Annotated in this window: 56 protein-coding genes and 1 tRNA gene (1 of these 57 running past the window's edge); 23 read left to right on the forward strand and 34 right to left on the reverse strand. The window is 70.2% G+C overall.

Features of this window, described 5'->3' with window-relative positions; all coding sequences use genetic code 11:
- Nucleotides 1-254 (forward strand): TSUP family transporter (locus tag VED21_RS18010; RefSeq protein WP_324884501.1); only part of this gene is annotated, 254 nt, incomplete at its 5' end.
- Between the two features lie 75 nt (nt 255-329).
- Here the strand turns inward: VED21_RS18010 and VED21_RS18015 are convergent.
- From VED21_RS18015 to rplU, 6 genes are all read right to left on the reverse strand, one after another.
- Entirely contained in the window at nt 330-2,021 is a 1,692-nt protein-coding gene (locus VED21_RS18015; protein ID WP_324884503.1) for a methyl-accepting chemotaxis protein, read from the reverse strand.
- A gap of 451 nt (nt 2,022-2,472) precedes the next feature.
- On the reverse strand, nt 2,473-3,129 hold the full coding sequence (locus VED21_RS18020) for an HAD family phosphatase (RefSeq protein ID WP_324884505.1): 657 nt from the start codon (nt 3,127-3,129) through the stop codon (nt 2,473-2,475).
- 65 nt (nt 3,130-3,194) lie between these two features.
- Nucleotides 3,195-4,361 (reverse strand): glutamate 5-kinase, encoded by a 1,167-nt coding sequence (proB, locus tag VED21_RS18025; protein WP_324884507.1) that lies wholly within the window; start codon nt 4,359-4,361, stop codon nt 3,195-3,197.
- Nucleotides 4,333-5,517 carry a GTPase ObgE gene (gene obgE, locus VED21_RS18030; protein ID WP_324884509.1) on the reverse strand — a complete coding sequence of 395 codons (1,185 nt, stop codon included), beginning with the start codon at nt 5,515-5,517 and terminating at the stop codon, nt 4,333-4,335. Before obgE ends, proB begins: the two co-directional genes overlap by 29 nt.
- Before the next feature lie 80 nt (nt 5,518-5,597).
- On the reverse strand, nt 5,598-5,873 hold the full coding sequence (gene rpmA, locus VED21_RS18035) for a 50S ribosomal protein L27 (protein ID WP_324884511.1): 276 nt from the start codon (nt 5,871-5,873) through the stop codon (nt 5,598-5,600).
- Between the two features lie 34 nt (nt 5,874-5,907).
- Nucleotides 5,908-6,225, reverse strand: a complete 318-nt coding sequence (gene rplU, locus VED21_RS18040; RefSeq protein WP_324884513.1) for a 50S ribosomal protein L21 — start codon at nt 6,223-6,225, stop codon at nt 5,908-5,910.
- 562 nt (nt 6,226-6,787) lie between these two features.
- Between rplU and VED21_RS18045 the strand changes: the two genes are divergently transcribed.
- The 4 genes from VED21_RS18045 (at nt 6,788) to VED21_RS18060 (ending at nt 11,497) form a co-directional block, all read left to right on the forward strand.
- A complete protein-coding gene (locus VED21_RS18045; RefSeq protein WP_324884515.1) occupies nt 6,788-8,095 on the forward strand; it encodes an ammonium transporter in 1,308 nt (435 codons plus the stop codon).
- 142 nt (nt 8,096-8,237) lie between these two features.
- A tRNA-Ser gene (locus VED21_RS18050) sits at nt 8,238-8,327 on the forward strand.
- Nucleotides 8,328-8,458: 131 nt separating this feature from the next.
- Entirely contained in the window at nt 8,459-11,134 is a 2,676-nt protein-coding gene (locus VED21_RS18055) for a DUF2339 domain-containing protein (protein ID WP_324884517.1), read from the forward strand.
- Between the two features lie 60 nt (nt 11,135-11,194).
- Nucleotides 11,195-11,497, forward strand: coding sequence for a hypothetical protein (locus tag VED21_RS18060; protein ID WP_324884519.1), 303 nt, complete (start codon nt 11,195-11,197; stop codon nt 11,495-11,497).
- Between the two features lie 54 nt (nt 11,498-11,551).
- Here VED21_RS18060 and VED21_RS18065 read toward each other — a convergent pair whose 3' ends face one another.
- The 11 genes from VED21_RS18065 to VED21_RS18115 form a co-directional block, all read right to left on the reverse strand.
- The gene (locus VED21_RS18065) at nt 11,552-11,977 is read right to left on the reverse strand and encodes a hypothetical protein (protein WP_324884521.1); all 426 of its coding nucleotides are present in this window, start codon (nt 11,975-11,977) and stop codon (nt 11,552-11,554) included.
- A gap of 63 nt (nt 11,978-12,040) precedes the next feature.
- Nucleotides 12,041-12,907 (reverse strand): alpha/beta hydrolase, encoded by an 867-nt coding sequence (locus tag VED21_RS18070; RefSeq protein WP_324884523.1) that lies wholly within the window; start codon nt 12,905-12,907, stop codon nt 12,041-12,043.
- The gene (locus VED21_RS18075) at nt 12,897-13,598 is read right to left on the reverse strand and encodes an ABC transporter ATP-binding protein (protein ID WP_324884525.1); all 702 of its coding nucleotides are present in this window, start codon (nt 13,596-13,598) and stop codon (nt 12,897-12,899) included. Before VED21_RS18075 ends, VED21_RS18070 begins: the two co-directional genes overlap by 11 nt.
- Nucleotides 13,598-14,368 carry an ABC transporter ATP-binding protein gene (locus VED21_RS18080; RefSeq protein ID WP_324884526.1) on the reverse strand — a complete coding sequence of 257 codons (771 nt, stop codon included), beginning with the start codon at nt 14,366-14,368 and terminating at the stop codon, nt 13,598-13,600. The genes VED21_RS18075 and VED21_RS18080 overlap by 1 nt, the downstream gene beginning before the upstream one ends.
- Nucleotides 14,365-15,366: a branched-chain amino acid ABC transporter permease gene (locus VED21_RS18085; protein WP_324884527.1), complete on the reverse strand. Its 1,002-nt coding sequence runs from the start codon at nt 15,364-15,366 to the stop codon at nt 14,365-14,367. Before VED21_RS18085 ends, VED21_RS18080 begins: the two co-directional genes overlap by 4 nt.
- A 90-nt stretch (nt 15,367-15,456) precedes the next feature.
- The gene (locus VED21_RS18090) at nt 15,457-15,846 is read right to left on the reverse strand and encodes a GxxExxY protein (protein ID WP_324884528.1); all 390 of its coding nucleotides are present in this window, start codon (nt 15,844-15,846) and stop codon (nt 15,457-15,459) included.
- 36 nt (nt 15,847-15,882) lie between these two features.
- Nucleotides 15,883-16,335: a GNAT family N-acetyltransferase gene (locus tag VED21_RS18095; protein WP_324884530.1), complete on the reverse strand. Its 453-nt coding sequence runs from the start codon at nt 16,333-16,335 to the stop codon at nt 15,883-15,885.
- Between the two features lie 3 nt (nt 16,336-16,338).
- Nucleotides 16,339-17,253 carry a branched-chain amino acid ABC transporter permease gene (locus VED21_RS18100; protein ID WP_324884532.1) on the reverse strand — a complete coding sequence of 305 codons (915 nt, stop codon included), beginning with the start codon at nt 17,251-17,253 and terminating at the stop codon, nt 16,339-16,341.
- A 7-nt stretch (nt 17,254-17,260) separates the two neighbouring features.
- The gene (locus VED21_RS18105; protein WP_324884534.1) at nt 17,261-18,430 is read right to left on the reverse strand and encodes an ABC transporter substrate-binding protein; all 1,170 of its coding nucleotides are present in this window, start codon (nt 18,428-18,430) and stop codon (nt 17,261-17,263) included.
- 163 nt (nt 18,431-18,593) lie between these two features.
- Nucleotides 18,594-19,766, reverse strand: a complete 1,173-nt coding sequence (locus tag VED21_RS18110; RefSeq protein WP_324884536.1) for an ABC transporter substrate-binding protein — start codon at nt 19,764-19,766, stop codon at nt 18,594-18,596.
- Nucleotides 19,767-19,820: 54 nt separating this feature from the next.
- Nucleotides 19,821-20,465 carry a hypothetical protein gene (locus tag VED21_RS18115; RefSeq protein ID WP_324884538.1) on the reverse strand — a complete coding sequence of 215 codons (645 nt, stop codon included), beginning with the start codon at nt 20,463-20,465 and terminating at the stop codon, nt 19,821-19,823.
- A 289-nt stretch (nt 20,466-20,754) separates the two neighbouring features.
- On the opposite strand from VED21_RS18115, the gene VED21_RS18120 reads away from it, so the two are divergent.
- The 3 genes from VED21_RS18120 (at nt 20,755) to VED21_RS18130 (ending at nt 24,724) form a co-directional block, all read left to right on the forward strand.
- Entirely contained in the window at nt 20,755-21,792 is a 1,038-nt protein-coding gene (locus VED21_RS18120; protein ID WP_324884609.1) for a glycosyltransferase family 2 protein, read from the forward strand.
- Between the two features lie 107 nt (nt 21,793-21,899).
- Nucleotides 21,900-23,060 carry a serine hydrolase gene (locus VED21_RS18125; protein ID WP_324884540.1) on the forward strand — a complete coding sequence of 387 codons (1,161 nt, stop codon included), beginning with the start codon at nt 21,900-21,902 and terminating at the stop codon, nt 23,058-23,060.
- A gap of 74 nt (nt 23,061-23,134) precedes the next feature.
- Entirely contained in the window at nt 23,135-24,724 is a 1,590-nt protein-coding gene (locus VED21_RS18130) for a tetratricopeptide repeat-containing glycosyltransferase family protein (protein WP_324884542.1), read from the forward strand.
- A gap of 7 nt (nt 24,725-24,731) precedes the next feature.
- On the opposite strand, the gene VED21_RS18135 is transcribed toward VED21_RS18130, so the two are convergent.
- Nucleotides 24,732-25,148, reverse strand: a complete 417-nt coding sequence (locus VED21_RS18135; protein WP_324884543.1) for a nuclear transport factor 2 family protein — start codon at nt 25,146-25,148, stop codon at nt 24,732-24,734.
- Between the two features lie 63 nt (nt 25,149-25,211).
- Entirely contained in the window at nt 25,212-26,729 is a 1,518-nt protein-coding gene (locus VED21_RS18140) for an FAD-dependent oxidoreductase (protein ID WP_324884544.1), read from the reverse strand.
- A gap of 179 nt (nt 26,730-26,908) precedes the next feature.
- Between VED21_RS18140 and VED21_RS18145 the strand changes: the two genes are divergently transcribed.
- On the forward strand, nt 26,909-28,573 hold the full coding sequence (locus tag VED21_RS18145; RefSeq protein ID WP_324884545.1) for an NAD+ synthase: 1,665 nt from the start codon (nt 26,909-26,911) through the stop codon (nt 28,571-28,573).
- Between the two features lie 172 nt (nt 28,574-28,745).
- Nucleotides 28,746-29,114 (forward strand): nuclear transport factor 2 family protein, encoded by a 369-nt coding sequence (locus VED21_RS18150; protein WP_324884546.1) that lies wholly within the window; start codon nt 28,746-28,748, stop codon nt 29,112-29,114.
- Nucleotides 29,115-29,125: 11 nt separating this feature from the next.
- Here the strand turns inward: VED21_RS18150 and VED21_RS18155 are convergent, their stop codons facing one another.
- From VED21_RS18155 to VED21_RS18185, 7 genes are all read right to left on the reverse strand, one after another.
- On the reverse strand, nt 29,126-29,536 hold the full coding sequence (locus VED21_RS18155; protein ID WP_324884548.1) for a type II toxin-antitoxin system VapC family toxin: 411 nt from the start codon (nt 29,534-29,536) through the stop codon (nt 29,126-29,128).
- On the reverse strand, nt 29,533-29,781 hold the full coding sequence (locus VED21_RS18160; RefSeq protein ID WP_324884550.1) for a type II toxin-antitoxin system Phd/YefM family antitoxin: 249 nt from the start codon (nt 29,779-29,781) through the stop codon (nt 29,533-29,535). Before VED21_RS18160 ends, VED21_RS18155 begins: the two co-directional genes overlap by 4 nt.
- An 82-nt stretch (nt 29,782-29,863) precedes the next feature.
- Nucleotides 29,864-30,532: an isoprenoid biosynthesis glyoxalase ElbB gene (gene elbB / locus VED21_RS18165; protein ID WP_324884552.1), complete on the reverse strand. Its 669-nt coding sequence runs from the start codon at nt 30,530-30,532 to the stop codon at nt 29,864-29,866.
- 36 nt (nt 30,533-30,568) lie between these two features.
- Nucleotides 30,569-32,197, reverse strand: coding sequence for an indolepyruvate/phenylpyruvate decarboxylase (gene ipdC / locus VED21_RS18170; RefSeq protein WP_324884555.1), 1,629 nt, complete (start codon nt 32,195-32,197; stop codon nt 30,569-30,571).
- Nucleotides 32,198-32,313: 116 nt separating this feature from the next.
- Nucleotides 32,314-33,915 carry a tetratricopeptide repeat-containing glycosyltransferase family protein gene (locus VED21_RS18175; protein ID WP_324884557.1) on the reverse strand — a complete coding sequence of 534 codons (1,602 nt, stop codon included), beginning with the start codon at nt 33,913-33,915 and terminating at the stop codon, nt 32,314-32,316.
- Nucleotides 33,916-34,218: 303 nt separating this feature from the next.
- Nucleotides 34,219-35,406 (reverse strand): calcium-binding protein, encoded by a 1,188-nt coding sequence (locus VED21_RS18180; protein ID WP_324884559.1) that lies wholly within the window; start codon nt 35,404-35,406, stop codon nt 34,219-34,221.
- A gap of 211 nt (nt 35,407-35,617) precedes the next feature.
- Entirely contained in the window at nt 35,618-36,217 is a 600-nt protein-coding gene (locus VED21_RS18185; protein ID WP_324884561.1) for a TetR/AcrR family transcriptional regulator, read from the reverse strand.
- A gap of 100 nt (nt 36,218-36,317) precedes the next feature.
- On the opposite strand from VED21_RS18185, the gene VED21_RS18190 reads away from it, so the two are divergent.
- From VED21_RS18190 to VED21_RS18200, 3 genes are all read left to right on the forward strand, one after another.
- Entirely contained in the window at nt 36,318-37,505 is a 1,188-nt protein-coding gene (locus tag VED21_RS18190; RefSeq protein ID WP_324884563.1) for an acetyl-CoA C-acyltransferase, read from the forward strand.
- Nucleotides 37,506-37,668: 163 nt separating this feature from the next.
- Nucleotides 37,669-37,962 (forward strand): HigA family addiction module antitoxin, encoded by a 294-nt coding sequence (locus VED21_RS18195; protein WP_324884566.1) that lies wholly within the window; start codon nt 37,669-37,671, stop codon nt 37,960-37,962.
- 66 nt (nt 37,963-38,028) lie between these two features.
- Nucleotides 38,029-38,721 carry a hypothetical protein gene (locus VED21_RS18200; protein WP_324884568.1) on the forward strand — a complete coding sequence of 231 codons (693 nt, stop codon included), beginning with the start codon at nt 38,029-38,031 and terminating at the stop codon, nt 38,719-38,721.
- An 84-nt stretch (nt 38,722-38,805) separates the two neighbouring features.
- Here the strand turns inward: VED21_RS18200 and VED21_RS18205 are convergent, their stop codons facing one another.
- Complete coding sequence (locus VED21_RS18205; RefSeq protein WP_324884570.1) at nt 38,806-39,180, reverse strand: hypothetical protein; 375 nt, start codon at nt 39,178-39,180, stop codon at nt 38,806-38,808.
- A gap of 248 nt (nt 39,181-39,428) precedes the next feature.
- On the opposite strand from VED21_RS18205, the gene gltX reads away from it, so the two are divergent.
- Both gltX and cysS read left to right on the forward strand, forming a co-directional pair.
- Complete coding sequence (gene gltX / locus VED21_RS18210; protein WP_324884572.1) at nt 39,429-40,772, forward strand: glutamate--tRNA ligase; 1,344 nt, start codon at nt 39,429-39,431, stop codon at nt 40,770-40,772.
- 16 nt (nt 40,773-40,788) lie between these two features.
- Entirely contained in the window at nt 40,789-42,162 is a 1,374-nt protein-coding gene (gene cysS / locus VED21_RS18215; protein WP_324884575.1) for a cysteine--tRNA ligase, read from the forward strand.
- Between the two features lie 41 nt (nt 42,163-42,203).
- On the opposite strand, the gene VED21_RS18220 is transcribed toward cysS, so the two are convergent.
- Nucleotides 42,204-42,716: a cyclase dehydrase gene (locus VED21_RS18220; RefSeq protein WP_324884577.1), complete on the reverse strand. Its 513-nt coding sequence runs from the start codon at nt 42,714-42,716 to the stop codon at nt 42,204-42,206.
- A 105-nt stretch (nt 42,717-42,821) separates the two neighbouring features.
- The gene (locus tag VED21_RS18225) at nt 42,822-43,994 is read right to left on the reverse strand and encodes a zinc-dependent alcohol dehydrogenase (RefSeq protein WP_324884579.1); all 1,173 of its coding nucleotides are present in this window, start codon (nt 43,992-43,994) and stop codon (nt 42,822-42,824) included.
- A gap of 179 nt (nt 43,995-44,173) precedes the next feature.
- Here VED21_RS18225 and VED21_RS18230 point away from each other — a divergent pair, with 179 nt between their 5' ends.
- Nucleotides 44,174-44,638 (forward strand): preQ0 transporter, encoded by a 465-nt coding sequence (locus VED21_RS18230; RefSeq protein ID WP_324884581.1) that lies wholly within the window; start codon nt 44,174-44,176, stop codon nt 44,636-44,638.
- Between the two features lie 221 nt (nt 44,639-44,859).
- Here the strand turns inward: VED21_RS18230 and VED21_RS18235 are convergent, their stop codons facing one another.
- A complete protein-coding gene (locus VED21_RS18235) occupies nt 44,860-45,462 on the reverse strand; it encodes a cysteine hydrolase family protein (RefSeq protein WP_324884583.1) in 603 nt (200 codons plus the stop codon).
- Nucleotides 45,463-45,576: 114 nt separating this feature from the next.
- On the opposite strand from VED21_RS18235, the gene VED21_RS18240 reads away from it, so the two are divergent.
- Both VED21_RS18240 and VED21_RS18245 read left to right on the forward strand, forming a co-directional pair.
- Nucleotides 45,577-46,431 carry a LysR family transcriptional regulator gene (locus tag VED21_RS18240; protein ID WP_324884585.1) on the forward strand — a complete coding sequence of 285 codons (855 nt, stop codon included), beginning with the start codon at nt 45,577-45,579 and terminating at the stop codon, nt 46,429-46,431.
- Nucleotides 46,432-46,511: 80 nt separating this feature from the next.
- Nucleotides 46,512-46,748 carry a hypothetical protein gene (locus tag VED21_RS18245; RefSeq protein WP_324884587.1) on the forward strand — a complete coding sequence of 79 codons (237 nt, stop codon included), beginning with the start codon at nt 46,512-46,514 and terminating at the stop codon, nt 46,746-46,748.
- Nucleotides 46,749-46,885: 137 nt separating this feature from the next.
- Here the strand turns inward: VED21_RS18245 and VED21_RS18250 are convergent, their stop codons facing one another.
- Entirely contained in the window at nt 46,886-48,697 is a 1,812-nt protein-coding gene (locus VED21_RS18250; RefSeq protein WP_324884589.1) for a CHASE domain-containing protein, read from the reverse strand.
- A gap of 13 nt (nt 48,698-48,710) precedes the next feature.
- Nucleotides 48,711-49,109 (reverse strand): response regulator, encoded by a 399-nt coding sequence (locus VED21_RS18255; protein ID WP_324884591.1) that lies wholly within the window; start codon nt 49,107-49,109, stop codon nt 48,711-48,713.
- 229 nt (nt 49,110-49,338) lie between these two features.
- Between VED21_RS18255 and cimA the strand changes: the two genes are divergently transcribed.
- Nucleotides 49,339-50,943: a citramalate synthase gene (gene cimA, locus VED21_RS18260; protein ID WP_324884594.1), complete on the forward strand. Its 1,605-nt coding sequence runs from the start codon at nt 49,339-49,341 to the stop codon at nt 50,941-50,943.
- Nucleotide 50,944: 1 nt separating this feature from the next.
- Entirely contained in the window at nt 50,945-51,715 is a 771-nt protein-coding gene (locus VED21_RS18265; protein WP_324884596.1) for an RNA methyltransferase, read from the forward strand.
- Between the two features lie 3 nt (nt 51,716-51,718).
- Here VED21_RS18265 and VED21_RS18270 read toward each other — a convergent pair whose 3' ends face one another.
- Together VED21_RS18270 and VED21_RS18275 are read right to left on the reverse strand one after the other, a co-directional pair.
- Nucleotides 51,719-52,033, reverse strand: a complete 315-nt coding sequence (locus VED21_RS18270; protein WP_324884598.1) for a hypothetical protein — start codon at nt 52,031-52,033, stop codon at nt 51,719-51,721.
- A complete protein-coding gene (locus VED21_RS18275) occupies nt 51,987-52,277 on the reverse strand; it encodes a BrnT family toxin (RefSeq protein WP_324884600.1) in 291 nt (96 codons plus the stop codon). The genes VED21_RS18270 and VED21_RS18275 overlap by 47 nt, the downstream gene beginning before the upstream one ends.
- Nucleotides 52,278-52,403: 126 nt before the next feature.
- Between VED21_RS18275 and VED21_RS18280 the strand changes: the two genes are divergently transcribed.
- The 3 genes from VED21_RS18280 to VED21_RS18290 all read left to right on the forward strand — a co-directional run.
- The gene (locus tag VED21_RS18280) at nt 52,404-52,814 is read left to right on the forward strand and encodes a nuclear transport factor 2 family protein (protein ID WP_324884602.1); all 411 of its coding nucleotides are present in this window, start codon (nt 52,404-52,406) and stop codon (nt 52,812-52,814) included.
- Nucleotides 52,815-52,985: 171 nt separating this feature from the next.
- Nucleotides 52,986-53,600, forward strand: coding sequence for a 30S ribosomal protein S4 (rpsD, locus tag VED21_RS18285; protein WP_324884604.1), 615 nt, complete (start codon nt 52,986-52,988; stop codon nt 53,598-53,600).
- 219 nt (nt 53,601-53,819) lie between these two features.
- Nucleotides 53,820-55,376, forward strand: partial view of a hypothetical protein gene (locus VED21_RS18290; RefSeq protein ID WP_324884607.1) — the 5' portion only. Its footprint extends 453 nt past the window's final position; 1,557 of the gene's 2,010 nt are visible here — the first part of the coding sequence; its start codon is at nt 53,820-53,822; the stop codon falls past the right edge of the window.

Raw genomic sequence — 55,376 nt, forward strand, 5'->3', positions numbered from 1 at the left:
GGTTGACCAACCTGCACGCCATGAACGGCATCAAGGTGCTGCTGTCCGGCTGCCTGAACGCGGTGGCGGTGGTCGCCTTCGTGGCCGGCGGGGCGGTGTACTGGACCGAGGCCATCATCATGACCGGCGCCTGCGTCGCCGGCGGCTACGCCGGTGCTGCACTGGCCCGCCGCATCCCGCCGCCGGTCCTGCGCAAGTTCGTCATCGCCGTGGGTCTGGCGATGACCGCGTACTTCTTCTGGAAGAGCATGTGAGCGTGACCGGCGCCGCCGCGGCGCCCCCCGCCGCGCCCCCCGCCGCGCGGCGGGGGGTGCCCCGGCGGCCGGCCGTCACGCGGCCTTGATCGAGGCGAGGAAGCGCTCGACCTCATGCCGCAGGGTTTCCGCCTGCTGCGCCAACTCGCCGGCGGCACCCAGCACTTGCTGCGCGGCCGAGCCCGTCTCCCCGGCGGTCTGCGTCACCTGGACGATGTTGCCCGACACCTCCTGCGTGCCGGCCGCGGCCTGCTGGACGTTGCGGGAGATCTCGTTGGTTGCCGCCCCCTGTTCCTCGATGGCGGCGGCGATCATCGTCGAGACGTCGTTGATCTGGGTGATGGTCCCGCCGATGCCGGCGATGGCGGTGACGGCGCCGCTGGTCGCGTCCTGGATCGCGGCGATCTGCGCGGCGATCTCGTCGGTCGCCTTGGCAGTCTGGCTCGCCAGGCTCTTGACCTCCCCGGCCACCACGGCGAAGCCCTTGCCGGCCTCGCCCGCGCGCGCCGCCTCGATGGTGGCGTTCAGCGCCAGCAGGTTGGTCTGGCTGGCGATGTTGGTGATCAGGCTGACCACGTCGCCGATCTTTTGCGCCGCGTCGGCCAAGCCGCGGACGGTGTCGTTCGTGCGCGTGGCCTCGGTTACCGCCTGCCCGGCGATTTGGGAGGAGCGGGTGACCTGCGTGCCGATCTCGCGAATCGAGCTGGCCATCTCCTCCGCCGCGGTGGCGACGGTCTGCACGTTGGCGCTGGTCTGCTCGGCGGCGGCGGCCACCACGGTCGCCTGGGTGTTGGTCTGCTGCGCCATGGCCGCCATGCTCTTGGCCGTGGCGTCCAGTTCCGAGGCGGCCGAGGCCACGGTGCGCAGCGCCGCCGTGGCGACGTTTTCGAAATTGCGGATCAGCCCATCGATGGTCTCGACCCGGCGCTGCTTGGCGGCCTGCTCGGCCGCCTGTTCGGCGGCCAGCGTCTCGGCCTTGATCAGCCCGTCCTTGAAGACCTGGACGGCGCGCGCCATGGCGCCGATCTCGTCCTGCCGCTCCGTCCCGGTGACCTCGACGCGCAGGTCGCGCCCGGCGAGGCGGTTCATGATCCCGGTGATGAACTGGATCGGCTTGGAGACGGTGGCGATCATCATCCACCCGGCGAACAGGCAGATGGCCGTCACCACGGCGAGGATGACGACGATGAGCGTCTTGCTGCTGGCGTAGATCTCGGCACCCCGATCGGCCGCGGCGTCGCCATTCTTGTCGTTGAATTCGACCAGTTCGCGCAGCAGCGTCCTGGCCTGCATGAACTGGGCGCGCCCGTCGCCACGGTACAGCTTGGCGGCGGCGCCGTTCTCGTCCTTGCGCGACAGTGGAAGCAGCGTCTGCTGGCTCAGCGTGAGGTAGCGGTCCCAGGCGTCGGAGAACTGCCGGTACTTGTCCGTCTCGAATCCCGGCGTCAGCAGCGCGGCGTACTTCCTGCGCAGCTCGTCCATCTCCTGCAGTACGTTCGCCATCGACCGTTCCTCCGCCGCGTTCTCCTCGGCACCGGAGGACATGACGTGGGCGCCTTCCAGGCCGCGGTAGCGCTCGGCCAGGCCGCTGATGGCGCCGATGTACCCGACGCTGGGCAGCCAATTGTCGCGGATCTCCGCCGCCCCGTCGTTCACCGCGGAGAGGCGGTTGATGGAAAACACGCCGAGGCCCAGCGTGCAGAACAGAACCAGCGAGAAGGCCAAGAGCGCTTTGGTGCGCACGCTGGCATTCGAAACCCAACCCATTTTCTTCTCCGCGCGAAAGAGCGGTGGCGAATTCTGGTGCGACCACCACTTTGACGAGGTGCCAGCCAACTGTCACGGCTGAGCGGTTCACAGCATTGCAGCAATCCCTATACCGGCTTGCCGCAGACGCTGTGTGACATCGTTCCGTGTCTGAAGAAGAAAGGAGCTTTTAGCGTGTTCTTATGCGCGCCTGTCAGGAAAGTCCTGCTTCCATTGCGCGCCGTCAGAGAAATTTACTTTATGCTAACGAAGTGAACCCTCGCATTTTGCACAGAACGACTGGAGATCCCGAATATGAAGTGCATTTTGCGAGTGGGCCGGCGGCGTGGATCCTCGCCTGCGCAGGGATGACGATTCGTGAGGTGGAGACGTATGAGAAATCCGATCGGGATCCAAGGGCCCCCGGCCCTTGGCGGAGAGCGCGAGAGGCGGCGCCTCTCGCATCGTCGGCTCAATCCGCCGCCAGACGCTCGCTCTCGTCTTCGGTGATGGCACACAGGGTGTCCCAGTCGATCTCGCCGGGGTGGGCGACCACGTGGTCGGCGGCTTCGAAGACCAGATGTGTGTGCTGCGGCCACGCCACGGTCAGCATGCCGGCGGCCTTGGCGGCGCGCGCACCCGTCGGGCTGTCCTCGATTACGGCGCAGGCCAGTGGGGAGACGCCCAGCCGCTCGGCCGCCAGCAGGTAGGGATCGGGGGCGGGCTTGCCGTTCGCCACGTCGTCGCGGCTGATGCCGAACTCGAAGTGGGGCAGGGACATGGCGCGCAGGTTGGCCTCCACAACGCGCCGGCCGCTGTTCGACACGCAGGCTTGGCGAAGCCCCTTGGCGGCGAACGCCTCGACCAGGGCGAAGGCGCCGTCGCGCGGGCTCACTTGGTCCAGCCATGCGATGTAGCGGTCGGTGATGGCATCGGCCCAGGCCTGGAAGGTCACCGGCATCGGCCGCACGGCGTGCAGGCGCGCGTAGAACTCGGGGAAGGCGATGCCCAGCGTGGCCGCGTACTCGGCGTCGGTCAGGTCATAGCCGTGGGCGCGGCACTCGGCGATGGTGGCGCGCTGGTGCCAGGGCTCGCTGTCCATCAGCGTGCCGTCGATGTCCCACAGCACGGCCCGGATGGCGGGCCGCCCCCCTGAAGAACGTGAAGACCGGTGCAGGGGAAAGGTATGCAGCGTCATCGCACCACCAGATCGTCGCGATGGATCATCTCGTCGCGACCACGGTAGCCGAGGATGGTTTCGATCTCGTTGCTCTTGCGCCGCACGATCAGCCGCGCGTCCTCCGCCGAATAGGCCGACAGGCCGCGGGCGATCTCGCGCCCCGTCCCGTCCTTCACCAGAACGAGGTCGCCGCGCTCGAACGCCCCCTCCACCGACGCCACGCCGGCCGGCAGCAGGCTGGCCCCCTGGCCCAGCGCGCGGGCGGCCCCGTCGTCCACCACGAAGGCGCCGGCCGGGTTCAGGTGCCCGGCGATCCACGCCTTGCGGGCGTTGGAGGGCTCGGCCGACGGCAGGAACCACGTGCAGGGTGCGCCACCCTCGGCCGTGGTCTTCTCCAGCGCCGCCAGGGGGTTCATGCGGGCACCCTTGGCGATCACCATGCGGCAGCCGCCGGCCATGGCGACGCGCGCGGCGGCGATCTTGGTGACCATCCCGCCGGAGCTGTAGCCGGGCGGCGGTTCGCCCGCCATGTCCTCGATGGCGCGGGTCAGCTCGCGCACCACGGGGATGTGGGTGGCGTCCGGGTCCTTGCGCGGGTCGGCGGTGTACAGCCCGTCGATGTCGGAGAGCAGGACCAGTGTGTCGGCGCTGATCATCTGCGCCACGCGCGCACCCAGCCGGTCGTTGTCGCCGAAGCGGATCTCGGCGGTGGCGACCGTGTCGTTCTCGTTGATCACCGGTACGGCGCCCAGCTTCAGCAGCGTGTCGATGGTGGCGCGGCCGTTCAGGTGGCGGCGCCGCTCCTCCGTGTCCTCCAGGGTCAGCAGCACCTGGGCCACGGTGATGTCGTGGCGGGCCAGCGTCTCCTGGTAGGCGTGCGCCAGACGGATCTGACCGGTGGCGGCGGCGGCCTGTTTCTCCTCCAGGCGCAGCGCGCGGCCGATCAGGCCCAGGTGCTCGCGCCCGGCGGCGACGGCGCCGGAGGTGACGATGACCACCTCGGTGCCGCGCGCGCGGCAGGCGGCGACATCGTCGGCCAGCGCGTCCAGCCACTGCCGGCGGATCTTCCCGGTCTTGCCGTCGACCAGCAGGGCCGAGCCGATCTTGACGACCAGACGGCGCGCGTCCAGCAGGGTGGGAACCGCAGGGACCTCAGCGCTTGTCGCCGTCATCGTCGCCATCGAAGCCGCCGTCTTCTTCGTCTTCTTCTTCCTCTTCCGCGTCGCCCCATTCATGGGCGTCGCGGTATTCGGTCCAATCCGCGTCGCGGTTGGTCTTGTAGGCCGGCTGAGTCGGCGGCAGGGTCTTGGTGGCCGGGGCCTGCAGGATGCCCGGCTCCTCCTCCTTCGCCTCGCGGATGGCCTGCAGCAGGCGGTAGAGCACGGCCTGCACGCCGTCGCGCGTGGCGCCGGACAGCACCATCACCTCGGCCCCCGACGCTTCCTCCAGGGCCGCCTTCTTCTCGGCGATCTCCTCTTCCAGGATGGCGTCGGCCTTGTTCAGGCCGATGATCTCCGGCTTGTCGGCCAGGACGCCGCCGCCGTAGGAGGCCAGCTCGTTGCGGATGACCTCATAGGCGTGCACCACGTCCTCGGCGGTGCCGTCGATCAGGTGCAGCAGGATGCGCGTGCGCTCCAGGTGGCCCAGGAAGCGGTCGCCCAGGCCGTGGCCCTCGTGCGCGCCCTCGATCAGGCCGGGCACGTCGGCCATCACGAACTCCTCCTCGCCCACGCGCACGACGCCCAGGTTGGGGGTCAGCGTGGTGAAGGGATAGTCGGCGATCTTCGGCTTGGCGGCGGTGGTGACGGCCAGGAAGGTCGACTTGCCGGCGTTGGGCAGGCCCACCAGCCCGGCATCGGCGATCAGCTTCAGGCGCAGCCATACCCAGCGCTCCTCGCCCGGCCAGCCGGGGTGGAACTTGCGCGGCGCGCGGTTGGTGGAGGTCTTGAAGTGCGCGTTGCCGTGGCCGCCGTCGCCGCCCTTCAGCAGCACGATGCGCTGGCCCACCTCGGTCAGGTCGGCGAGCACCGTCTCCTGGTCCTCGTCCAGCACCTGGGTCCCGACGGGCACGCGCAGGACCATGTCCTCGCCGCGGGCACCGTTGCGGTTGCTGCCCATGCCGTGGTGGCCGCGCTGCGCCTTGAAGTGCTGCTTGTAGCGGTAGTCGATGAGCGTGTTGAGGCCGTTCACCGCCTCCACGACCACGTCGCCGCCGCGTCCGCCGTCGCCGCCGTCCGGCCCGCCGAACTCGATGAATTTTTCGCGCCGGAAGGCCACGGCGCCGGGGCCACCGTCGCCGCTCTTCAGGAACACCTTGGCCTGGTCGAGGAACTTCATGAACCACCAACAACGAAAATCGGGGGCCGGTTGCCCGGTCCCCCGATCACGCAACTCTTATCGGTTCGGACGGGCGAGGGTTACTCGGCCGCGGCCGCCGGAGCCTGCTCGGCCACCAGCACGAAGGTGCGGCCGTTGGCGCCACGCTTGAACTCCACCCGGCCGTCCGTCAGGGCGAACAGGGTGTGGTCCTTGCCCATGCCGACGTTCGCGCCGGCGTGGTACTTGGTGCCGCGCTGGCGCACGATGATGTTGCCGGCGACGGCGGCCTGGCCGCCGAACAGCTTCACGCCGAGACGGCGGCCATCGGAATCGCGGCCGTTGCGCGACGAGCCGCCTGCCTTTTTATGTGCCATGGAACGCTACTCCTAATCTTCGGTCGGCGCCGGCTCAGGCCGCGCCGTTGATCCCGGTGATGCGCAGCACCGTCAGGTCCTGACGGTGGCCGTTCTTGCGGCGGTAGTTCTGGCGCCGCTTCTTCTTGAAGACGATGATCTTCGGGCCGCGGTCCTGCGCCACCACCTCGGCGGCGACGGTCGCGCCGGCAACGGTCGGCGTGCCGATCGTGGTGCTGCCGCCGTCGCTGACCATCAGCACGTCCTGGAGCGTGATGGAAGCGCCAGCCTCGACCTCGAGCTTCTCGACCTTGATCACGTCGCCGTTGGCGACCTTGTACTGCTTGCCGCCGGTGCGAATCACTGCAAACATCGTCGTATACCCACTTGCAAAACAAACGGCGGGCCGCCCGCCCACCGCTTTGAGGTGCGCGCCCGTTCGAGAGCGGCGATTTATACGCACGGCGACGCGAGAGTCAACAGGGTTCCCAGCAATATTTGCCCAAGCCGCCACGGCGGGCCGGGTCGGGCGCCGGCGGAAACCCGACGGAAAGCACGCTGCATAAATTTTCACCGATCCGCCCGCCAGCGGGGCAAGCTCCAGCGTCGCTATTCCCACCCGCCCTCCGATCGATTTAGCGCCTGGATTTGCCTAGTGAATCCGCAATCCGCCGCATTCCTCCGCAGTCCGCCCTAAAATTTGGCAGAAAAGTTGCAGGCATGAGCGCCCCGTGTGCCGTGCGATGGCTGAATTCCACGGTTTCGCTGCACAAGGAACGGGCTCTTCGGACCCGGAGTGCCGCGAAACCGCAGGGCTCGGCCCCCGCCACGGTTCGGGCGTCGAATCGTCCGTATCGTGGGCACATGCACAAGATTTAGGCGAGGACTGCGGCGCGGGGCGGGGATGCCCGGCCAATCCAGGGGAATCAACTGATATGGAACTTCGGCTGATGAAGATCGCGGCGCCGGCCGGCCTGTGCGGCGCCCTTCTCCCGGCGCTGCCGGCGCTGGCGGCGGACGCGCCGGCACCGGCAGCGGCGGGCGCCAACACGGCGTGGATCCTGATCGCCTCGGCACTGGTGCTGTTCATGACGCTGCCGGGGCTGGCGCTGTTCTACGGCGGGCTGGTGCGGGCGCGCAACGTGCTGTCGGTGCTGATGAACTGCTTCGCGATCTGCTGCATCGCCTCGCTGATCTGGGTGACCTTCGGCTATTCGCTGGCCTTCGACGCCGGCAATCCCTGGATCGGCACGCTGTCCAAGGCGTTCTTCGCCAACCTGACGACTCCGACGGCGACGGGCCTGCCGGAGAACGTCTTCGCGCTGTTCCAGATGACCTTCGCCATCATCACCCCGGCGCTGATCATCGGCGCCTTTCCGGAGCGGGCACCCTTCGCCTTCGTGGTGGTGTTCAGCGCGATCTGGCTGGTGCTGGTCTACATCCCGGCGGCGCACTGGCTGTGGGGCGGCGGCTGGCTGGCGGCCATGGGGGCGCTGGACTTCGCCGGCGGCATCGTCGTGCACACCACGGCCGGCGTCTCGGCCCTGGTGGCCGCCATCATGATCGGCAAGCGCCGCGGCTTCCCGCATGAGCTGATCCCGCCGCACAGCCCGGCCATGACCATGGCGGGTGCGGGCATCCTGTGGGTGGGCTGGTTCGGCTTCAACGGCGGCTCGGCGCTCGCCGCCGACGCCAGTGCGGCCAACGCCATCATCGCCACGCACGTGGCGGCCTCGGCCGGCGCGCTGACCTGGACGGCGATCGAGTGGCTGAAGCTGGGCAAGCCTACCTCGGTCGGCCTCGTCACCGGCTGCGTGGCGGGGCTGGCCACCATCACGCCGGCCGCCGGCTACGTGGGCCCGGGCGGCGCCATCGTCATCGGCACGCTGGGCGGCATCGTCTGCTTCTACGCGGTGATGCTGGTGAAGCACCGCCTGCTGATCGACGATTCGCTGGACGTCTTCGCCGTGCACGGCGTCGGCGGCATGCTGGGCTCCCTTCTGCTCAGCGTCTTCGCGCTGCCGCAGCTGGGCGGCAACGGTTTGGCGGAAGGCATGACGGTGCTGAGCCAGCTGGGCGTGCAGGCGCTGGCGGTGGGGGTGACCGGCCTGTGGTCGGGCGTCTTCACCTGGGGCATCGTCAAGCTGATCAACGTCGGCATCGAGCGCCGCGTCTCGGCCGAGGTGGAGTACGAGGGCCTGGACCTCACCACCCACGGCGAGCGCGCCTACGAGATTGGTTGAGGTGAGATCGGCTGAGGCCGAAACCCGCGGAAATCCGCCCCTGGAGCGCCCCTCGGACAAAAAGTTCGGGGGGCGCAATCCAGTGCTTGCAGCGGCGAAGCCTTTCGGTTAGGTTCCGCGCCGCTCCGCACTGCGGCGCCACGGATGGGTGGCAGAGTGGTTGAATGCACCGCACTCGAAATGCGGCGTACCCGCAAGGGTACCGGGAGTTCGAATCTCCCCCCATCCGCCAGCTTCGCTGGCTTCCAGGCCGGGCCGAAGCTCTCTTCTGATCCCCCGGACATCTCCTGAACATCTTGCCCTCGGCCGATGGCCTGCGCACGATAGCCCGCGCATGGTCGTGCGGCGACGCGGAGAGGGCGGATGGACGACGGGTTGTTCCTGATCCTGGGATTGGCCTACGGCCTCCTTCCCTTTCTCGGGCTGGTCAGCTTCCTGCGCCAGCGCAAACAGGCCGAGCGCATCGACGGGCTGGAACGGCAGATCGCCGGCCTGCGCGCCGAGGTCGTTGGCCTGCGCGGCGCCGCTCCGCCCCAGTCGGCTGTTGGGCCGGCCACCGGGCCGGCCGCTGAAATCCCCCTCGCGACCCCGATCGAGCCGCCGGTGCGCCCGGAAGCCGAGGCCGAATCGCCCGAACCGCCGCCCGAACCGCCGCCCGAATCGCCGGAACCGGCAACACCCCCACCGTTCGAACCGGCACCGATGCCGGCGGCGGCCCGCCTGTCCCTGCCGTCGCTGGAAAGCCTGCTGACCGGGCGCTGGCTGGTGTGGATCGGCGGCGTGGCGCTGGCGCTGGGCGGGGCGTTCCTGGTGCAGGTGTCCATCGAATCGGGCCTGATCACGCCGCCCGTGCGCATCCTGTTCGGCCTGGCGCTGTCCGTGGCGCTGGTGGCGGGGGCGGAGTGGCTGCGCCGCCGCCCGCCGGCGCGCGGCGTCGGCCCGCTCGGCCCCGACCACCTGACGCCCAGCGCCGCCGGGGCCGGTGTCGCGGTGGCCTACGCCGCCATCTACGCGGCCTACGGCCTGTACGGGCTGATCGCGCAGCTGTCGGCCTTCGTCGGCATGGCGCTGGTGTCGCTGGTCGCCGTGGGCCTGGGCCTGCTGCACGGGCCGGCGGTGGCGGCGCTGGGCATCGCCGGCGCGCTGGCCGTCCCTCTGGTGGTGGGCGGCGAGTCGGAGGATGGGGCGGCGCTGTTCGCCTACCTCGCCTCCGTCGTCGCGGTCGGCGGCTTCGCCGCCCGCTGGCGCGGCTGGGCGTGGGCGCTGCTGATGGCGCACGGCGGCGGCATCCTGTGGGTTCTCGTCTGGATCGTCTCCAGCATCGGCGGCGGCGAGCCGTGGACGGCCATGCTCTTCGTGCCCGCCGCGGGCGCCCTCGCCGCCGGCCTGCGCCGCCGGCCAGAGGAGGGCGGCGCGGAGGAGGGCGGCACGCTCGACCGCATCGGCGCGGTGCACGCCGGGCTGACCCTGCTGGGCACGCTGGCGCTGCTCTTCGCCACCGGCGACGCCGGGTTCGCCATGGCGCTGGGCGTCGCGGCGGCGGCGCTGCTGATGGTCGATGAACGGGCCGGAACGCGGCTGACCGGCGGCACGGCCGCGGCGCTCCTGGTGCTGCTGGCCGCCGTGGCGTCGGTGCACGAGAACGGCGGGCCGCGGCTGTTCCCGCTGGTCCTGGCGCCGGCCTTCGCCGCCGCCACCTTCGCCCTGGCGCACGGCAGCGTCCGCGCGGGCTGGTTCGCGCTGCTGGGCGCCGTCGGGCCGGCGCTGCTGGTGGCGCTCGGCTACGCGTTGTGGACCGACGGCAAGCCGGACGCCGGCTGGGCGCTGGTCGCCGTGGCGGTGGCGGCGCTGCACGTGGCGCTGGCGGCTGCGGCCGCGCGCTGGCGCGACGATGAGCGGGTGGGGGAGCGCTGGTCGGCGCTGCTGGCCGCGCATGCCACCGCGGCGCTGGCCGGCGTGGCGCTGGGCGCCGCCTTCATCCTGCGCGACGCGTGGCTCAGCGTGGCGCTGGCCGCGACGGTGGCGGGGGCGGCGTGGGTGCACCGCTCGGTCCCCGTGGCGGGGCTGCGGCACGCGGCGCTGGTCCTGGCCGGCATCGTGATCGTCCGCCTCGCCACCAACCCGGACGTGTTCGGCTATCCGCTGGGCGGCCCGCTGCCGGGCGTGTCGTGGATCTGGACCGGCTACGGCCTGTCGGCGCTGGCCTTCGTGGCGGCGCGGCGCGGCTTCGGCGAGGCCGCGTCGCTGACGCTGCGCACGGTGCTGGAGGGCGGGGCGCTGACCTTCCTCATCCTGCTGGTCAGCTTCCAGTTCCGCCTGTCCGTCGGCGGCGACCTCACGCACCCCGCCTACGGCCTCCTCGAACAGAGCCTCAACAGCGCGTGGTGGCTGGGTGTGGCCCTGTTCCTCTACGCCCGCGCCGGGCACAGCGAGAACCTGACCGTGCGCTGGGGCTGGCGGGTGCTGGGATTGATGGGGGCGGTGCAGGTGCTGGTGGGCCACCTGATCCTCGACAACCCGCTGGTCACCAACGACCCGGTGGGCGAGTGGCCGGTGGCGAACCTGCTGCTGCTGGCCTACGCGGTGCCGGCGGTGCTGGCCGGCGGCTTCGCCTGGGTGGCCGCGTGGCGCGGTCACCGGCGCCTGGGCCTCGCGGCCGGGGGCGGGGCGCTGCTGACCGCCTGGGTGTGGCTGTCGCTGTCGGTGCGCCAAGCCTTCCACGGCACGCACCTGGAGGCCGGCGCCGTGACGGACGGGGAGATGTACAGCTACTCCGTGGCGTGGCTGGCCTTCGGCGGCGCGTTGCTGGCCGTTGGGTTGTGGCGCGGCAGCCAGCTGTTCCGCTACGCCTCGCTCATTCTCATCCTCGCCAGCGTCGCCAAGGTGTTCCTGGTCGATTTGTCGGCGCTGGCGGGGCTGTGGCGGGCGGTGTCGTTCATCGGGCTGGGCGCGGCCTTGCTGGGCATCGGCCTCGTCTACCAGCGCTTCGTCCTGGTGCGCCCATCCGCCGCCGGCCCGGCGCTTGAGCCGGATCCTTGAGACTGGGCTGGGGGCACGGTAGAACGTGGCCGGTTGCAACCTTTCTGACGAGGTCTGGTGATGAAGGGCAAGGCGTTCGCCGCGATGGCGGTGGTGCTCGCGGGGTTCGGCGTGGCGGCGCCGGCGTTTTCCGACGATCTCGGAACGCTGATGAGCGCCTGCCGCGAGCGCGACGGCGGCCTGCCGGAACCGGTGTGCCAGTGCATCGCGTCCAAGATGACGAAGCAGGACCTCGCCGCCTACGCCCAGCTCGCCAAGGCGCGCGAGGGCAGCGAATCGCAGGTCGCCGCCTACGAGCGGCAGAACGCCGCCTTCGTCGCCAAGTTCGACGGCATCGTCAAGCGCTGCCAGCAGGGCGGCTGAACGTATGGCAGCAAGAGGGATTGCTTGCGTCGGTACTGGGGGCGGGACGGTGATTTAGCTGTCCCGCATTCGGTTGCGCGCCAGGTCAATTTGCTCTATCTCTGAAAGAAATGCCTGCTGTCTTTTCGAAAGACGGCCACGTGCTGCATTATCGATGGATGTGGACTCGGCAAATAGTGACATTCCAACCTTGGCTGCGCTCAGGGTGGCTTGGTCCACATCACCCAGAATTTTGTCGTTCGCGAACTCGCGAAGAGACAAGACTGCCTGTGAGAGCAGGTTGTAATAGGAAACAGGCTCATCGCAGTATGCGAGCAAGTCTGTAACGAATTTCATCTGAATCGCAGCTTCAGCGATTCGTGGCTTGGGATCATTATTCGCTGCAAGGGCGCGGACAAGCTCGCGAATGACGATAGCAATCTGAGCGGATATGAATTCTGAATTGGCGTTGGCTTTCAGGAACAGCTCTCTATCGCTCATAGTGGGCCTCGGGCTGTGAGTTGCACGCCACTTTCACTGTTGAATTTGTCTATAGAGTTGTTTTCACTTCCCCAGCATCCGCATCGCCGCGCGGTACAGGCGGCTGGCCGGGTCGGCGAGGCGGTCCACCACGCTGAAGTGGTGGGCGTTCGGCACCACGATCTCCTCCACGTCGTTGCCGGCCGCGCGCCACGCCTCGGCGTAGGCGGTCTGCTGGCGCTTTTCCTCGTCCGTTCCGTCGCCGCCGACGGCCAGCACCAGCGGCGGGGCCGGCGGGGCGGGGACGTGGTGGATGGGGCTGGCGCGCCGGGCCGACTCCGCGTCCAGCTTCAGCTGCTCCTGCACGGACGTGTGGCGCACCGGCTCCAGGTCGTAGATGCCGGCGATGCCGATGCCGCCCTTGATCAGGTCGCGCGGCAGGCCGTAGGCGGTCCAGTCGGTGGACAGCATCTCCGCCGTCAGGTGCCCGCCCGCCGAATGGCCGGACAGCACCATGCGCCCGGCGTCCACCCCATGCTCGCCCGCGTGTTCGGCCAGCCAGCGCACGGCATCGCGCACGTGCCCGGTCAGCTCCTCCAGCGTCACGTCGGGGCACAGGCCATAGCCGATGGTCGCCACCGCCACGCCGTCGCCCACGAACATATCGGCCAGGAACGAGAACTCGTCCTTCGACAGGCCGCGCCAGTAGCCGCCGTGGATGAACACGAACAGCGGCGCGCCGGCCCCCGCCGGGAACAGGTCGATGCGCTGGCGCGGGTGCGGTCCATACGGGATGTTCAGCTGGCCGCGCAGCCGGGCGCGCATGCCGGCGCTGTCGGCGGCCCAGCGGGCGATGAAGTCCGTGTGCTCGGGGATGCGGGCACGGAAATTGTACTCGTGCTCCAGCTCCGCCGGGGTCATGCCGCGATAGACGGCCGCTTCAGACGCCAAGATAGCGCTCCTTCAGGCTGGGGTCGGCGGTCAGCGCCGCCGAGGTGCCGGTCCAGGCGAGCCGGCCTTTCTCGATGACGTGGTGGCGGTCGGCCAGCCGCGCCAGCGCCGCGACGTTCTTGTCGACGACGAGGATCGACTGCCCCTCCGCCTTCAGCGTGGCGAGGCACTGCCAGATCTCCGCGCGCACCAGGGGGGCCAGCCCCTCCGTCGCCTCGTCCAGGATCAGCAGCTTCGGGTTGGTCATCAGCGCCCGCCCGATGGCCAGCATCTGCTGCTCGCCCCCCGACAGGGTGCGCGCCAGATTGCCCGCGCGCTCGGCCAGCCGCGGGAACAGGGCGCAGACGCGCGGCACCGTCCACGGGTTGGCGCGCCCGTCACGGTTGGCGGCGGTGGCGACGAGGTTCTCCAGCACGGTCAGCGTCGGGAAGACCTGCCGCCCCTCCGGCACCAGCCCGATGCCGACGCGGGCGATGCGGTGCGGCGGCTGCCCGGCCAGTTCCCGTCCCTCGAACGCCACGCGCCCGCCTGCCGGCGGCACGAGGCCCAGGATGGTGCGGATCGTCGTCGTCTTGCCCATGCCGTTGCGGCCCAGCAGCGTGGCGACCTCCCCGGCCTCCACCCACAGCTCCATACCGAACAGCACCTGGCTCTGCCCGTAGAACGCGGTGAGGCCCTCCACCTTCAGCATCACACCGCCTCCTCTTCGCCGAGGTAGGCTTCGCGCACGGATGGGTTGGCGCGGATCTCGGCCGGTGCCCCGGTGGCGAGATCCTTGCCGCGCACCAGCACGGTGATGCGGTCGGCCAGCGCGAAGACGGCGTCCATGTCGTGTTCGACCAGCAGGATGGTCAGGCCGCCCTTCAGCTCCGCCAGCAGTTCCACCATGCGCGCGGACTCCTCCGGCGCCATGCCGGCCATCGGCTCATCCAGCAACAGCAGCTTCGGGTTGGTCGCCAGCGCCATGGCGAGTTCCAACTGCCGCTTCTCGCCGTGCGCCAGCGCGTCGGCCGGCGTGTGGGCGCGCGATCCCAGCCCCACGCGCTCCAGCACCGCGCGCGCGGGGTCGGCAAGGTTCGGGTCGCGCCCGGCGTCGCGCCAGAAGCGGAAGCTGTGCCCCGCGTGCGCCTGCACCGCCAGCGCCACGTTGTCCAGCGCCGTAAAGCTGGGGAACACGGACGTGATCTGGAAGCTGCGCGCCAGCCCCAGGTGCGCGCGCCGGTGCACCGCCAGCCGCGTCACGTCCCGCCCCTGGAACAGGATGCGGCCCGAATCCGGCTCCAGCTCCCCCGTCAACTGGCCGATCAGCGTCGTCTTGCCGGCCCCGTTCGGCCCGATCAGCGCGTGCAGCTCGCCCTCGGCCACCTCCAGCGACAGATGGTCGGTGGCGGCGAGCCCGCCGAAGCGCTTGACCAGCCCCTCGACCCGCAGCATGGGCACCTGCAGCATGGGCGCGCTCATCGCCGCGCCCCCGTCAGCACGCCCCACACGCCGCGCCGGGCGTACAGCACGATCATCAAGAGGATGGGGCCCAGCACGATCTTCCAGTGCTCGCCCAGGCCGGGCCGCGCCAGCTCCATCACCTCCGGCACGAACTCCTCCAGCAGCAGCAGGGCCGCCGCCCCCAGAACCGGCCCCACCAGCGTGCCCATGCCACCCAGCACGACCATCACGATCAGGTCGCCCGACCGGCTCCAGTGCAAATACTGCGGCCCCACGAACAGCGTGGCGTTGGCCAGCAGCGCCCCCGCCAGCCCGGCGATGCCGCCGGCCAGCACGAAGGCCGCCAGCTTGTAGCGCGTGACCGGGTAGCCCAGTGCGCGCATGCGCCGCTCGTTGTCCTTGGCCCCGCGGATGACCCGCCCGAAGCGCGCGTTGACCAGCCGCCAGCCCAGCACCAGCACCGCCAGCAGGATGCCCAGCGCCACGTAATAGAAGGTGGTGTTGTCGGTGATGTTCGGCCCGCCGGGGAAGGTCGACCGGCTCCACAACGCGACGCCGTCGTCGCCGCCGTAGGCCCGCAGGCTTGTCATCAGGTAGAAGAGCATCTGCGCGAAGGCCAGCGTGATCATGATGAACGGCACGCCGGTGGTGCGCAGCGAGATGGCCCCGATCGGCAGCGCCGCCAGGGCGGCCACCAGGAACGCCAGCGGCCAGACGACGTACCCGTTCAGCGTGCCGGGCAGCCCGAACAGCGTCGACCCGTCCGCCTGATGGGCGAACAGGATGCCGACGACGTACCCGCCGATGCCGACGAACGCCGCGTGCCCGAAGCTGACCATTCCCCCGAAGCCGAGGATCAGGTCCAGGCTGACGGCGGCGAGTGCGAACACCAGGATGCGCGTCCCCAGCCGCACATAGAACGGCTCCCCCACCCACGCCGCCACCGGCGGCAACAGAACCGCCACGGCCAGCAGGACGAGGAGGGCGATACGGGTGCGGGTGAGGGGGGTCGGCATCGTCTCGGTCGGCAGGTTAAGCGTCGCCTTGGCAGGTCATTTCTGACACAGATGAACACAGATGGACACAGATGAAGGATATAAAGAAAATCATAGGGCTACGCGGCGAAACCCGATTTTTGGGGCGCCGAAGTTCAAGAGAAGTCCCCTGTTCAGGCCGGATGCGCGGAGGTAGTTCAGGACCTGTCCCGTATGGGTGGGGATGAGGCTTTCCACAGCCTTGATCTCGACGACGATGGTATCCGCGACGATCAGATCAGCGACGTAACGGCCGACCGGCGCGCACTTGTACTCGATCTTGAATTCGACCTCTTCCCGCGTTGCCAGTCCGCGCAGGCGCAATTCCTGAACCAGCGCTTTGCGGTACACCGCTTCGAGGAAACCGTGCCCCATGACATTGCCGACTTCAAACGCGGCCCCGATGATCTCATGTGTCAACGGATCTCTATCGCGGTCCAATAAATCATCATTCATATTCATCTGTGTCCATCTGTGTTCATCTGTGTCAAAAAATACTCAAACGGCCCCCGCACTCATCTCGTACAAATTCCACGCCGTCTTCTTCGCCACCCGGTCGTACAGCGTGCGGGCGCGGTAGTTGTCGTCGGCGGTGATCCAGCGGATGAAGGGCCAGCCGCGCTCCGTCGCCACATCCCGCAACCGTTCCAGAATCGCCTCGCCCACCCGCGTACCCCGCGCGTCCGGGTCAATGAACAGGTCGTCCAGGAAGCCCACGTCGGCGGCGCGGATCGGGCTCGGCATGCGGCGGACGTGCGCCAGCCCCACCACGCGGCCGTCCAGCACCGCCACCAGCCCCTCCATCTCGTGCGTCGGGTCGTGCAGCCAGCCCCACAGGCGGTCGAGTACGCTCTCGTCCTCCGGGCGCTTGTAGAAGGCCATGTAGCCACGGTAGAGGCGGCGCCAGTCCGCTTCGTGCTCCGGCGTCACCGCAACGATCTCAAGCTTCATGACTCACCCCGCGGGAAACAGGCCGCGCGGGCGGATCGCCAGCACCACGGCCATCAGGACGTAGATCAGCATGGAGGACAAGGACGCCCCCACGCCGTTGGCGCTGGCCGGGTCGAGGAACAGGCGGAACAGCCCCGGCAGCAGCGCGCGGCCCAGCGTGTCCACCACCCCCACCAGCAGCGCCCCCGCCAGCGCACCCCGGATCGATCCGATGCCGCCGATGACGATGACGACGAAGGTCAGGATCAGGATCTGCTCCCCCATCCCCACCTGCACGGCCAGCACCGGCCCGGCCATGGCGCCGGCCAGCGCCGCGAGGCCACACCCCAGCGCGAAGACGAGGCTGAACAGCAGCCGCACGTCCACGCCCAGCGCCGTCACCATCTCCCGGTTCGTCGCACCCGCGCGGATCAGCATGCCGACCCGCGTGCGCGAAATCAGCACCCACAGGAGCGCCGCCACCGCCACGCCGACGCCGATGATGGCGAGGCGGAAGGCCGGATACTTCAGCCCGAACAGGTCCACCGTGCCGGCCAGGGCGGCGGGCGGGTTCAGGAAGATCGGCACCGGGCCGAACAGGATGCGGACCAGCTCGTTGAAGAACAGGATCAGCCCGAAGGTCGCCAGCACCTGGTCCAGATGGTCGCGGCGGTAGAGGGTGCGCAGCGTCGTCACCTCCACCAGCAGGCCCAGCGCCGCGGTCGCCAGCACGGCGGCCGGCAGGGCCAGCAGGAAGCTGTCGAAGCTGCGCGTGAACAGCGCCGTCAGGTAGGCGCCGACCATGTAGAAGGACCCGTGCGCCAGGTTGATCAGGTCCATGATGCCGAAGACGAGCGTCAGCCCGGCTGCCATCAGGAACAGCATGACGCCCAGCTGGACCCCGTTCAGGCCCTGTTCGGCGACCAGCATCCAGTCCATCGCCGCCTCACTTCATCGCGCAGGACGCGGCGTGCACGTCGGCCACGTCGGTCGCGACGGTGCCGAGGATGCGGTTGGTCAAAGCGCCGTCCGGCCCCTTCACCACCTCGCGCAGGTAATAGGTCTGGATCGGGTAGTGGTTGGTGTTGAAGCGGAAGGCGCCGCGCGTGGACTCGAACGGCGCCGATTCCAGTGCCTTGCGCAGCGCGTCCTTGTCCGACAGGTCGCCGCCCACCGCCTTCACCGCCCCGTCGATCAGCCGCGCCGCGTCGTACGCCTGCGCGGCGTAGTACGACGGCTGCCGCCCGTACTTGGCCGTGAACGCCGCCATGAAGGCGCGGTTGGCCGGCACGTCCAGGTCCTGGCTCCATTGCAGGGTGTTCTTCACGCCCAGCACGGCGTCGCCCACCGCGCCGAAGGTGTCCTGGTCGAAGGAGAAGCCGGGGCCGATCAGCGGGATCTGCCCGACCAGCCCGGCCTGCTGGTACTGCTTCAGGAAGTTGATGCCCATGCCGCCGGGCAGGAAGATGAACACCGCGTCCGGCTGCGCCGCCTTCAGCGCCGTGATCTCGGCCGCGTAGTCCAGCTGCCCGAACTGGGTGAAAACCTCCCCCGCCACCTCCCCCTTGTAGGAGCGGCGGAAGCCGGCGACCACGTCCTTGCCCGACGGGTAGTTCGGCGCCATCACGTAGGCGCGCTTCACGCCCTGCTGCATGGCCGCCAGCCCGGCCATCTCCCCCACCACGTCCACCGTCCAGGAGACGTTGAAGAAGAAGGGCGAGCATTGCGCACCCGCCAGCTGCGCCGTGCCGGCGTTCGGGCTGATGAAGAAGACCTGCGCGTTGGCCAGCGTCGGCACCATGGCGAGCGCCAGATTGGACCAGATGGTGCCGGTGACCATGTGCACGCGGTCGCGCTCCACCATGCGGTTGGTCAGGCCGACGGCGACGTCCGGCTTCTGCTGGTCGTCCGCCTCGAACACCCTGGTCTCCAGGCCGCCCAGCTTGCCGCCCGCCTGTTCCAGCGCCAGCTGGAAGCCGTCGCGGATGTCGGCGCCGATCACGGCGCCGGGGCCGGACAGGGTGGTGAGAAAGCCGATGCGCAGCGTTTCGGCGGCGGATGCGGTGTTGGCGATCAGCGCGAGCGCGGCGGCGAGGAGGGGGAGGGTGCGGGGCATGGCGGGCCTCACAGGCATCAAAGCCCCTCTCCCTTGACGGGAGAGGGGTTGGGGAGAGGGTGGTTACAGCGGAGCTGGAAGAGAGTCTCGTCCCGGCTGCCGCCGGTAATCCCCCTCTCCCCAACCCCTCTCCCACAAGGGGAGAGGGGCTGAAAAGCCACCCTCACTTCATCCCGCAGTCCTTCGCGTAGGCATCCGCGTGGTCCTTGAACACCGTGCCAACCAGCTTGTTGGTCACCACGCCGTCGGCACCCTTCACCACCTCGCGCAGGTAGACGTTCTGCACCGGGTAGTGGTTGTTGTTGAAGGTGAACGACCCGCGCACCGACGCGATCTTGGCGGCCTTGAACGCGGCGCGCAGCTTGTCCTTGTCGGCGACGTTGCCGCCCACCGCCTTGACCGCCGCGTCGATGACCAGGGCCGCGTCATAGCCCTGGCTGGCGTACATGGACGGCAGGCGGTTGTGCTTGGCCTTGAAGCCGGCGACGAACTTCTGGTTCACCGGATTGTCCATGTCCGGGCTCCACTGCGCCGAGTTCTTGACGCCCAGCGCCGACTCGCCCACCGCGCCGAAGATGTCCTGGTCGAACGAGAAGCCGGGGCCGAACAGCGGCACCTGCCCCTTCAGGCCGGCCTGATCGTACTGCTTGATGAAGTTGATGCCCATGCCGCCGGGGTAGAAGACGTACACCGCGTCCGGCGCCGCCGCCTTCAGCTGCGCCAGCTCGGCCGCGTAGTCCAGCTGGCCCACCTGCGTGTACACCTCGCCGGCCGCCGCACCCTTGTAATAGCGCTTGAAGCCCGCCAGCGCGTCCTTGCCGGCCGGGTAGTTCGGCGCCATCAGGTAGACCTTCTTGAACCCCTGCTCCTGCACGTGCTGGCCGACCGCCTCGTGGATGGTGTCGTTCTGCCACGCCACGTTGAAGAAGTACGGGTTGCACTGCGATCCCGCCAGCTGCGACGGCCCGGCGTTCGGGCTGATGAAGAAGGTCTGCGCGTTCGCCAGCGTCGGCATCATGGCCAGCGCCAGATTGGACCACACCACGCCGGTGACCATGTGCACGCGGTCGCGCTCGACCATGCGGTTGGTCAGGCCCACGGCGACGTCCGGCTTCTGCTGGTCGTCCGCCTCCACCACCTGGGTGTCCAGGCCGCCCAGCTTGCCGCCCAGATGCTCCAGCGCCAGCGCGAAGCCGTCGCGGATGTCGATGCCCAGGCCCGCACCGGGGCCGGACAGCGTGGTGATCATGCCGATCTTCAGCGTTTCGGCGGCGCTCGCGGGACCGGCGAGCAGGGCAAGCGCGCTGGCAGCCGCCAGCAGGGTCCGGGTCGTCATGCGTCAACCTCCTCTGTTCAACCGGTTTCTTGTGTTCGTTGATCTTAAGCGATCTTAAGCGGCGCTCTGCAGGCGCCGTTGGTCGGCCCACGCGCGGGCGGTGGTCGGCCGCCCATCGTCGTCGATAAGGCCCCGTTCGCGCAACTCGGCGACATGGCCGACGAACCATTCGGCCGTGCTCGGCCGCTCCCACGCCTCCATCCAGTTCTGCTCCAGGAAGGCGAGGATGGCCGGCTGGCCCAGCTCCGCCTCCCACAGGATGCCGAGCAGCGAGGTCTGCGCCTCCTCGTGCATGCACTGCTGGAAGGTCAGCTTCTTGTCGGCCTTGGCCTCAACCAGCTTGGTCGTCTCCGGCCCCGGCCCCAGGCCGAAGTCGATCAGATGCCGGCGCTCCGGCGCCGCGACCAGCCAGTGCGCCACCTCGTGCACGATCACCGTGGCCTCGACGTCGGTGCGGATGACCTCGCCGTCCCACATGAACGACGCGCTCGGCCGTTCGTCCAGCGTGCCGATGCCGTGCGCGTGCGCCAATTCCACGCCCTGGGCGCGCTGCTCCGGCGTGTCGACGCCGCCGGTCACCGGCCACGTGTCGGCGATGCGGCGGAAGGCGGCCGCCGCCAGCGGCTGCCCCTCCAGGTGCCGCGCGAAAGTGGCGATCGCCTCGGGCATGACGTCGGCGGGAATGGGGGTAAGGATCATGATGACCGGTGCTGCTGCGGGAATGCGCGGGTAACCGCCCTATTTGCCCGCTCCCCGCATGTTCCCGCAAGCCCGGCGGGCGAGGACGCCGTGGATTTTCCGGGAATAGCGGGGGCGGCCGGCGTGTTCGTCGCGGGTGGTGGATGAAGATCGGGAAATCCTGGTCTCCGAATGACCACACTGACCACGGGAGAGGCATTTTGCCCTCGGGATGGGATCATGCTATACGCTCGGCGGCCTTTCGGACCGTGGAGGTCCGGCCATGCCTGATGTGACCTTGCGGCCGATCATGACTCTTCCCGACGCGTCTTCCCCAGCCCTGCGGGCGTCCGCTCCGGCGGCGCGGCCACGGCTGTCCGTCGTCGTTCCCTTCTACAACGAGGGGCCGAACGTCGAGGCGCTGTTCGCCCGCCTCGTCCCCGTGCTCGACACGCTGGGCCTGACGTGGGAGATCGTCTGCGTCAACGACGGCAGCCGCGACGACACCGTGGATCGCCTCGTCGCCGCGCACGGGCGTGAGCCGCGCATCAAGGTGGTCGACCTGTCGCGCAACTTCGGCAAGGAACTGGCGCTCACCGCCGGTCTGGCGCACGCCCGCGGCGACGCCGTGGTGCCGATGGACGCCGACCTCCAGCACCCGCCGGAGATGCTGGCCCAGTTCATCGCCAAGTGGCGCGAGGGCTTCGACGTGGTGGTCGCCGTGCGCAAGGCGCGCGTCGGCCAGAACTTCAAGCAGCGCGCGTTTGCGAAGATGTTCTACTGGGTCTTCGACCATCTGTCGGAGGTCAAGCTGCCGCGCGAGGTGGGCGACTTCCGCCTGATGGACCGCAAGGTCGTCGACGTCATCAACCGCATGCCCGAGCGCACGCGCTTCATGAAGGGCATCTTCGCCTGGGTCGGCTTCAAGACGGCATCCATCCCGTACGAGCAGGGGGAGCGCGCGGCCGGCGACACCAAGTGGGGCTTCGTCAAGCTGCTGCGCTTCGCCATCGACGGGCTGACCGCCTTCTCCACCTTCCCCTTGCGGGTGTGGAGCCTGGTGGGCATGGCGGTGTCGGGCTTCGCCTTCGTCTACATCGTGCTGCGCCTGCTGCGCACGCTGTTCTTCGGCGTCGACGTGCCGGGCTATGAATCGCTGATCGTCTCCGTGCTGTTCATGGGCGGGCTGCAGCTCATCACCCTGGGCATCATCGGCGACTACCTCGGCCGCGTCTTCGCCGAGGTGAAGGGCCGCCCGCTGTTCATCGTGCGCGAGACGCACGGCTTCGACCCGCCCCCCAACCCGGCCGCGGTGACCACCAAGGTCGTGGTGGAGGAAACGGTCTAGCCCCCTCCGCGCCGGCCGGCGCATCCGCCTGATCGCCGCCCGCGTCCGTCCCGCTCGACCCCGCCGCTTCCCATTCCTTCCCTATGGCACCGGGAAGGGATGGGTCGATGCACGCGCGCGGACTCGGGATCGGGCTGGCGCTGGCCGTTTCGGTGGGGCTCGCCGCGCCCGCGGCGGCGGTGCGCACCGACGGCCTGCGCGACACGGTGACGGCGGTGGCCGAACGCCGCCTGGGGGAGGTGGGACACGGCGGCCTCGTGGTCGGCGTGGTGCATGAGGGGCGCACGCTGGTCCTGGGCTTCGGCGACAGCGGGCAGGCCCAGGGGGGACAGGCGAAAGGCCGGCCCAACGGCCGCACCGTCTTCCAGATCGCCTCGCTGACCAAGCCCTTCACCGGCACCATCCTGGCCGAGCTGATCCGCGCCGGCGCCGTGCGCGCCAGCGACCCGCTGCGCCGCCACCTCGCCGCCAGCCCGCGCGTACCGGAATACGACGGGCGGCCGATCCGGCTGGTCGACCTCGCCACCCACACCGCCGGCCTGCCCAACGTGCCGGAGACGCCCAACTTCTCCTGGTCGCGCCTGGAGGACCCCCGCAACCCCTACAAGCCGCTGACCCGCGCCGAGGTGGACGCCTGGCTGGCCGGCTATGAACTCGCCGCCCCGCCCGGCACGCGCTTCCGCTACTCCAACGTCGGCATGGCCGTGCTGGGCGAGGCGCTGGAGGCGGCGGCCGGCGCCAGCTACCCCGACCTGCTGAAGCGCGTGGTCACCGCCCGCTTCGGCCTGAAGGACACGACCCTGACGCTGTCGGCCGAGCAGCGCGCCCGCAAGGCCGTCGGCCACGCCCGCGGCCGCCCGGTCCCGGATTGGGAGGCGCCGGCCATGCAGCCCTCCTTCGGCCTCTACTCCACCGCCGACGATCTGGTGGCGTGGCTGCGCGTCAACCTGGGCGACTGCCCCGGCGGCTGCGGCGACGACGCGGCCCGCACCCTGGCGCTCGCCCAGACCGTGCAGGTGGAGGGGCGCGCGCTGGCCGATCCCGGCACGCTGGGGCTGGGGGCGATGGCGCTGGGCTGGTTCGTGTCGCCGGCGGCGGACGGTACGCCGATCTACTGGCACAGCGGCTCCACCGGCGGCTTCAACGCCTACATGGCGTTCTCCCGGGCCCACCGCTGGGCCGTGGTGACGCTGAACAACAGCGACCCCGAACGCGTGGTCGCCGACCGCGTCGCCGTCGATCTGGTGCGCGTGTTCGAGGATCGTTGAGCGGCACGCCTGGATTTGCACGCGGCAGACGGGTAGGATCCGGCGCTCCTTCAATCATGCGCCGGTGGAACGACGTGGCGGAACCCTACGCTCAGTTGCTCGACTTCGGGACCCTTCACCGGCTCGGCATCGAGCGCTACCAGCAGGGTGACGTGGCGGGTGCCGCCGACCTGATCGCGCGCTCCATCGCCCAGTACCCGCAGCCCGGCGCGTTCTGCGACCTCGGCGTCATGCTGCACATGCTGGGCCGGCTGGCGGAGGCGGAGGACGCCTACCGCACCGCGCTCCGGCTCCAGCCGCAGTATCCGGAGGCGCAGAACAACCTGGGCATCACGCTGCACACGCAAGCACGGTTCGACGACGCCGAGGCCGCCTACCGCGCCGCCCTCGGCCTGCGCCCGGACTATGCGGAGGCGTTGAACAACCTTGCTGTCACGCTCACCGACCTGACGCGGACGGAGGAGGCGCTGGCCGCCTGCCGCGCGGCGCTCTGCCTGTTCCCGGACTACGTGAACGCGCACCTCACCCGCGCCAACGCGCTGCTGGCGGAGGACCGGACGGACGCGGCGCTGGCCGCCTTCGAAACCGCCCTCACCCTGCACCCGCACAGCCTGGAGGGCCTCGTCAACCACGGCAACGCCCTGAAGCGCGCCGGCCGCCAGGAGGAGGCGCTGGCGCGCTACGATCAGGCGCTGGCCCTGCACCCCGGCTATGTGGAGGCGCGCGTCAACCGCTCGTTCCTTCTGCTCGGCCGCGGCGACATGCAAAACGGCTGGTTCGAGTACGAGTGGCGCTTCTGCACCCCCGGTCTCGCCGCCCACCGCCTTCCCCAGCCGCAATGGACGGGGGAGCCGCTGGAGGGCCGCACCATCCTCCTGCACGCCGAGCAGGGGTTCGGCGACACGCTGCAGTTCGTGCGCTACGCTCCGCTCGTGGCGCAGCGCGGCGGCCGCGTGCTGCTGGGGGCGCCCGCGCCGCTGCACCGCCTGCTGCGCACCCTGCCGGGCGTCGAGCGGGTGCTGGAGCCGAACGAGCCGCCGCCGCCCTTCGACCTGCATTGCCCGATGATGAGCCTGCCGCTGGCCTTCGGCACGCGGCTGGACACGGTCCCGGCGGAGGTGCCCTACTTCTTCCCCGATCCGGCCGACGTGGCGGCGTGGCGCGCGCGGCTGCCGGATGACGGCGTGCTGAAGGTCGGCCTCGTCTGGGCCGGCAACCCGCGCCCGAACATGCCGCACGCCAATCTGGTGGACCGCCGCCGCTCCCTGCGGCTGGCGCAGCTCGCCCCGCTGGCCGGCGTGGCCGGCGTGCGCTTCGTCAGCCTGCAGAAGGACGGCGACGCCGCCGTCCAGACCAAGGACCCGCCGGCCGGCATGGACCTCGTGGACCCGATGGGGGAGGTGGGCGATTTCGCCGACACGGCGGCGCTGATCGCCACGCTCGACCTCGTGATCGGCGTGGACACCTCGGTCATCCATCTGGCCGGCGCGCTCGGCAAGCCGGTGTGGGTGCTGTCCCGCTTCGACGGCTGCTGGCGCTGGCTGCAGGGCCGCGACGACAGCCCCTGGTACCCGACGATGCGCCTGTTCCGCCAACAGGCGCCGGGCGCGTGGGAACCGGTGATCGAACGGGTGGCGGAGGCGCTGCGGGAACGGGTGTCCTGAGCGCTGCTCAATGCAGCCGGCGCGGCGGCGTGTCGGCCTTGGGTTCGGGGCGGCGCTGGGCGGCGGGGGCCAGCGGCCCGGCCTGATGGTGCGCCATGCGCCACGCCCCGTCCTCCCGCACGAACAGGTTGGAGGCGGCCAGCACCCCGCCTCCGATCATCTCCTCGCACAGCACCAGCGCCGTGTCGCCGTACATCTGCACCACCGCGTTGCGGACGTGCACGGCGGTGGGCTCCGGTTGGGACATCAGCTCGCGCCAGCTGCGCAGCACCGCCTCCCGCCCCGCCAGCAGCGGCCAGCCCGGATGCAGGCAGGCGACCGGCAGCCGCCGCGCCCACAGCGCCTCCATGGCCGGATAATCGTACGTGGCGAAGGCCCGGTAGAAGGCCTGGTTGAGGGCCAGCACGGCATCCTGGTCGGTCATGGCGGCGCTCCACGTCGAGAGAGGCAGACTGTGTAGGCAGCCGGGCCGGGGCTGTAAAGGACGCTATTCCGCCGCGTGCCGTCCGTGCGTGTCGCCGCCGTCGACGGCGGGCAGCGGCGCGCTGGCCGGGCCGTTCAGCACCGTGCCGTCCACCGCGAAGCGGGAGCCGTGGCAGGGGCAGTCCCAGGTCTTCTCGCCGGGGTTCCAATGTACCACGCACTTCAGGTGCGTGCACACGGCCGACCGGCGGTGCACCTGCCCCTGCTCGTCCCGGTACACGGCCACCGGCTGGGCGCCGCGCCGCATCACCGCCCCCTCGCCGGGGCGGATCTGCGCCTCGTCCTTCACCTCGCCGGGTTTGACGAGGTCCAGGTAGCGGCGCGCCACGTCCAGGTTCTCGCGCAGGTACTCGCCCAGGCTGCTCGTCATCTGGCGCGTCGGGTCGTACAGCATCGCCCACGGGTTCTCCCGCCCCAGCACGAGGTCGGTGATCAGCAGCCCGGCGATGGTGCCGTGCGTCATGCCCATGCCGCTGTCGCCGGTGGCGATGAACACGCGCTCGCCCCGGCCGGCGTCGTGGCCGATGAAGGCCAGCCCGTCGAACGGCTCCAGCACCTGCCCCGACCAGCGGTGTTCCACCGCACCCGCCATGGGGAAGTGGACGCGCGTCCATTCCTCCAGGCGCGCCCAACGCTCGTCCATGTCGCGGGCCTCGCCGGTCTTGTGGTCCTCGCCGCCGACGATCAGCAGGTCGTGGTCGGCCATCGGCTGGAGCCGCACGTAATGGTACGGGTCGAGCGTGTCCCAGTAGAGCGCGTTCGGCACCGCGCCCTTGTCCACGCGCGCGGCGATGGCGTAGGTGCGGTAGGGGGCCTGCTTGGTGTGGATGGCGAACAGGTCGCTGATGGGGGAATTGGTCGCCACCACCACGGCCCCGGCCTCCACGGTGGTGTCGCCGAACGTCACCCACGCCTTGTCCGCGTCCTGGCCCACGCCGGTGACGTGCACGCCGGTGGCGAGGTCGCCGCCGCGCGCCTGGAACGCGCGCACCAGCCCGGCCAGGTACTTCAGCGGGTGGAAGGTCGCCTGGGCCGGGAAGCGCAGGCAGGGGCCGGGGTGCGACACCGGGGCCGGCGGGTGGTCGAACTTGTCCACGCCCACGTGCCCGGCGCGGAACGCCGCCTCCCGCTCGCGGTCCAGCGAGGCGGGATCCTGCCCCGGCGCCAGCATCAGCCAGCCCTCGATGCGAACGAAGTCGCAGGCGATGTTCTCCTCCCGCGCCAGCCGCTCGATGGTGTCGATGGCGGTGCAGTGGCTCTGGCGGGCGAGGCGCGCGCCGCCCTCGCTGTGGATGCGCTCCATCTCGGTGAAGCGGTCGTCCAGCACGTCGGACAGGTGCGCGGTGGTGCGCCCGGTCTCGCCGTCGCCCGGTGCGCCGTCGTCCAGCAGCAGCACCCGGCGCCCCTCGCGCTGGAGCAGGTAGGCGGTGGTGACCCCGGCGATGCCGGCGCCGACGACGATCACGTCGGGCCGCACCGTGCGCGGATTGGCGTTCGCCTGCGGCATGGGCGCCGTGTCCATCCACGGCGATTTCGTGGAGCCGGATCCCTGCATCGCCTGTTTCTCCCGTGCATGAGCGTCACCGTTGAGCAACAACGGGCGCGGCAAGGGGGTTCCGGCCCTGTTGCAAGCGGCTTTCACGGCCGCGCCCACGCTGCTAGGCTGCGACGCGACCCTCGGGGCAACTGCAAGTGCTGGCCATGACCGACCGCCTTTCCATCGCGCTCGCCCAGACGAACCCCACCGTCGGCAACGTGACCGCCAACATCGACCGCATCCGCGAGGCACGGGCCGAGGCCGCCGCGCGCGGCGCCGACCTCGTCGTCTGCTCCGAACTGGTGGTCTGCGGCTACCCGCCGGAAGATCTGGTGCTGAAGCCCTTCTTCCTCGATCTGGTCGAGAACGCCGTGAACGGCTTCGCGCAGGAGACGGCGGACGGCGGCCCGGCCGTGCTGATCGGCGCCCCCTGGCGCCAGGACGGGCGCACCTACAACGCGGCCGTCCTGCTGGACGGCGGCAAGGTGGCGGCGGTGCGGTTCAAGCACGACCTGCCCAACTACGGCGTCTTCGACGAGAAGCGCGTGTTCGCCGCCGGCCCGCTGCCCGGCCCCATCAACTTCCGCGGCGTGCGCCTGGGCGTCCTGGTGTGCGAGGACATGTGGACCCCCGACGCGGCCGAGACGCTGGCCGAGACCGGGGCGGAGATCCTCATCGTCCCCAACGGCAGCCCCTACGAGGTGGACAAGCACGACCGCCGAGTCCAACTGGCCGTGGCCCGCGTCACCGAAACCGGCTTGCCGCTCATCTACGTCAATCAGGTGGGCGGCCAGGACGAGCTGGTGTTCGACGGCGCCAGCTTCGCGCTGGGTGCGGACCGCGCGCTGAAGGCGCAGGCCCCCTCGTTTGCCGAGCACCTGACGCTCACCCGCTGGGAGCGTGGCGAGGACGAGGTCTGGCACTGCCGCGAGGGCGAGGTGGTGCCCCCCGCCATGGGGCCGGCCGGCATCTATCAGGCGCTGGTGCTGGGGCTGAAGGACTATGTGAACAAGAACCGCTTCCCCGGCGTCATCCTGGGCATGTCCGGCGGCGTCGATTCCGCGCTGTCGGCCGCCATCGCGGTGGACGCGCTGGGGGCGGACCGCGTGCATTGCGTGATGATGCCGTCTCCCTACACCTCGCAGGAGAGCCTGGACGACGCGGCGGAAGCCGCGGAGCTGCTGGGCTGCCGGATCGACACGATCCCGATCATTCCGGCCATGGAGGCGTTCGACCGCATGCTGGCCCCCGCGTTCGCCGGCCGCGACCCCGATATCACGGAGGAGAACCTGCAGGCGCGCTCGCGCGGGATGACGCTGATGGCGCTGTCCAACAAGTTCGGCGCCATGGTGCTGTCCACCGGCAACAAGTCGGAGATGTCGGTGGGCTATTCCACCCTCTACGGCGACATGTGCGGCGGCTACGCCGTGCTGAAGGACGTCTACAAGACGACGGTGTACGAGCTGTGCCGCTGGCGCAACGCCAACCTGCCGCCCGACGCCCGCGGCCCGGCCGGCCGCGTGGTGCCCGAGCGCATCATCACCAAGGCCCCCACGGCCGAGCTGAAGCCCGGCCAGAAGGACCAGGACACCCTGCCGCCCTACGACGAGCTGGACGACATCCTGGAGTGTCTGGTGGAGCTGGATCTCGGCATCCCCGACATCGTCGCTCGCGGCCACGCCCCGGCGACGGTGAACCGCGTCTGGCGCATGCTGCACCTGGCCGAATACAAGCGCCGCCAGGCCCCGCCGGGCGTGAAGATCACCCGCCGCATCTTCAACCGCGACCGCCGCTATCCCATCACCAACGGCTTTACCAGCATCGTGTGAGGGCCATCGCCTGAGGGCCATCGCCTGAGGGCCATCACCTAAGGGTAGGGACCGCGTTTCGCCCGAATTGCGCCGGGCGCGTGCCCGACCGGACGCCCCGCCGCCACGTCCGCGCTTCACGCGAGGCCGGCCGGCGGCGCTATGATGCGGTGTCCGGACGGGGGAGGCGGCCATGGGCGGGTTCGCGTTTGCGACGCTGAAGCGGGCGCTGGAGACGAGCGACGCGGAGACGCTGCTCGGCCTTTACGCCGATGACGCCGAAATGACGGTCGTCGACCGCAACCGGCCGCCCAGCGCGCCGATGACGCTTGCCGGCAGGCCGGCGATCGAGGCGTTCTGGCGGGACGTCTGCGCGCGCGACATGACGCACCGGGTCGGCCGCGAGGTGGTCGGAGCCGACCGCGTCGCCTTCGTCGAGGAGTGTGCCTATCCCGACGGCTGCCACGTCATGTCGTCGATGACGCTCGACCTGCGCGACGGCCGCATCGCCCGGCACCTGACCGTCCAGGCCTGGGACGAGGTGAGCTGCGCCGCCGGGTGATTGGCGGCCGCTCAAGTCCAAGGGTTGAGCAGGGCTACACCGGTCGGTGCCAAATGCTTCTCGTTGCGGCTGACCAGCGTCATACCATGGTGCAGGGCGGTGGCGGCCAGCAGGGCATCCTCGATCGGGGCGCCGGGGCATTGCGCCAGAATGCGTCCCCAGCGGTCGGCGACGGCCCGGTCGACGTCGAGGATGCGGCTGGCGTAGACCGCATCGAGCATAGCGAGCCACGCTTCGAAGACGGCGGCGGAATCGGGGTCCCTCGGGCGCAGCCGTTCCACGCCCTTGCGGATTTCTCCAAGGGTGATGACGCTCAGGTAGAGGGTTTCATCGTCCGCGGCGGCCATCCAGGACTTCACGCCGGGGTTCCCCTCGCGGCGTCGGGCTTCCGACAGGACGTTGGTGTCGAGCAGGAACCTCACAGGTCAATCGTCCGCTCGGTGTGGAGCGGACGATCCAGGTCCAGCTTCTCGAACGGCGCGCTGAGCAGGAACTCCTTGAAGGAGCGCTGGCTGGCGCGCAGCCGTTCGTACTCCTCGGCGGACAGGACGACGGCGGCGGGCGTGCCGTGCTTGGTGACCGTCTGGGCGCCGTCGCGCTGCGCCCGTTCGATCACCTCGCTGAAGCGTGCCTTGGCCTCCGCAACCGTCCAACGGTCCCCGTCCATGGCTCGCCTCCGTCACGGTCATGCATGACTATTATCGTCATCCATGGTGGTGACGGCAAGCCGGGTGGGAACCGTATGCACGTCACCCCGCCAGTTGGATCAGCGCCTTCACCGTGTTCTCCGCCCCCGTGGCGATCTGGCCCACCGTCGCGTCCAGCATGTAGCAGGGCGACGTCACCACCTTGTGCGTGCGGTCCACCACCACCTCGCAATGCGTGGTGTCCCGGTGCTTCGCCCCCAGGGCCTCCAGCGCCTGCGCCGTGCCGGCGTCGGAGCCGATGGTCAGCTCCACGCCCTCGCCGCCCAGCAGCTTGGCGAGGATGGCCGGCGCGATGCACAGCGCGCCGATCGGCTTGCCGGCCGCCTTCATGGCCCGCACCGCCTTCTCCACGTCCGGGTTCACCGTGCAGTCCGGGCCCTGGAACGCGAAGGTGGAGAGGTTCTTGGCCGCGCCGAAGCCGCCGGGGAAGATCAGCACGTCCACGTCCTCCGCCCGGAAGGTGGCGAGGTCGCTGATCTTGCCGCGCGCGATGCGGGCGGATTCCACCAGCACGTTGCGGGTCTGCGCCATCTCCTGGCCGCTCAGGTGGTCGATCACGTGCGCCTGGTCGACGTCGGGGGCGTAGCACACGGCCTCCGCCCCCGCGCGGTCGATGGCCAGCAGGGTGCACACCGCCTCGTGGATCTCGGCGCCGTCGAAGACGCCGCAGCCGGACAGCACGACGCCGAACCGGAGCTTCTTGTCCGTCATGTTCCTTCCTCCCATTCCAGCGAGGGCGTTACCGTATCACTCCTTGGGCTTGGCGTGCAGGCGCTTCTGCCCGGCGACGAAGCGGGCCAGCGTGTCGGACAGCACGCCGCGCGGGATCATCGCCTCGATCAGCTGGAAGCGGCCGCGTGTCGCCCACGCCTTCTCCAGCGCGGCGGCCAGCTCCACGCGGGTGGAGACGCGCACCCCGTCGCCACCCATGGCCCCGGCCATCTCGGCGAAGCGCCAGTCGTCCAGGTCGTTGAAGGCCGATTCCGGCTGGAAGGTGCGCAGCATCTCCCAGCTGGTGTTGTTGAACACCACCACGATGGGGTCGATGCCGAAGCGGCGGCAGTTGCCCAGCTCCCACCCCGTCATCTGGAACGCCCCGTCGCCGACGAGGCAGAGCACGCGCTGCCCGCTGGCCACCTGCGCCCCCATGGCGGCCGGCACGCCGAAGCCCATGCCGGCGTAATAGCCCGGCGCCATCAAGCCCGAGTCCAGCAGGTCCATGGCGGTGAACAGGCAGTCGCCGATGTCCGACGCGATCAGCGGCGCGCCGTGCTTGCGCGCCATGTCGTTGATGCCGCGCGCGATGTCCATCGGCCCGATGGGCGCGCCGTCCGCCACCAGCCCGGCCGGCAGGTCGCGCCGCCGTGCATCGTCCGCCGTGCGGTTCGAGGCCGGCAGCCGCTCCAGCAGCGCGTCGACCAGCCGGTCCAGCGGGATGTCGCGGTAGGTGTGGTATCCCAGGTGCACCTCGCGGTCGAAGGCGTGGATGGTCTTGCGCAGGTCGATCTTGGTCTCCGACACCGCGAAGTTGGTGTCGGACAGCAGCGTGCCCAGCAGGAACAGCCCGTCCGACTCCTCGACCAGCTTGGTGATCGCCGGCTCCCCCGCCACGCCCAGGTAGGTGCCGAGCGGCGGCCATGGGGCGCCCGACAGCAGCCCGCGCCCCATGAAGGAGGTGACCACCGGCACGCCCAGCCGCCGCGCCAGCTCCGCCGCCTTGTCCTCCAGCCCATAGCGGCGCACCTCGACGCACACCATCAGCACCGGCGCCTTGGCGGCGCGCAGCCGGGCCAGCACCTCGTCCGCGCAGGCGGCGACGGCGTCGTCGTCCACCGGCAGGGCGGGGTCGTCACCCACCGGCTCCACCTCCCGGTTCACCATGTCGCGCGGCAGTTCCAGGTACACGGGGCGGGAGTAGGCGCGGGCGGCCCCCAGCACGCGGGCGATCTCGGCCGGCGCCGTGGCCGGGTCGTCCAGGCGCGCCTGCGCCACGGTGATCTCCTGGTAGACGCGGTACTGCGTGTCCAGCGTCTTGCCCTGGTGGTGCAGCAACAGCCCGCCGCCCTCGCCGGCCCCCGGCGCGCCGGAGATGACGACGACCGGCGATTTCTCCGCGTACGCCCCCGCCACCGCGTTGACGACGTTCAGCGCTCCCGCCCCGTAGGTGACGGCGGCCACGCCCAGCGTGGAGCCGACGCGCGCCGCGGCGTCGGCGGCGAATCCGACGCCGGGCTCGTGGCTCAGCGTGACCAGCGGCAGGACCTTGGATTCCTCCATGACCTTGAAGAACGGCAGCGCGAAATCGCCCGGAATCCCGAACACCGTGTGCGCCCCGCGCGCCTTCAGCGCGTGCAGCAGAGCCTCCGCGAGCTTCATTCCCCGACCTTTCCCTGACTATGGGTATGTTGTAGGCATATGTTTTCTGATGAAAACATATCCGATGAAAAAGTCGCCGTCACCAGGGAAGGCGGGGTGGGGAGGGTTACGCTGTCTTACGTCGCCAGCGCCTCCGCCACGCGGCCGACCACCGCGTCCCAGGCGCCGGGCTCCGACTGGCGGAACAGGCGGACGGAGGGGTACCAGGGGCTGTCCTCGCGCCCCAGCATCCAGCGCCAGTCCGGCGCGAAGGGCAGCAGCACCAAGGCCGGCCGGCCGAGCGTCCCGGCCAGATGCGCCACGGCGGTGTCGACGGTGACCACGAGGTCGAGCGCCGACAGGGCCGCCGCCGTCTCGGCGAAGTTGGCCAGGAAGGGTGCCGCGTCGAAGGGCGCGCGGCCGTCGGGCCAGGGCGCCGGGTCGGCCGCCGCCGGGCCGGTCTGCAGGGAGACCAGCTGCACGCCGGGCACGGCGGCCAGCGGCGCCAGGACAGCCACGGGCAGGGAGCGACGGCGGTCGTTGGCGTGCGTGCGCCGGCCGGCCCACACGATGCCGCAGCGCAGCCGGGCGCCGGGTGCCGCCGCCGCCAGCCGGTCCGCCCACACGGCGCTCGCCGTTTCGGGCACGCGCAGGAGCGGGGTATCGGGCGCGAAGGGCTGCGGGCGGTCCAGCAGCAGCGGCAGGCTCATCAGCGGCGCGTGCAGGTCGAAGGGCGGCAGCCCGCCGCCGTCGGGGAAGTCGGCGGCGCGCGCCACCACCTCCACCCCCACGGCGGCGGGCGAGGCGGCGACCAGGGCCAGGAGCGGCTCCTGCACCTCCAGCACCACGCGCGCCGGACCGGCCGCGCGCACCAGCGGCAGGTAGCGCAGGAACTGCAGCGTGTCGCCCATGCCCTGTTCGGCGTGCAGCAGGATGGCGCGGCCGGCCAGCGGTCCGCCGTCCCACGCCGGCTGGACGAAGCGGCGGCGCTGGTCACGCATCACCGGCGCCCGCCAGCGCCATTCGTACTCCCGCCAGCCGTTTGCGAAGTCCCCCAGCGCCAGCCGCGCCAGCGCGCGGTTCCAGCGGGCGTCGGCGTGCTCCGGGTCGGCCGCCAGCACGCGGGTGTAGCACGCCTGCGCCTCCTCCAGGGCGTTGAGGTCGCCCAGCGCGTTGCCCAGGTTGTTGAGCGCGCCCGCGTGCCCCGGCGCGCGGTCCAGCACCGCGCGGTACTGCGCGACGGCGTCGGTGGGGCGGTCCGCCCGCTCCAGCGCGACGCCGAGGTTGAACAGGGTGTCCGGGTCGCCCGGCTTCATGCCCAGCAGCCGTTCGAAGCAGGCGACGGCCTCGGCGGCCTCGCCGTGTTCGGTGAGCGAGACGCCCAGGTTGTTGAGCGCGCCCATGTGTCCCGGCGTGGCCGGCGTCGGCGCGCGGCCCAGCGCCTTGCGGTGGACGGCGACCGCCTCCTCCAGCCGGCCCTGCCCGCGCAGCGCCAGCCCCAGGTTGCCGAGCACCCCGACATCGTTCGGAGCGAGCCGCAACGCGGCGCGCAGACACGCCTCCGCCTCCTCCAGCCGCCCTTCGACGAGGTGGATGGCGCCGAGATTGCCGTGCGCGTGGTACGTCTCCGGCCGGCGCGGGTGACGCCGGATCATGTCGCGGTACAGCGCCTCGGCCCCACGCAGATCACCGGCCATGTGCAGCTTCAGGGCCGCCTGCAAACTCGTCTTGCCACTCATTTCGGAACGGAAACCTCTGGCTTTGGCGCGCGTGGATTTATCCCGCTATGCATACCAATGCGGGAAGCCGTGCACCTTATCGCCAGTGTCGCGGGGCGTCCATGCGGCATTCCTGCCGGTTCCGGGGGCGGCCGTGCCGCCCCGATCTTCATGCGCTTATCCCAGATGCCGTCCGGCTCGCTTCCGGTGACGCCTGGCGCCGCGTTCGGTATGGGCGCGGCGTGGTGTTTCGGTTATGGACAGCGGGCAAGCGAAGGCCACACCCCGCCCGGTTGGGCGGAGAGGGGCGGCCGGCGGGGGGCGTCAGAACATTTCGATAACGCCAGGGGTGCGCAGATAATCGGCGGGGAAGTAGAGCGTCACCTGATGGTCGCCGCCGAAGTGCAGGACGACGCGGCCGCTGGCGTGGAACTCGGCGTCGGCCAGCAGGTCCTCCACCGTTTCGTAGCCGGCGCCGTTGATGAAGCGCTCCACCAGGATGCGGTCGTGGCCTGTGACGCCCACGGTGCCGCCGTCGGAGGAAAGATACTCGATCTGGTCCTGGCCGCTGTTGGAGCGGAAGATGAAGACATCGTCGCCAGCCGAACCGAACAGAGTGTCCCGACCGCCGCCGCCTTCGAACGTGTCGTTGCCCTCATAGCCCATCAGGCGATCATTGCCGTCGCCACCGTTCAGGTAGTCGTTGCCATCCCCTCCCAGGAGGGTGTCGTTGCCCAGATTCCCGTACGATGTACTCGATCCATGGTCACCCGAAATGGCATCATCGCCCTGTCCACCATACAGGGTGTCGTCTCCCTCACCTCCGCCAAGATCGTCGTTGCCCATGTTTCCATACAGAAGATCGTCGCCGTAATCGGCGTTGAGGAGGTCGGCACCCTGACCACCGAACAGGGTGTCGCTCCCCTCCTCGCCGAACATCCGATCTGCGCCCTGATTGCCGTACATGAGGTCGTTGCCTTGACCGCCAAAGAGCTGGTCATCGCCCATCCCCGCAATCAGCGTGTCGTCGGCTTCGTTGCCGTTCAGGAGGTCGTTGCCCTCGCCGCTGTCTTCGTAGTCGGCCCCTTTCGCCCCGACGAAATGGTCGTCTCCCGTCCCACCGATCAGCGTGTCGTTGCCATCCTCCCCGTCCAGCCAATCATCACCGGTACCGCCGGACAGCAGGTCGGCACCGGCCGAACCGGTCAGGTTGTCATTGCCGGCACCGCCCAGCAGCACGTCGTTGCCATCCGCGCCCTTCATGCTGTCGTCGCCGTCGCCGCCGTCCAGGCTGTCGTCGCCGGCCCCGCCGTACAGCGTGTCGTTGCCGCCCAGCCCGAGCAGCGTGTCGGCATCGGCGCTACCGGCCATGCCGTCGCCCGCCTCCGTGCCGGAACGCAACTGACCGGCGGCCTGCGCCGCGCGCGCGGCCCACGAAGTGCTGCCGACCTTCATCCACGTGAATTCCGAGGACGGCGCGGCGCGGGCAGCAAAAAGGTGGTCAAATCCCATGCCGGCATCCCTCTATGTGCGAGCCGCGACGAGGCGCGGCACGCCTCGGTAGTGCATACACGGTAGCGTGGTTGTTTTCGGGAAGGCAAGAGGACTGGAAGTGCTGCGGCAAACAAGCGCGTGCACCGACCGTTTGCGGCATATCAAGATATGCCGACTGTGCCTTGCGCAGGGTATTCGGTCGTCTGAAAAAGAGAAGCGTTAAATAAAATTACGATGAATTTTCCCCGGTTGGCCCCGCCCCCACCTTCGCCGCCTCCAGAATTTCCTCCGACAGCGTCGGGTCGTCCACCGCGCGGGCCATGACCATGGCGCCGACCATGGTCGCCACCGTCGCCAGCGCGCGCTCCCGGCGGTCCGGACCTTCCGGCAGCGTGTCGGCGACCAGCGCGGCCAGCGCCTCGATGCCTTCGGTGAAGGCGTGGCGGGTCTCGGGGGCGGCGCGGGGGGCCTCGGCACCCAGGGCGGCGATGGCGCAGCCGGCCCCCGGCGCGTCGCGGTGGCGCGGCGACAGGTAGAGGTCCAGCAGGGCGCGCAGCCCCTCCGGCCCCGGCCCCGCCTTGGACGCCGCCGCCTTGGACACTGCCTTCGACAGCGCGGCGCGGCCCTTGGTCAGCGCCTCCTCCACCGCCGCCGCGACCAGCGCGTCCTTGGACGCGAAGTGGCCGTAGAAGCCGCCGTGCGTCAGGCCGGCGGCCTTCATCAGGTCGGCCACGCCGATGCCCTCCACCCCGCGCTCGCGGAACAGGCGGGACGCGGTCTCCAGGATGCGGGCGCGGCTCTGCTCCTTGTGCTCCTTGGAATAGCGCATGGCGGGGGGCTTCCTTCGGCCAAAGGGTCGGTTGACAGATTGGATGACGGGCGTCATGTTTTCAATAACATGATGATCGTCATTCAATAAGGAGGGTGCCATGACCGCCGGAGATTCCATCGTCATCGCTGGGGCGGCGCGCACGCCGCTCGGCCGCTACCAGGGGGAACTGGCGGCGCTGCCCGCCCCGCGCCTGGGCGAGGCCGCCATCCGCGCGGCGCTGGAACGCGCCCGCGTGGCGCCGGATCGGGTGGACGAGGGGCTGATGGGCTGCGTGCTGCCGGCCGGGCAGGGGCAGGCCCCGGCGCGGCAGGCCATGCGCTTCGCCGGCATCCCCGACGCCGCCGGGGCGACGACGGTGAACAAGGTCTGCGGCTCCGGCATGAAGGCGGTGATGCTGGCGCACGACCTGCTGGTGGCGGGCAGCGCCGACGTGGTGGTGGCCGGCGGCATGGAGAGCATGTCGAACGCCGCCTACCTGCTGGACCGTGCGCGCGGCGGCTACCGCATGGGGCACGGCATGGTCTACGACCACATGATGCTGGACGGGCTGGAGGACGCCTACGACAAGGGCCGCTCCATGGGCACCTTCGGGGAGGCGACGGCGGCGCGCTACGGCTTCACCCGCGCCGAGCAGGACGCCTACGCGGCCGAGACGCTGCGCCGCGCGCAGGACGCCATCCGCACCGGCGCTTTCGAGGCGGAGGTGGTGCCCGTCGCCGTGCCGGCGCGCGGCGGTGCCGTGGTGGCGCACGACGAGAACCCGCCCAAGGTCTCGCCCGACAAGATCCCGGCGCTGAAGCCCGCCTTCGCGCCCGACGGCACCATCACCGCCGCCAGTTCCAGCGCCAACGCCGACGGCGCCGCGGCACTGGTGCTGACGCGCGCCAGCGTGGCCGAGCGCCTGGGCCTGCCGGTGCTGGCCCGCATCGCCGGCCACGCCGGCCACGCGCAGGAACCGGCGTGGTTCACCACCGCCCCCATCGGTGCCATGACCAAGCTGCTGGACCGCGTGGGCTGGCGGGCATCCGACGTCGACCTGTTCGAGATCAACGAGGCCTTCGCCGTGGTGGTGATGGCGGCGATGCGCGACCTGGGCCTGACGCACGACCGGGTGAACGTGCACGGCGGTGCCTGCGCGCTGGGCCACCCGATCGGCGCCTCGGGTGCCCGCATCATCGTCACGCTGCTGCACGCCATGGCCCGCCGGGGCGCGCGGCGCGGCGTGGCCTCCCTGTGCATCGGCGGCGGCGAAGCCACGGCGGTGGCGGTCGAGCGGGTGGGGTAGGGCGGCGGAAGGAGAACAGGGGACACGGATGGACACGGATGCCGGCTGAAGCCGGCGCACGGATGGACACTGATGAAAGGAAATAATTTTCTTATCCGTGTCCATCCGTGCAAAATCCGTGTCCATCCGTGTAAAAATTCAGCACGAGCCACCGGTGAGAGCCATGACCGAGCAGCTCGACAACGTCACCCCCGGCGACATCCTGCGCGAGGAATTCCTGGAGCCGATGGGCGTCAGCCAAGCCGATCTGGCGCGCGCCACCGGGCTGTCCACCGCCGCCGTATCGGAGATCGTCAACGGCAAGCGGGCCGTCACCGCCGAGGCCGACCTGCGGCTGTGCCGGTACTTCGGCCTGACCGAGGGCTATTGGATGCGGTTGCAGGTGGCGCACGACCTGCTGGCGGCCCGGCGGCGGATCGGCGCCGACCTTGACCGCATCACGCCACGGGCGGCCTGAGTCTTTGCCTTGCAAGCCGCGATTGCTTCGCTACCATCCCGCGCATATTCATGCATGGAGGTGGCGATGCGGCGTTGGTTCGGGATTGTTGCAACCCTTGGCCTGGTTCTGGCCGGCTGCGCGCCGCAGGGGGCGGTCTACGACCGATCCATCTACAGCACCGCGGTGTACGACGCGCAGAACGTCAAGCCGCTGAAGCCGCTCTCCTACCCGGTGCAGGCGGCGACGCTGACCAGCTATCCCAAGTGGGGCGAGGACGCGGTGGGCAAGACCACCACGCTCCAGCGCGACACCTGGATCACCGTCGAGCCGGAGGTGAAGGCGGTCTGCAGCACCTACCCGCGCGCCCAGGTGCTGGAGAAGCTGCACCAGCTGTTGGGCCTGAAGCCGGCCACCGAGGACGACGCCAAGCAGCGCTTCGTGCGCTTCGTCATCACCAGGGCGCAGCCGGTCGGCCCCACCGGTGCGGGTATCTTCCGCCCCTGCGCCGACCCCGACCCGGCCGCCACCTCCTGCGGCAACGCCATCAAGGGGCCGGACGCGTACGTGGCGTGGTTCGCCAAGCAGATGGCCTCGTCCTACGTGGTGGCGCCGACGGTGAAGGACGCCGGCTATCCCTGGACGCGGCTGGGCTACACCTACAACTGGGACCCGGCGGCGCCGACGCCGGTGGGCGCCCAGGAATACGTCGTGCCCGCCGGCACCGAGGTGACGGTGACCGAGGTGGTGAAGCCCGAGGACTACTGCGCGGCGCAATAAGGAAAAGGGCGGCGCCGGCGCTCTTCCGGCGCCGGCGCCGCCCACGGACCCGCCCCCCTGAACCGGCCCCCTGAACCGATCGCGTCAGCGGCAATCGGCGTCGTTGTCGCTGCCCAGCGGGCCGGGCAGGTATTCGAACTGGTCCTTCCAGTAGGACTGCGGCTGCTCGCCGTCGTAGGTGGCGCCGGCCTGGCAGTGCTTCTTCGGCGGCAGGGCGACACCCTTGCCCTTCTCGCAGCCCGGCGTCTCGCCGTCGTTGCCGCCGTTGCCCCAGCCGCAGTTGCCCTTCTTGGTGGTGTCCGGCTCGTCATAGCCCCAGGCCAGCGCGGCGTTGCGCGACCCGTCGACGACCAGCCCGACGCCCGCCAGCGGCAGGGCCACGCCCAGCACGCCGGCCGCGGCCAGCAAACGCCGCAGTGTCGTTTTGTTGCTCGCTGATGTTTTTTCGTTGCTCGTCATGTAAAATCTCCTTTACGCCTTGGTGGAGACTTGGCAAGTGGTGGGATTTGCCTTGGCCTGACAACAGTCGAATCTTGCCGTCATTTCGTCCAGCAAGCGTCCGTGGTGATCCTTTTGCGGCGAAGTCTTGGCGCTGCGCCCCGAACGTGCGAACGCGGATGGCGCCGCCGGGGCTTTGCCGGCCGTGCCCGCCGTGCTATCGCAATGCGCAGCGTCCGAAACCGTCATCGAACTCCGGGAATTGCCGCATGTCCGTCGCCGTCCGTTTCGCCCCGAGCCCGACCGGGTTGCTGCACGTGGGCAACGTGCGCCTCGCCCTGGTCAACTGGCTGTTCGCGCGCAAGCAGGGCGGCGATTTCCTGCTGCGCCTGGACGACACGGACGAGGAACGCTCGCGCCCCGAATACGCCGCCGGGATCGAGGAGGACCTGCGCTGGCTGGGCCTGACCTGGGACCGCTTCGCGCGCGAGAGCGACCGCTACGGCCGCTACGCCGCCGTGGCGGACCAGCTGAAGGCGGCCGGCCGCCTCTACCCCTGCTACGAGACGGCGGAGGAGCTGTCGCTGAAGCGCGCCAGCCTGATCGGCCAGGGCAAGCCGCCGATCTACGACCGCGCGGCACTCCGCCTGACCGACGACGCCCGCGCGACGTACGAGGCGGCGGGGCGCAAGCCGCACTGGCGCTTCAAGCTGGAGCATACGGCCGTGGAGTGGACCGACCTCGTGCGCGGGCCGGTGCATTTCGAAGGGGCGGCGCTGTCCGACCCCGTGCTGATCCGCGAGGACGGCCGGCCGCTCTACACGCTGACCTCGGTGGTGGACGACGCCGACCTCGCCATCACCCACGTCATCCGGGGCGAGGACCACGTCGCCAACACCGCCGTGCAGATCCAGATTTGGCAGGCGCTGGGTGCGGCCGTGCCGACCTTCGCGCACCTGCCGCTGCTGACGGACGCGGGCGGGCAGGGCCTGTCGAAGCGGCTGGGCAGCGGCAGCGTCAAGGCCCTGCGCGAGGATGAGGGGATCGAGCCGATGGCGCTCGCCAGCCTGCTCGCCAAGCTCGGCACCTCGGACGCCATCGAGCCGCGCCTGACGCTGGACGAGCTGGTGGCCGAGTTCGACATCGCCAAGGTCGCGCGCGGCACGCCCAAGTTCGACGGGGAGGAGCTGAAGCGCCTCAACGCCCGCATCCTGCACCTGACGCCGTTCGACGCGGTGGCCGGCCGGCTGGAGGCGCTGGGCTTCGCCGGTGCCGACGCCGCCTTCTGGGACGCCGTGCGGCCGAACCTGGAAACGCTGGCCGACGTCGGCGAATGGTGGACGGTGACGCACGCCCCCGTGGCCCCGGTGATCGGCGACGCCGCCTTCACCGCGACGGCCGCCGGCCTGCTTCCCGATGAACCGTGGGACACCGCCACCTGGGGGACCTGGACCAACGCCGTGAAGCAGGCGACGGGCCGGAAGGGGAAGGATCTGTTCCTGCCGTTGCGCCAGGCGCTGACCGGGCGCGACCATGGACCGGAACTGAAGAACCTGCTACCCCTGATCGGCCGGGCACGCGCTGTGCGACGCCTGTCCGGAGAGACCGCATAAGAAGAACGGGACCGCCATGCCGCTGGACCTCTACAACACGCTGACCCGCCGCAAGGAACGCTTCGAGCCGCAGACGCCCGATTCCGTCGGCATGTACGTGTGTGGTCCCACGGTGTACGACACCGCGCACATCGGCAACGCCCGCCCGGTGGTGGTGTTCGACGTGCTGTACCGGCTGCTGAAGCGCCTGTACGCGCAGGTGACGTACGTCCGCAACATCACCGACGTGGACGACAAGATCATCGACCGCTCCCGCGACAGCGGCGAGCCGATCGAGGCCCTGACCGAACGCACCACGCGCCTCTACCACGAGGACATGGGCGCCCTGAACGCGCTGCGCCCGGACATCGAGCCGCGCGCCACCCACCACATCGCGCAGATGATCGCGATGATCCAGCGCCTGATCGACACCGGCCACGCGTACGCGGCCGAGGGGCACGTGCTGTTCTCCGTCCCCTCCATGGCCGACTACGGCCAGCTCTCCCGCCGCTCGGTGGACGAGCTGATCGCCGGGGCGCGGGTGGAGGTGGCGCCCTACAAGCGCGACGCGCAGGACTTCGTTCTGTGGAAGCCGAGTGCGGCGGAGCAGCCGGGCTGGGACAGCCCCTGGGGCCGCGGCCGGCCGGGCTGGCACATCGAATGCTCCGCCATGTCGCAGGAACACCTGGGGGCGACCTTCGACATCCACGGCGGCGGCCTGGACCTGATCTTCCCGCACCACGAGAACGAGATCGCGCAGAGCCGCTGCGCCCACGGCACCTCGCACATGGCGAAGTACTGGGTGCACAACGGCTTCGTCACGGTGGAAGGCGAGAAGATGTCCAAGTCCCTGGGCAACTTCTTCACCGTGCATGACCTGCTGGACGAGTATCCGGGCGAGGCGATCCGCCTGACACTGCTCAGCGCCCATTACCGCCAGCCGCTGGACTTCACCCGCGACGGGCTGAAACAGGCCAAGGCGGCGCTCGACCGCTGGTACGGCGCCCTGCGCGGCGACCCGGCGCCCATCGGCGGCGACCTGCCGTTCGACGTGCTGGCGGCGCTGGAGGACGACCTCAACACCCCGCTGGCCATCAGCCACCTGCACGAGCTGGCGGGTGCGGTGAACCGCGCCGGCGACCCGGTGACCAAGGCCGCCTGCAAGGGCTCCCTGCTGGCCGCCGGCCGCGCCATGGGCCTGCTGGAGCAGGACCCGGAGGCGTGGTTCCGCTGGGCGCCCAAGGGTGCGGCGCAGCTGGACGACGCGGCGATCGAACAGCTGATCGCCGACCGCCAGGCGGCGCGCAAGGGCAAGGACTTCGCCGAGGCCGACCGCATCCGCAAGGCGCTCCTGGACCAGGGCATCGTCCTGGAAGACGGCCCCGGCGGCACCACCTGGAAGCGCGCGTAGCTTTTACCTCCCTCCCTCGCCTCCGGCGGGGGAGGGGTTGGTTACGCCGGCCGCATCGCCGCCGGCTCTCGCATGTCGGCGCCGATGGGGGCGTCGCGGGCGGCGCCGCGCATCTCCTCGGGCGGGCGGGGCAGGCCGGTGCGGTCGCTGTAGTCGGGCGGCGGGCCGGCCGCATCCGGCTCGTCGGCGTTCAGCAACTGCGTGCACAGCACGTCCAGCGCCGTCACCCCGGCCACCGCGGCGATGGCGAGGCCGACGCTGTCGCGCCGGGGGTTCTCGCGGTCCAGGCCGCGCGCCAGCGTGGCGAGGTCCAGCGCGTCGCCGCCGACGCGGCCCCAGATCCACGGCTTCGGGTCGCCCAGCGCCAGGATGCCCACGCCGGTGGCGATCTCCCGCGCGCCATAGGCGCGGATCAGGCCGGTGTGGTCCTCCATGCCCAGCGTGCGGGCCAGGGTGCGCCCCGCCACCAGTTCCGTCACGCCCAGCGCGATGCTGAACCAGCCCAGGCCGCGCGCCAGCGCGTCGCCGGTCGAGCCTCTGTGATAATAGGCCATAGCTCTTTCCTTTCCCTCAGACGGCGGGCGGGGCCGTCCGGCCCCTTGCCTTCGCGGCCATGTGGCCGCGGGGCCTCAACGGCCCAGTCGCGCTGCGCGCTCCCCTTACGGCTTGAGCACCACCTTGACGCAGCCGTCCTGCTTCTCGCGGAAGGTCGCGTACATCTGCGGTCCCTGCTCCAGGCCGACGGTGTGCGTGATGACGAAGGACGGGTCGATCTGCCCCTCCTGGATGCGGCGGAGCAGGTCGTCGGTCCAGCGGTTGACGTGCGTCTGGCCCATGCGCCACGTCAGACCCTTGTTCATCGACGCGCCGAACGGGATCTTGTCCAGCAGCCCGCCGTACACGCCGGGGATGGAGATCGTGCCCGCCGGCCGGCAGACGTAGATCATCTCGCGCAGCACGTGCGGCCGGTCGCTTTCCAGCATCACCGCCTGCTTGGCGCGGTCGTAGATGGAATCGAGCGTGGCGGTGGCGTGCGCCTCCATGCCCACGGCGTCGATGCACTTCTCCGGGCCCTTGCCGCCGGTCAGCTCCTTCAGGCGCTCGACGACGCTCTCCTCGTCGAAGTTGATGGTGATGGCGCCGCCGGCCTTGGCCATGGACAGCCGCTCGGGCACGCGGTCGATGGCGATGACCTGTTTCGCCCCCAGCAGCAGCGCGCTGCGGATCGTCATCTGGCCCACCGGACCCGCACCCCAGATCGCCACCGTGTCGGTCGGCTGGATGTCGCACTGCGCCGCCGCCTGCCAGCCGGTGGGGAAGATGTCGCCCAGGAACAGCACCTGTTCGTCCGTCAGCCCGTCGGGGATCTTCACGTGCGTGCGGTCGGCGAAGGGGACGCGCACGTATTCCGCCTGCCCGCCGGCATAGCCGCCGGTCAGGTGCGTGTAGCCGAACAGCCCGGCGGTGGCGTGGCCGAACACCTTGTCCGCCACGTCCTTGTTGCGGTTGGAGCGTTCGCAGACCGAGAAGTTGCCGCGTTTGCACTGCTCGCATTCGCCGCAGATGATGGTGAAGGGCACCACCACGCGGTCGCCCACCTTCAAGGCACCCTTGGCTTCCGGCCCGACCTCGACTACCTCGCCCATGAATTCGTGGCCCATGACGTCGCCGGACATCATGCCGGGCATGAAGCCGTCGTACAGGTGCAGGTCCGAGCCGCAGATGGCGCAGGTCGTCACCTTGATGATGGCGTCGCGCGGATGTTCGATCGTCGGATCGGGGACGGTGTCGTAGCGTATGTCGCCTTTGCCGTGCCAGCACAGCGCTTTCATCGCGTATCTCCCTCGCTTGACACCTGCGATGACAATCGCCGCGCCGTTGCGTTCCGCTGCGCGCTTCAAATCGGCCCTTTCCCGTGTTAAAGCAGCCGTGGGGCGCCCGCATCCGGCGGGTCGGCCCCGCTTTCGTTTCCGCGCCCGCGTTAAGGCGGGTGGCCTATGGGAGTTTTCCGATGCTCTGGCTCGCCGCCTACATCGGCAGCGTTGTCGCGATCAACGTTGCCTTCAGCGCGGCCCCGCACCTGGACCTTTTGTGGTCGTGCTGGGCCGGCCTCATCTTCATCCTGCGCGACATGGTGCAGGTACGCTACGGCCACTGGTCCATCGCCGCCATGCTGGCGGCCTGCGTGGCCTCGTACCTGCTGGCCGACCCGTTCGTCGCCACCGCCAGCGTCACCGCCTTCGCCGTGTCGGAGATGATCGACTGGGCGGTCTTCTCGGTGACCCGCCGGCCGCTGCGCGACCGGCTGTGGATCAGCTCGTCCATCTCGGTGCCGGTCGACACCGCGCTGTTCTTCGGCATGATCGGCGTGTGGGACCCGGCGGTGTGGACGGTGGGCCTCGCGTCCAAGCTGTTCGGCATCAGCATCGTCTGGGCGCTGATGCGCGCCCGCGAGGCCCGCGCCGTCGCGGCGTGACGGACCGCAGCGAGGCGCGCCGGCAAATTCCGGCACGCCTTGCTTCGCCGGACTGCGGTTTCTCACGAAGCAACAAAGGCGACCAAGAACACAAGGAGGCTCCGGCTTGGCGGCACCCCTGCGGCCGGGCCGGCGCCTCTTTGTGCGCTTACGTCCCCTTTGTTGCTTCGTGATCCCATGAGGCCGGCGTTACCGGCGCTTCCCGTGCCCCCGAAGCCTCCTCACCCCCACGCCCCGCAGTCCTTCACCACGATGGCGAAGCGGTCGGCCAGCGCCGCCAGTTCGGCGCGCTGCAGCTCGTCCGCCGTTACCACGCCACCCAATGGATCCGGCAGGTCGCGCGTCGCCGTGGCGGCGGCCACCAGCGTGTTGCGGTAGCCGAGGTCGAGCGCGGCGCGCACCGTGGCCGAGATGCACATGTGCGTCTGGAAGCCGGCGACGATCAGCTCCGGCCGGCCGGCGGCCTTGAGGCGCTCGTGCAGGTCGGTGCCGGCGAAGGAGTTGGGCAGGCCCTTCACCACCACCGCCTCGCCGTCCACGGGGGCGACGGCCGCGATGATGGCGCTGCCCGGCCCTTCCGGATCGAACAGCGCGCCGCCGGGCTTGCCGTGGTGCACCACGTGGAACACCGGCGCGCCGTGGCGGCGGGCGAGGTCCAGCAGGCGGGCGGTCTCCGCCACTGCGGCGTCGATGCCGGCCAGCGTCAGCTTTCCGGCCGCCGTGTACTCCACCTGCGCGTCGACGATCACCAGGGCGGCGCGGTCGAACGGGGCGGGGTGGGCCGGCGCGCCGGCCATGGCGAGAAGGCTGCGGGGGGTGGTCATGATGGTCTCCCTGATCGGTTGGTGCCCCCTTCGTACCCCGTTCATTTCCGCGCAGCCATTCGCTATCCTCGTGCAATGGCTGTTCAAAATCGATCAGGCCCCCCGACAGGCCCATTGGACTGGGAGGATCTGCGCGTCTTCGTGGCGCTGGCGCGGGCGGGCAGCCTGTCGGCGGCGGCGCGGGCGCTGAAGGTCAGCCACGCCACCGTCGGCCGCCGCATCGCCGCGCTGGAGGACACGCTGGGCCGCGCCCTGTTCGACCGCCGCGCCGACGGCTACGCGCTGACTGCCGAGGGGGCGGCGGTGCTGGAACTGGCCGCCGGCATGGACGAGCGGGCGCTGGCCATCCTGCGCCGCGCCGGCCGCGACGCCGGGCTGACCGGCACGGTGCGCCTGACCGCCACGGAATCCCTGGCCGAGCGCTTCCTGATCCCGCGCCTCGCCGCCTTCCGCCGCCGCCATCCCGGCATCGACCTGGAGGTGTTGAGCGATCCGCGCTCCCTCAGCCTCGCCAAGCGGGAGGCCGACGTGGCCGTGCGCCTCGCCCGGCCGCAGGCGGGGGAACTGGTCACCCGCCGCCTCGCCGCCATCGCCTACGGCGTCTACGCCGCACCGGACGGCGACGCGTCGGCCTGGGTGGGCTACGACGACTCCTACGCCCATCTGCCGGAGGCGCAGTGGCTGGCCCGGCACGCAACCGGCGCGCGCGTGGCGTTGCGGGCCAACAGCCTGCCGGCGCAGATCGCCGCCGTGCGGGCCGGCTTCGGCAAGGCGCTGCTGCCGCGCTGGTTCGCCGAGGAGGAGGGCGGCCTCCTGCCCCTGCCGCCGCCCGCCCCGCCGCCGGTGCGCGAGGCGTGGCTGGTGGTGCACCGCGACCTGAAGGACGTGCCGCGCGTGCGCGCCCTGATCGACGCCGTGGCCGCCGCCTTCGACGCGGAGCGGGACCGGCTGGGAACCCACTCCGTGTAGGGGCATGCGGCAACTTGTCGCGGCGCCGGGAGCCCTTATCTTGAATCGGGAGAGGTGTCCGTCACGGCGGGAGAGGATCGATGGCCGCATTGTTCTGGACGTTTGCCGCCTGGTACGCGTGCGGCGTCGCCAGCTTCCTGTACTGGTGGACGGAGGACGAGCCGGTGAACCGCGTCGTCCTCATGGACGCGCTGGCCTTCGGCGTGATGGGACCGTGCAACCTGCTGCTCGGCTACCTCATCCACCGCCTGCCCGACGCCGACCAGGAGGAAGGCGAGCCCGTTCCCGTGCGCATCCGCACGCGCGACCGGCGTTGAGGCAGGCTTCACTTTTGCCCCCTCCCTAACCCTCCCCCTCTTCGAGGTGGAGGGGACTGCCGCCGCTCTACCCTCCACCGCGCAGCGGGGGAGGGTGGCGAGCGCAAGCGAGCCGGGAGGGGGCCGCGTGGTCGTCGCTACGCAATGAGCCGCGCCCGCTCCTCGCCCGCCGCTCGGGCGGAGGCCGGCAGCTCGACCAGGAAGACGGTGCCGCGCCCGACGCGCGAGAGCACCCGCACCCGGTAGCCCAGCAGGCGCGTCAGCCGCGCCACCGTGGCCAGCCCCAGGCCCAGGCCCTTGGAGCGGTCGCGCTCCGGGTTGCCCACCTGGTAGAAGTCCTCGAAGATCAGGTGCAGGCGGTCGCGCGGGATGCCGGGGCCGGTGTCCTGCACCTTGATCACCGCGCCGCCCCGGCACGTGCGGCAGGACAGCAGGATGGTGCCGCTGCGCGTGTATTTCAGCGCGTTGTGCAGCAGGTTGCGCACGACGCGCTCCAGCATCGTCGGGTCGGTGTTCACGGTGACGGCGCGCAGGCGGATGCGCAGGGTCAGCCCCTTGGCCTCGGCCTCCGCGCGCAGCTCGCCGCCCAGGCGCGCCAGGAACATCGGCAGGTCCACCGGGCGAACCTGCGGGTGGGCGGCGCCGCTTTCCAGGGCGGCGATGTCCATCAGCGCGTTCAGCATGCGCTGCGCGGCGTCGAACCCGTCGCGCGCGCCGTCGACCAGCCGCCGCATGCCGGACGACGCCGGGTGCTCGGCGATCAGGTGCAGGTAGATGCCCAGCGTCTGCAGCGGCTGGCGCAGGTCGTGGCTGGCCGCCGCCAGGAACCGGCTCTTGGCGGCGTTGGCGTGCTCCGCCTCGGCGCTGGCGCGGGCCACCGCCGCATAGCTGTGGCGCAACGCCGCCGCCTGCCGCCGCTCGGCCAGCAGGGCGCGGGTGACGGCGCCGATCAGCACGCTGATGACCAGCCCGGCCGCCAGCGCCACCAGCGGCATGCGGCGGTCTACGGTGGCCTCGAACGCCGCCGTGGCGGCGATCTCCATCCGCCAGGGGCGGCCGAAGACGTTGACGGTGGTTGCGGCGTGCTGCCGGCCGCCGGGTTCGCCCGCGCTGTCGAACATCAGCGCCTCGGCCGCCGGCGCGGTGCCGTCGTAGAGCCGCACGTGCAGGTGCTCGCGCAGGCTGCCGGTGAGGAGGGAGTCCATCAGGTCGTTCATGCGGAACGGGCTGTAGACGAAGCCGCGGATCGCCGCGCGCCGCTCCGCCACCGTCGCCAGCGGCCGTGTCCAGTCGTAGACCGGCAGGTAGATGAGGAAGCCGGGCTGCACGTTCTCCCGCGTCTCCTGCACCAGCGTGACCTTGGCCGTGGCGACCGGCCGGCCCTCGTCGCGCGCCCGGTCCATGGCGGTGCGCCGCGTCGGCTCGGCGTGCATGTCGTAGCCGAAGGCGCGCAGGTTGCGGCCGGAGAACGGCTCCAGGTACAGGATGGGGAAGTAGGCGTCGCGCGGCCCCGGCGGCGTCACCGTGTAGCCGGGGAAGCCCTCGGCCCGCACCGCCGCCTCGTGCGCCGCCAGCCGGTCCGGCGGCACGTGCACGGCGAAGCCGATGCCCTGGATGCCGGGGGAGTGCAGGTCGACCCGCAGCCCGCCCACATAGGTGCGCCATTCGGCGCGGGTGACGTCGCCGCTGGCGTCTACGAAGGCGACCCCGCCGCGCAGCAGTTGCTCATAGGCGTTGAGGCGGGCGTTCACGGTGTCGGACAGGTCGCGCACCATGCCGCGGAAGCGCGCCTCGGCCAGCCGGTCCACCTGGTGCGCCAGCAGCCACCAGCCCAGCACCGTCAGCAGCAGGCTGAGCCCCAGCATCACCGCCGGCTCCCAGGCGAACGCCCGGTGCGGCGGCGCGTCGTCTTTCCGGTCCGGATTATCCTCGGTGGACGGCTCACCCATGGCACGCCATCCCCTACGCCGTGCCGGGGTGCAGCGTCTGCGTCAGGACGGCGTGCAGGTGCGGCGGCAGCACCGGCTTTTGCAGCACCGTCAGGCCGCAGGCGCGCGCCTCGTGCAGGTTCTCGGTGGAGGTGTCGCCGGTGATGATGATGCTTGGCACCTCGTGTCCGACCATGCTGCGCAGCCGCTGGATGGCCTGCAGCCCCGTGCGCCCCTCGCGCAGGCGGTAGTCGGCGACGATGAGATCCAGGGCCAGGTGCGGGGCCTGCCCCTGCAGCTTGTCCACCGCCTCGTCCTCGCTCTCGGCCGCCAGAACGTCGTAGCCCCAGGCGTCCAGCAGGATGTTGAAGGCCTGCAGGACGCTGACTTCATCGTCGATGACCATGATCAGGTGGCGGGCTGAGTTCGTCACGATTCCATGGGCTGTGGTGGCTGAGGGCAGTGGTGGCTGGGTGCGGCCGGGCTGGGCAGGATGCCTGTTTCGTAAACATAGTCGGGCACGCGGACGTTTCCAACGAATGCGCTCGATCCCGGCGAATCGGCGGAGGAAGTGGTTGAGAAGTGGCGGCGCTTCCGCCATTCTTCCTGCCTTTTCGGCATAGGTTCCCCCTTGGGGGTCCCTTCGGGACGAAGGTTAGGCGATGACCGGCGAACGCATCTACCTGTACGACACCACCCTGCGCGACGGGGCGCAGACCCAGGACGTGGACTTCTCGGTCGCCGACAAGATCGCCATCGCCAAGGACCTCGACCGCCTGGGCATCGACTATGTCGAGGGCGGCTGGCCCGGTGCGAACCCCACCGACGACCAGTTCTTCGCGCAGGCGCCGGAGATGGACCGCGCCACCTTCACCGCATTCGGCATGACCCGCCGGCCAGGCCGGAGTGCAGCCAACGATCCCGGCCTGTCGGCGCTGTTCAACTCGCGCTGCAAGGCGGTGTGCATGGTGGGCAAGACGTGGGACTACCACGTCGACGTGGCGCTGGGCATCCCGCGCGACGAGAACCTGGAGCTGATCCGCGACAGCGTCGCCGCCGCGCGCGAGGCCAAGGGCGAGGCGCTGTTCGACGCCGAGCATTTCTTCGACGGCTACAAGCGCAACCCCGAATACGCCGTGTCCTGCATCAAGGCGGCGTACGAGGCCGGGGCGCGCTGGGTCGTGCTGTGCGACACCAACGGTGGCACCCTGCCGCACGAGATCGACGCCATCGTGCGCGAGGTGGTGGAGACGCACGGCATCCCCGGCGAGAACCTGGGCATCCACTGCCACAACGACACCGAGAACGCGGTCGCCAACTCGCTGGCCGCCGTGCGTGCCGGCGTGCGCATGATCCAGGGCACCATCAACGGCCTGGGCGAGCGCTGCGGCAACGCCAACCTCGTCTCGCTGATCCCCACGCTGATGCTGAAGCTGGGCTACGAGACCGGCGTCCGGCGGGATGAGCTGCCGCGCCTCACCGCGCTCAGCCACACCCTGGACGAGCGGCTGAACCGCGCGCCCAACCGCCACGCCCCCTACGTCGGCGCCAGCGCCTTCGCGCACAAGGGCGGCCTGCACGTCTCCGCGATCGAGCGCAACCCCGACACCTACGAGCACGTGCCGCCCGACGCGGTCGGCAACCGCCGCGTCATCGTCGTGTCCGACCAGGCCGGCCGGTCCAACATCGTGGCCCGCCTGCGCGAGATCGGCGTGGAGATCGACGGCAAGGATCCGCGCCTGCCGCAGCTCCTCGACCTCGTCAAGCTGCGCGACACCGAGGGCTACGCCTACGACACGGCGGAGGCCAGCTTCGAGCTGCTGGTGCGCGGCCAGCTGAAGCAGCTGCCCAACTACTTCGAACTGCTGCGCTTCCACGTCACGGACGAGCGGCGCTACAACGCCAAGGGCGATCTGGTCATCGAGTCCGAGGCGGTGGTGCGCGTGCGCATGGGCCAGACCATCCACCTGCACGTCGCCGACGGCAACGGCCCGGTGAACGCGCTGGACCAGGCCATGCGCAAGGCGCTGGAGCCGGTGTACCCGGAGCTGGAAGGCATCAAGCTGGTCGACTACCGCGTGCGCATCCTGGCCGCCAGCGACGCCACCGGCGCCAAGCCGCGCGTGCTGATCCGCTCGCAGAACGCCGACGGGACGGAGTTCTCGACGCTGGGCGTCTCCACCAACATCATCGAGGCGTCGATGGAGGCACTGGTGGACAGCTACGCCTACACCCTCTTCAAGGCCGGCGTGACGGCACGGACCTGACATGACCTCCGGCAAGGACCCCAACCGCCCCTTCATCACCGGCGGCCCGTCGATCATCCTGGTCGAGCCGCAGCTCGGCGAGAACATCGGCGCCTGCGCGCGCGCCATGCTGAACTGCGGGCTGACCGACCTGCGCCTCGTGCGCCCGCGCGACGGCTGGCCGAACGAGAAGGCGACGGCCGCGGCCAGCGGCGCCGACCTCGTGCTCGACAACGCCAAGCTTTTCGCGACGACGGCGGAGGCCGTGGCCGACCTGCACGTGGTCTACGCCACCACCGTGCGCACCCGCGGCATGATCCAGGAGTTCGTGACGCCCCGCGTGGCGGCGGAGCAGCTGCGCGCCCACTACGCCGCCGGCCACGGCACGGGCGTGATGTTCGGGCCGGAGCGCACCGGCCTCGTCAACGACGACCTGACGCTGGCGGAAAAGCTCATCACCGTGCCGCTCAACCCGGCCTTCAGCTCGCTGAACCTCGCCCAGGCCGTGCTGCTGATCGGCTACGAGTGGTTCCAGACCGGCGAGGTGCCGCCCGACCGCGTCCTGCACACCGGCCAGACCCGCCCGGCCACCAAGGCGGAGCTGCTGAACTTCTTCGACCATGTGGAGAGCGAGCTGGACCGCACCGGCTTCTTCACCACGCCGGAGAAGCGCCCCTCCATGGTGCGCACCATCCGCAACGCGTTCGAGCGCATGCAGATGACGGAACAGGAGGTGCGCACCTTCCACGGCATCATCGCCGCGCTGACCGGCCGGCGGAAGGGCGAGAAGTAGGGCCTATTCGGCGGCGTCCTTGCGCGCCATGTGGGCGCGCAGGATGGCGTTGACGGCCTCGTCGGGCAGTCCGCCGCCCTGGCCCGCGATCCATGCCGCGACGTCCTCGTCCAGGCGGACCCAGCGATGGCGGTTGCGCAGGGGCACCTGGATGAAGCCGCGCTCGAACGCATCGGGCGGCATGGGCGGGTTGGCATCCGGATCCCCGGGGACGGCCCGTTCCACGTCCTCCTCGGTCATGGCCTCGACGCGCGCCCAGTCGGTCTTGCCTTTACCAAGCTGATCCGCCGTGCGCCTGACGATACGCTCTGCGCTCATGGGTGCGCGCCCTCCGCGCTGAAATGATCCGGATGTTGCCCTGCCGGAACGTGTAGATCACCGTGTAAAGCCGGCCGCCGATGGGGCCGGTCGCCAGGAACCGTTCCTCGCCGCGATACGCCGCCGGTTCGACCCAGGCGTCCTCAAGCAAGATGGCGGCGGCGTCCTCGAAGTCGATGCCGTGCTTGGCGATGTTCGCCGCGTTCTTGGCCTCGTCCCACTCGAACTCCCCGCCAAATGCCATGTCGAGCCTACGCCGGTGATGCCCATGCGTCCAGCGCGCCGCGGGCCTGCGGCAGCGGGCGCGTGGCGGATCGTCGCCCAGGGGCGTACACTGCGCGATGCGTCACACCATCGCATGGGGTTGGCCATGACTTCTTCGCGCGCGCAGACGCTGGCGGTCGTGCGGGAGGCGCTGGCGCGCTTCGCCGCCAACGATGTCGAGGGGCTCCTGAAGCTGCTCGACGACGACGTGGAATGGCAGGAGCCGGACACCGGCGGCCGTCTGCCGTGGAGCGGCTATTACCGCGGCAAGTCGGGCGTGCTGATCTGGCTGCAGGCGCTGGGCGCCGTCGACGACCTGAAGATCGAGCCGCGCGAGTTCCTGGCCGACGGCGACCGTGTCGTCGTGCTGGCGCGCGAGACGGGGCGCATGCGTGCCACCGGCCGCGCCTTCGACAGCGATCTGGCGCTGGTCTTCACCGTGGCCGGCGGCCGGATCACGGCCATGCGCGTGTTCGCCAACACCGCCGCCCAGGTCGAGGCCGCGACGGCCCACTGACTCCGCCACAACCTGTTTGACAGGCGCCGCGCGATGCGTATAGTGCGCGGCCTCACTCCCGGGAAGGTGGGCGTGCGTCCGTTTTGACGCCCGGTCCTCGGATGGCTGCCCCATGGGCGGCCGCTGCTGGAACTACCGGGACAACATCAGCTCGTCCAAAACGAGGATCACATGAGCAAGCGTCAAGAGTCCAAGTACAAGATCGACCGCCGCCTCGGCGTCAACCTGTGGGGCCGCGCCAAGAGCCCGGTGAACCGCCGCGAGTACGGCCCCGGCCAGCACGGCCAGCGCCGCAAGAAGCCGTCGGACTACGGCCTGCAGCTGATGGCCAAGCAGAAGCTGAAGGGCTACTACGGCAACATCGGCGAGAAGCAGTTCCGCAAGATCTACCAGGAGGCCGTGCGCCGCAAGGGCGACACCGGCGAGAACCTGATCGCCCTGCTGGAGCGCCGCCTGGACGCCGTCGTCTACCGCATGAAGTTCGCGCCGACCCCGTTCGCCGCGCGCCAGATCATCAACCACGGCCACATCCTGGTGAACGGCCGCCGCCTGAACGTGCCGTCGGCGCAGATCAAGGACGGCGACACCATCGAGGTGAAGTCGAAGTCCAAGCAGATGGCGCTGATCCTGGAGTCGGTGTCCTCGCAGGAGCGCGACATCCCCGAGTACCTGGAAGTCGACACCGGCGCCATGAAGGGCAAGTTCGTCCGCGCCCCGCAGCTGGCGGACGTGCCGTACCCGGTGCAGATGGAACCGAACCTGGTCATCGAGTTCTACTCGCGCTGATCGATCGGTTTTCCGCCGAGACAGGAAAGGCCGCGCCTCCGGGCGCGGCCTTTTTCGTTGCGCGCCCAGTCGTCGCGTGCCCTGTCGTCGCGGTGCGGGCGCGCCGCGACCGGGATTCTGGAAATGCGGCAGTATAATTATGCATTTTACTTGAATAGATTAAATTTCTTCTAGACGCTGTTTCTCATCAATACCGTGCACCGGCGGCGGGGAACACGAATGACCAAGCCTGTATGGAGTTCCTGGACGGACCTGGGGCGGCTGAGCATCAACACGAACGTGCAGCGGGGACGCCAACTCGCCGCGTTGCCCAACGACGGCGGCGGGGTGGACGTGCACCTGGTCGGCGACGACGGCGAGATCTGGCGCCGGTCGCTGGACGGCGGCGGGGCGCATGGCTGGGGCCCGTGGCATGGCCTGGGCAATCCATCCATTCAGAAGACCAGGGGCATGGTCGCGGTCATGAGCCATATCGCCGCCGGCCGCTCGGGGAGCGGCCGCGTGGCGGTGTTCCACAAGCTGCGGGGAAACAACCTGCTCGACTGCTGCCTTCTGGAGGACGGGCGGGTTCCTGGCTCTTGGGTGGTCCACTCCCAGAACGCCGGGCTTCCCAACGACGGCCGGTTGGACTTCCAGTGGATGTTGGAGCAGGCCACGCCCGGCGACTGGGTGCAAATGGCCGTGGCGACGGATGGCGAAGGCCGCGTCAACGTGTTCGCCATCGCTTCGGACCAGACGCTGTACCGGTACCGGCTGGAGAGCGAGGCGCCCCCCGCCTGGTCCGCCCAGGACCTCGGTGTCCGATGCCAGGAAGTCGCCGTGGCGTGCAACGGCGACGGCATGTTGGAAGTGTTCTACGGCGCCGTGGGGCAGCCGGTCCGTCATTTCCGGCAGGCCGGCGTGGGGTCCCGGGAATGGTCGCCCGTGCGCGACATCTTCGACCGCGCGTGCGAGGGCGTCGCCGCCGTGCGCATCGCCGACGGCCGTGTCGCGGCGTTCGTCATCGCCGACAAGCACGCCTTCGTCAACAAGCGGGTCCGGACGGCGTCCGACGACTGGATGGGCTGGCATAATCTTGGCGGCAACTGCCGGAAGATCATCGTGCCCGTCAACGGCCAGGGGCACGCGATCGCCCTGACCGGATACCTCGGCCTCGACCATATCCAGGAGGATGCCGCGTCCGAAACCGGCTGGTCGCAACGGATGCCACTGACCACCATGCAGACCTGTGGCCAGGTCGCCGCGGCCCAGGGGAACGGGCGGCTGGACGTGGTCTTCCTCCGCCTGCCGGACGGTGCCGACCCGCGCCCTCAACTCATGCACGCGTGTCTGTACGACGCATTGCCCGGGCCGGCGGGCTGGTCCGCGTGGCAGATGCTGGACGACGGACGGCGCGAGATCGCCATCGCTCAAGGCAGGTCATCGGACGCAGCGCTCGCCATCGGCCGGGACCAGACGCTGTTCCACTTCCGGAAGGACGGCGGCACTCCCACCGGCTGGTCGGCGCGGCAAGCGATGAGCGGCCCGTGGAAGCGCGTCGCCATCACGGCCTGCCACCCCGACCTGACGGCGTTTGCCATCCACGCCGATGGTACGCTCCGGTGCGCGTCGCGGAAATCCTCGCCGGATGCCGGTGGTCCCTGGTCGGATTGGCAGAACCTGGGCGGCAACTGGGAGGCGGTCGCGCCGTTCGGCCATATCAAGTCGTCGCCGGGCGTGGTTGCCCTGGGTGCGGACGGCACGCTTCGCTACACGACGGACGTGAAGGCATCCGGT

The sequence above is a fragment of the Azospirillum sp. genome (genome assembly GCF_035627195.1).
In the GTDB taxonomy this organism is placed as follows: Bacteria; Pseudomonadota; Alphaproteobacteria; order Azospirillales; family Azospirillaceae; genus Azospirillum.

Coding starts and splice junctions, on each gene's coding strand:
- VED21_RS18015 (WP_324884503.1), bottom strand. CDS start 2,021: ATGGGTTGGGTTTCGAATGCCAGCGTGCGCACCAAAGCGCTCTTGGCC.
- proB (WP_324884507.1), bottom strand. CDS start 4,361: ATGGCGACGATGACGGCGACAAGCGCTGAGGTCCCTGCGGTTCCCACC.
- obgE (WP_324884509.1), bottom strand. CDS start 5,517: ATGAAGTTCCTCGACCAGGCCAAGGTGTTCCTGAAGAGCGGCGACGGT.
- rpmA (WP_324884511.1), bottom strand. CDS start 5,873: ATGGCACATAAAAAGGCAGGCGGCTCGTCGCGCAACGGCCGCGATTCC.
- rplU (WP_324884513.1), bottom strand. CDS start 6,225: ATGTTTGCAGTGATTCGCACCGGCGGCAAGCAGTACAAGGTCGCCAAC.
- VED21_RS18045 (WP_324884515.1), top strand. CDS start 6,788: ATGGAACTTCGGCTGATGAAGATCGCGGCGCCGGCCGGCCTGTGCGGC.
- VED21_RS18055 (WP_324884517.1), top strand. CDS start 8,459: ATGGACGACGGGTTGTTCCTGATCCTGGGATTGGCCTACGGCCTCCTT.
- VED21_RS18060 (WP_324884519.1), top strand. CDS start 11,195: ATGAAGGGCAAGGCGTTCGCCGCGATGGCGGTGGTGCTCGCGGGGTTC.
- VED21_RS18065 (WP_324884521.1), bottom strand. CDS start 11,977: ATGAGCGATAGAGAGCTGTTCCTGAAAGCCAACGCCAATTCAGAATTC.
- VED21_RS18075 (WP_324884525.1), bottom strand. CDS start 13,598: ATGCTGAAGGTGGAGGGCCTCACCGCGTTCTACGGGCAGAGCCAGGTG.
- VED21_RS18080 (WP_324884526.1), bottom strand. CDS start 14,368: ATGAGCGCGCCCATGCTGCAGGTGCCCATGCTGCGGGTCGAGGGGCTG.
- VED21_RS18085 (WP_324884527.1), bottom strand. CDS start 15,366: ATGCCGACCCCCCTCACCCGCACCCGTATCGCCCTCCTCGTCCTGCTG.
- VED21_RS18090 (WP_324884528.1), bottom strand. CDS start 15,846: ATGAATATGAATGATGATTTATTGGACCGCGATAGAGATCCGTTGACA.
- VED21_RS18095 (WP_324884530.1), bottom strand. CDS start 16,335: ATGAAGCTTGAGATCGTTGCGGTGACGCCGGAGCACGAAGCGGACTGG.
- VED21_RS18100 (WP_324884532.1), bottom strand. CDS start 17,253: ATGGACTGGATGCTGGTCGCCGAACAGGGCCTGAACGGGGTCCAGCTG.
- VED21_RS18105 (WP_324884534.1), bottom strand. CDS start 18,430: ATGCCCCGCACCCTCCCCCTCCTCGCCGCCGCGCTCGCGCTGATCGCC.
- VED21_RS18110 (WP_324884536.1), bottom strand. CDS start 19,766: ATGACGACCCGGACCCTGCTGGCGGCTGCCAGCGCGCTTGCCCTGCTC.
- VED21_RS18115 (WP_324884538.1), bottom strand. CDS start 20,465: ATGATCCTTACCCCCATTCCCGCCGACGTCATGCCCGAGGCGATCGCC.
- VED21_RS18120 (WP_324884609.1), top strand. CDS start 20,755: ATGACTCTTCCCGACGCGTCTTCCCCAGCCCTGCGGGCGTCCGCTCCG.
- VED21_RS18125 (WP_324884540.1), top strand. CDS start 21,900: ATGCACGCGCGCGGACTCGGGATCGGGCTGGCGCTGGCCGTTTCGGTG.
- VED21_RS18135 (WP_324884543.1), bottom strand. CDS start 25,148: ATGACCGACCAGGATGCCGTGCTGGCCCTCAACCAGGCCTTCTACCGG.
- VED21_RS18140 (WP_324884544.1), bottom strand. CDS start 26,729: ATGGACACGGCGCCCATGCCGCAGGCGAACGCCAATCCGCGCACGGTG.
- VED21_RS18145 (WP_324884545.1), top strand. CDS start 26,909: ATGACCGACCGCCTTTCCATCGCGCTCGCCCAGACGAACCCCACCGTC.
- VED21_RS18150 (WP_324884546.1), top strand. CDS start 28,746: ATGGGCGGGTTCGCGTTTGCGACGCTGAAGCGGGCGCTGGAGACGAGC.
- VED21_RS18160 (WP_324884550.1), bottom strand. CDS start 29,781: ATGGACGGGGACCGTTGGACGGTTGCGGAGGCCAAGGCACGCTTCAGC.
- elbB (WP_324884552.1), bottom strand. CDS start 30,532: ATGACGGACAAGAAGCTCCGGTTCGGCGTCGTGCTGTCCGGCTGCGGC.
- ipdC (WP_324884555.1), bottom strand. CDS start 32,197: ATGAAGCTCGCGGAGGCTCTGCTGCACGCGCTGAAGGCGCGCGGGGCG.
- VED21_RS18175 (WP_324884557.1), bottom strand. CDS start 33,915: ATGAGTGGCAAGACGAGTTTGCAGGCGGCCCTGAAGCTGCACATGGCC.
- VED21_RS18180 (WP_324884559.1), bottom strand. CDS start 35,406: ATGGGATTTGACCACCTTTTTGCTGCCCGCGCCGCGCCGTCCTCGGAA.
- VED21_RS18185 (WP_324884561.1), bottom strand. CDS start 36,217: ATGCGCTATTCCAAGGAGCACAAGGAGCAGAGCCGCGCCCGCATCCTG.
- VED21_RS18190 (WP_324884563.1), top strand. CDS start 36,318: ATGACCGCCGGAGATTCCATCGTCATCGCTGGGGCGGCGCGCACGCCG.
- VED21_RS18195 (WP_324884566.1), top strand. CDS start 37,669: ATGACCGAGCAGCTCGACAACGTCACCCCCGGCGACATCCTGCGCGAG.
- VED21_RS18200 (WP_324884568.1), top strand. CDS start 38,029: ATGCGGCGTTGGTTCGGGATTGTTGCAACCCTTGGCCTGGTTCTGGCC.
- VED21_RS18205 (WP_324884570.1), bottom strand. CDS start 39,180: ATGACGAGCAACGAAAAAACATCAGCGAGCAACAAAACGACACTGCGG.
- gltX (WP_324884572.1), top strand. CDS start 39,429: ATGTCCGTCGCCGTCCGTTTCGCCCCGAGCCCGACCGGGTTGCTGCAC.
- cysS (WP_324884575.1), top strand. CDS start 40,789: ATGCCGCTGGACCTCTACAACACGCTGACCCGCCGCAAGGAACGCTTC.
- VED21_RS18220 (WP_324884577.1), bottom strand. CDS start 42,716: ATGGCCTATTATCACAGAGGCTCGACCGGCGACGCGCTGGCGCGCGGC.
- VED21_RS18225 (WP_324884579.1), bottom strand. CDS start 43,994: ATGAAAGCGCTGTGCTGGCACGGCAAAGGCGACATACGCTACGACACC.
- VED21_RS18230 (WP_324884581.1), top strand. CDS start 44,174: ATGCTCTGGCTCGCCGCCTACATCGGCAGCGTTGTCGCGATCAACGTT.
- VED21_RS18235 (WP_324884583.1), bottom strand. CDS start 45,462: ATGACCACCCCCCGCAGCCTTCTCGCCATGGCCGGCGCGCCGGCCCAC.
- VED21_RS18245 (WP_324884587.1), top strand. CDS start 46,512: ATGGCCGCATTGTTCTGGACGTTTGCCGCCTGGTACGCGTGCGGCGTC.
- VED21_RS18250 (WP_324884589.1), bottom strand. CDS start 48,697: ATGGGTGAGCCGTCCACCGAGGATAATCCGGACCGGAAAGACGACGCG.
- cimA (WP_324884594.1), top strand. CDS start 49,339: ATGACCGGCGAACGCATCTACCTGTACGACACCACCCTGCGCGACGGG.
- VED21_RS18265 (WP_324884596.1), top strand. CDS start 50,945: ATGACCTCCGGCAAGGACCCCAACCGCCCCTTCATCACCGGCGGCCCG.
- VED21_RS18270 (WP_324884598.1), bottom strand. CDS start 52,033: ATGAGCGCAGAGCGTATCGTCAGGCGCACGGCGGATCAGCTTGGTAAA.
- VED21_RS18275 (WP_324884600.1), bottom strand. CDS start 52,277: ATGGCATTTGGCGGGGAGTTCGAGTGGGACGAGGCCAAGAACGCGGCG.
- VED21_RS18280 (WP_324884602.1), top strand. CDS start 52,404: ATGACTTCTTCGCGCGCGCAGACGCTGGCGGTCGTGCGGGAGGCGCTG.
- rpsD (WP_324884604.1), top strand. CDS start 52,986: ATGAGCAAGCGTCAAGAGTCCAAGTACAAGATCGACCGCCGCCTCGGC.